Below are 57,671 nucleotides of genomic sequence, written 5' to 3' on the forward strand. Positions count from 1 at the left end.
AGCACCACGACACGAGCCCGGGAAGACCGTGAAACGAGCCGAAACCCTCACCGAACACGTCCGCTTGAAACAGCAGCGAGGTTAAACATCAAGCTGAGAAGCCGTGCCTCAACCGAACATGATCGCTTGATTTCTGCTGGTCAGGCATGGTCTAAACTCGCGACAGAGCTATCTTGCGCTGTCCGCTCTCACCCACTCAGCGGGACGCCACCTGCCCCTGCCCCTGGTGTGCCGGGCTGGCCCGGCGCGGAGCGCGGAGGTCCCGCCGACGCGCAACACCTCCAGGCCGCACGATCCCCCGCCGCGCCGACCGCTGCCCAGCCCGCCCCCACTCTCTCTTTTCCTTGCTTCGGGGAGGCTGCGAGAGGCGCATAGGGGGATGTCAGACCCCCGACCATGCCGTGACAGGCGTGGTGACCTGCACAGACGTGAGGTCGGCCGAAAGGCTCGCGTAAGAGATAGTGCAAGAGTTGATGCGAGAGATGTTGCAAGAGTTGGTTCAGGAGATGTTTCCATCCAGCCAGGTCAGAAGGTGACGGCGGCCTCTTCCGCACCCACGCCCACACCGGCACCCCGACCGTGTACCGCCATTGCGCAGGGCCCGACCACGGGGGCTCTACCGCCCTGCCCACCTCGGCCAGGCCCCGACCACAGCCCCGACCACGGCAGAGCCTGCGCAACGGCTCGTCGTGGGGCGGATGCGCAGCCGGTCACGCAGGCCGGTCCAGGCCGACCACGGGCGCGACCAAGGCCATTACGCAGCCCCAATCACGCCCAGCAGAACCCCAACCATCGAGGCCCAGACCCCGACCATGACAGGTCATCGGACTGCAGAGGGTGGCGTCCCGCCAAGGCGCCGCGAAGGCCCTTGCATGGGCGCTTGTGCGGTTCGCGTTTCTACACCACTCGGTGGGACGCCATCAACCGCAGGGCCGCCCTGTAGGGCAGCAGGGCTGGCTGGGCGCTCCTGTCGGCCGTCAGAACCTTGAGCCGGGCACGGTTGAGGCCGTCGGTGTTCGTGCCGGGGCGCACTCCGCCCGCCGCCCGCAGGGCGTCCACCACCCGGGATCCGGCCGGGAGCCTCTGCAACCCGGGCTTGCGCACCTTGCCGCCGACGTCCACGACGACCTCCGCGGCCTGCCCGGACCCCGCCCCCGTCCCACCCGTCGGCGGTGGCCCGTTCGAAGTACCCGGGCCGGAGGCGCGGTTGGGGCGCTCTGCGTCCGGCTCTCCGTAGGAAGCTGCGGCCCGCACCACTTCGGGGGCCCGGACCTCTTGTGTCCGGCCCGTCCAGAAGTGCTGCGCGGCGAAGGCCACCGCGGCGACGAGCAGCACGCTCAGCGCGGCCACGCTCCGGCCTTCCAGCCCGCACCTCGATTGCAGCCACAGCGGCATCCGCTCGCGCACGGCGAGGCCGACCCGATCCCGCCACCTGTCGGCCGCCGGCTCGTACGCGGGGGCGTCGGGGTCCCCGGCCGTGTGGGAGGGGGCGGCGACGTGGGACCGGTGCGCCGGCAGCGGATCCACGGGGACCGTCAGCAGCCGGCCCGTCCCGCTTCCCGATGTCGTGCTCGTCCGTGGCGCCCCCGGGTCCCGGTCCGGGCCCGGCGGCCCGCTTCCCGACTCCCGTCCCTCCGTCGTCCCCTCGGCGAAGAGCGCTTGCGCTCGCAGGCGCAGGGCGTCGGCGTCCGGGGTGTGATGGTGCCCTCGGCTGCGCCCGCGTGAGTGCCGCAGGCGGTGGTGCGTGCGGCCGTCGGAGCCCGGGGCGCGGCCGGGACCGCTGGTGGGAGTCGCTGTACGTGTGCGTGATCGAAGTGCCATGCGCCGAGGATCGGGCAAGCCGCCCGACCGCGGTGATCTTGGTCAAATTCCGGGGATTACCACCTGGTTGTGGACAACTTCGTCACCCGCAAGCGTCACCGAGGCGACACCACGACCCCCAGCAGCCCCGGTCCCGTGTGCGCCCCGATCACGGCGCCGATCTCGCTCACATGCAGTTCGGCCAGGCCCGGCACTCTTGCGCGCAGACGGTCTGCGAGCGCCGAAGCCCTCTCGGGTGCGGCGAGATGGTGGACCGCGATGTCGACCTTCGCATCGCCGGAGCGTTCGGCCACGATCTCCTCGAGACGGGCGATGGCCTTGGACGCGGTCCGCACCTTCTCCAGCAACTCGATACGCCCGTCGGTCAGCTGGAGCAGCGGCTTCACCGCGAGCGCCGAGCCCAGCAGTGCCTGGGCGGCCCCGATCCGGCCGCCCCGCCGCAGATAGTCGAGGGTGTCGACGTAGAAGTACGCGGAGGTGCCCGCGGCCCGCTTCTCCGCCGCCGTGACCGCTTCGTCGACCGAGCCACCCGCTTCCGCGGCCTCCGCGGCGGCCAACGCGCAGAAGCCGAGGGCCATCGCGACCATCCCGGTGTCGACCACACGCACCGGCACGGGAGCCTCTCGCCCGGCGAGCACGGCGGAGTCGTAGGTGCCCGAGAACTCGGAGGACAGGTGCAGCGAGACGATGTCGGTGGCTCCGGTCTCGGCGACCTTGTGATAGGTCTCTGCGAAGAGTTCGGGGCTGGGCCGGGATGTGGTGACGGGCCGTCGCTTCTGCAGTGCCTGGGCCAGGGAGCGGGCCGAGATCTCGGTGCCCTCCTCTAGCGCCTGGTCGCCCAGGACCACGGTCAGCGGCACCGCGATGATGCCGTGGCGCTCCATCGTCCGCGGCGGCAGGTAGGCCGTTGAATCGGTGACGATCGCGACATGGCGGGACATGAGCTGGAGGTTACCTGCCGGACCGCACGGGCGGCAGTCCGGCCCCTCCGACCTTCGCTCCCCCTGACCGGATCACCGGGTGCTCTCGGGGCGCGGCTTCTTCTGCCAGGGGTATGCCGCACGCTGTCCGGACGACCCGACGGCGGGCCGGGCCTGCCCTCGCACCGCACGGGACTCGGGTGTCTCCGGCCAGGTCTGGCCGCCGTCGGCCGCGACCCCGGGGTCCGGTGCCTCGGGCCAGGTCACGGCGGGCGGCGTCGGCTGCTCCTTGGTCCAGTGCCGCAGGGCGCCGGCCTCCACGTCGATCTGTGCGCTCAGCGCGTCCAGGTCGTCGTCCGCGAACCGGCGTGCCCGGTCGTGTGCCGCCCACCGCAGCGAGTCCGCGGAGTGTGTGATCCGCTCGGTGCGCTCGCGCAGTCCGGGCAGCCGGGAGGCCATCGCCCGCCGGTCCGGATCGGTCTCCAGGCGCTTGAGCTCGGCGTCCAGTTCCTGCCCGTACACGCTGAGGCGGTGGAAGAGGTGCAGCGACTCCTTCAGCGACGCGTCCTCGACGGCACCCGCCTGCAGCGCGTCCTGTGTGGCACGCATCGAGGTGCGCAGTGTCAGCCTGAGCCCGGCGACCTCGCCCGCCGGTCCGATCTGCGCAAGTGTCCTGGCGCGCAGAGCGGTGTCCTCGACCGTGCGGCGGGCCTGCGCGATCGTACGGTCGACACCGCGTTTTGCCGCGCCGATCGCCTTCACCGTCGCGTAAACCCCGAGCACGACGCACAGCACGAACAGGAGCACGATGACGGTCAACACGGATTCCACGTCGCTCCTCCTCCGGCCGGCGGTGGCGGCTGCTGCGCCTCTTTCACGGTAAACGCAAAGGGCGGGTTCGGGGTTCCGGAAGAACCCCGAACCCGCCCGTAGGGAAGTACCCCGATATGGCGGAACCGTTCGGTGCTGTCCGCGTCCCGGCGGCCGGGACGGAGCGGAAGAGGGCCCGGACCGGGCCCTTTGGCCGACCGCGGCCGTCAGGCGGTGACGATGTTGACCAGCTTCGGCGCGCGCACGATCACCTTGCGGATCCCGGCGCCGTCCAGCGCGGCGACCACCTTCTCGTCGGCCAGCGCCACCTTCTCCAGCTCCTCCTCGGAGATCGAGGGGGGAACCTCCAGCCGCGCCTTGACCTTGCCCTTGATCTGGACGACGCAGGTCACGGTCTCGTCCACGACGTACGCCGGGTCGGCGACCGGGAAGTCCCGGTGGACGACCGAGTCGGTGTGGCCCAGCCGGCGCCACACTTCCTCGGCGATGTGCGGGGCCAGCGGCGCGATCAGCAGCACCAGGGCCTCGGCGACCGAGTGCGGCACCGCTCCCTGCGTCTTGGTCAGGTGGTTGTTCAGCTCGGTGATCTTGGCGATGGCGGTGTTGAACCGCAGACCCTCCAGGTCCTGGCGCACTCCGTCGATCGCCTTGTGCAGCGCCCGCAGGGTGTCCTCGTCGGGCTCCACGTCGACGACGGTGACCTCACCGGACGTCTCGTCCACCACGTTGCGCCACAGCCGCTGCAGCAGCCGGAACTGACCGACCACCGCGCGCGTGTCCCACGGCCGCGACACGTCCAGCGGACCCATCGCCATCTCGTACAGGCGCAGCGTGTCGGCCCCGTACTCGGCGCAGATCTCGTCCGGAGTGACCGCGTTCTTCAGGGACTTGCCCATCTTGCCCAGCAGCCGGCTGACCTTCTCGCCCTGGTAGTAGTACGCGCCGTCGCGCTCCTCCACCTCGGCGGCCGGAACCGCGATGCCGCGGCTGTCGCGGTAGACGTAGGCCTGGATCATGCCCTGGTTGAACAGCTTGTGGAACGGCTCGGCCGAGGAGACGTACCCCAGGTCGTACAGGACCTTCGACCAGAACCGCGCGTACAGCAGGTGCAGCACCGCGTGCTCGGCGCCGCCGACGTACAGGTCGACTCCACCGTGTGGCATGCCCTCGCGGGGGCCCATCCAGTAGCGCTCGATGTCCGGGTCGACCAGCTTCTGGTCGTTGTGCGGGTCCAGGTAGCGCAGCTCGTACCAGCACGAACCGGCCCAGTTGGGCATGGTGTTGGTCTCGCGACGGTACTTCTTCGGCCCGTCGCCCAGGTCCAGGGTGACGTTGACCCATTCCTCGTTGCGCGACAGCGGGGTCTCGGGCTGGGTGTCCGCGTCGTCCGGGTCGAAGGTGCGCGGCGAGTAGTCCTCGACCTCCGGCAGCTCCAGCGGCAGCATCGACTCGGGCAGCGCGTGGGCGACGCCGTCCTCGTCGTAGACGATCGGGAAGGGCTCGCCCCAGTAGCGCTGACGGCTGAACAGCCAGTCACGCAGGCGGAAGTTCACGGTGCCCTCGCCGATGCCCTTGCGCGCCAGCCACTCGGTGATCCGCGCCTTGGCCTCGGCGACGTTCAGACCGTCAAGCGAGACGGCCTCCCCGGAGGAGTTGACGATCTTCGCGTCGTACGAGACGAAGGCGTCCTCCCAGGTCGAGGGGTCGGTGCCGCGGCCGTCGGTCGGCTCCACGACGCAGCGGATCGGCAGCTCGAAGGCCCGGGCGAAGGCGAAGTCGCGGGTGTCGTGCGCGGGGACGGCCATGATCGCGCCGGTGCCGTAGCCCATCAGGACGTAGTCGGCGATGAAGACCGGGACCTTCTGGCCGTTGACGGGGTTGGTGGCGTACGCGCCCGTGAAGACGCCGGTCTTGTCCTTGGCCTCGGCCTGACGTTCGACGTCGGACTTGGAGGCGGCCTGGGCGCGATAGGCGGCGACGGCCTCGGCGGGCGTGGCGTGACCGCCGGTCCACACCGCGTGCGTGCCCTCGGGCCAGGCCTCCGGGGTGAACTTGTCGACCAGCGGGTGCTCGGGCGCCAGCACCATGTAGGTGGAGCCGAACAGGGTGTCCTGGCGGGTGGTGAAGATCGTGATCGCTTCGCCGTCGATCGGGAAGTCGACACGGGCGCCCTCGGAGCGGCCGATCCAGTTGCGCTGCTGCAGCTTGATGGCCTCCGGCCAGTCCAGCTCCTCCAGGTCCTCCAGCAGTCGGTCGGCGTACGCGGTGATGCGCATGTTCCACTGGCGCAGCTTGGCCTTGAAGACGGGGAAGTTCCCGCGCTCGGAGCGGCCGTCGGCGGTGACCTCCTCGTTCGCCAGGACGGTGCCCAGGCCGGGGCACCAGTTGACGGGCGCGTCGGAGGCGTAGGCCAGGCGGAACTCGCCCAGGACGTCGGCGCGCTCGGCGACGCTCAGCTCGTTCCACGCGCGCGTGGTGCCCGGGACGCCGCGCTCACCGGACTCGAACTGGGCGATCAGTTCGGCGATCGGACGGGCCTTGCGCGCCTCGTCGTCGTACCACGAGTTGAAGATCTGCAGGAAGATCCACTGCGTCCACTTGTAGTAGTCCGGGTCGATCGTGGCGAACGACCGGCGCTTGTCGTGGCCCAGGCCCAGCCGGCGCAGCTGGACCTTCATGTTCTCCATGTTGGCCTCGGTGGACACGCGCGGGTGCGTGCCGGTCTGCACGGCGTACTGCTCGGCGGGCAGGCCGAAGGCGTCGAAGCCCAGGGTGTGCAGGACGTTGTGGCCGGTCATGCGCTGGAACCGGGCGAACACATCGGTGGCGATGTAGCCCAGGGGGTGACCGACGTGCAGACCCGCACCGGAGGGGTACGGGAACATGTCCATGATGAACTTCTTGGGCCTGGCGGCCAGCTCCGGGTCGCCGGCCAGGTCGCCCTTCGGGTTCGGCGCCTCGTAGGTGCCGTCGGCGTCCCAGAAGTCCTGCCAGCGTGCCTCGATCTCGGCCGCCATGGCAGCCGTGTAGCGGTGCGGCGCGGTCTCCGCCGATACGGCAGCGGCGACAGCGGGGTTCGTCTCGCTCATGATCCTCAAAGCTCCATCGATCGTCTCTGCCGGCGGAAATGAAAAAGCCCCTCGCACAGGAGGGGACGCCGCGCCGATTCCGACCATCCGTTACGTCCGGCGGTCGGGACTGATCAGCGCGGCCCGCTAAGCAGAAGGCGTACGGCACGCATGGCGTCAGGGTACCCCAGCGCCCGAGCGCACCGCGACGGGCTTCCCGGCGGCACGCTCGGTAGCGGACCGCAGTGAACCCAACACGGGACCCAGCCGTACTCAGTCACCGACGGTCGAGTTGTGAAGGCCACGAAAGGCTGAACAAGGTTCAAATGTTACTTCGCGTAACGACAGCTAATCGGACATCGCTACCCACCCCGTTGCCCTTTGATAACAACGCAATAACTCAAACCACGTACTGCCCGGTTTGGAGCCCCTTAGAGTGCGGCAGCGGGACCGCCTTCCCGAAACTGTTCGGAGTTGCCCCCATGAACCCTCCTCGTAGTAACAGCTCGCTCCCCAAGCCGGGCCGCTCGGCCTACGGCATGGGGACGGCTGTCGTACTGCTGCTGATACCAGTGATCGTGCTCGCCGGCGGAAACGCAGTCCGTGACTTCCTCAACTTCGGAGCGGGCGTCCTCTCGCTCGTCTCGCTCAGCTGCTCGGTGATCTGGGGGCTCGTCGCCCAGGACCGGATCTTCCTCAACATCCGCCAGCGGCTCGTCGCCCAGGCCGTGCACCGGACGACCGCAGTCGCCTCGATCGCGTTCCTCCTGGTGCACATCACCGTCAAACTGGCACTCGACCACACCGTGCTGATCGCCGCACTGATCCCCTTCAGCCTCGGCGTCAGCGGCTCCGCCGGACTCATCGGCCTCGGCTCTCTGGCCGGTCTGCTCATGATCTTCGTGGGGGTGACCGGCGCGTTGCGCGGCGCCTTCGCGTCCCCGGCGCCCGTCGCGGCCCGCTGGCGGGCGATGCACATGCTGGCCTACCCGTCCTGGTGCGCCGCGCTGATCCACGGCCTGTACGCGGGACGCGCGGCGAAGCCCTTCTTCACGGTGTCGTACGAGCTCTGCCTGCTCGGCGTCATGGCGGCACTGGCCCTGCGCGCGGCGCCTCGCCCGGTCAAGCGGAAGGTGGCCGACCGGATCTTCGCCATCGTCGGAACCGACGACAGGCCCGGACGCGACGGGCTGGACGCCAGCCGCGCCCGCAACGCGGAGGCGGCTGCCGCCATGGCGGGCTTCGGAGCGCGCTCAGCGGGCCGCGCCGGCGCCGACAGCGGACTGATCCCCCAGCAGCCCTCCGCGCCGCTCTACGACGCCCCTCCGGCCCGCACCATGACCCCCGAGCCCGGAAACGGCTTCGCGGCCGCCTACCGCGCCATGTCGGCCACCCCGCGCGCCCAGGGCCCGGTCACGCCCGACCCGACGCAGCGCACGAACCCGCCGATGGACATGCAGCCCACGCAGGCGATGCCGCGGATGGACGGCGCCGACAGCACCTCGGGCAGCTGGCCGATCCCCTCCCCGCCGCCCGTCGGCGAGGCGCCCCCCTCCGCGTACGACCCGCTTCAGGACACCGGATACAACATCCCGGCCTATGGCAATTCCGGCTACAACGGGTACGGCGGGGGTGAGATGTACGACACGAGTGAGACGAACAGCCCCTACGGCACGTACAACACGAACAACACGTACAACAGCGGTCCCGCCACTGAGACGTTGCCCGGCGCCTACGACACGCCGAGTACCGGCGAACCCTGGAACGCGCCTTCCGGAGGCTTTTAGTGAACGAGGCCCTGCCCGACGTCCCAGAAGTCCGCGTGGTCGGACTTCCGCAGCTCACGTCGGGCTTCGACCTTGTCGAGAGACTCGACCTGCCCATGCACCTCAAGGTGCACGGCCCGCTCGAGCCGATGGGCGGCGAACAGCTCGCACAGCTGGCCGAGCAGATCTCCTTGAAGGGGCGCGGGGGCGCCGGCTTCCCCTTCCACAAGAAACTGCGGTCGGTCGCCGAGTCGGCGATCCGCCGCGGCATCCGGCCGGTGGTCGTCGTCAACGGCAGCGAGGACGAGCCGGCCTGCCGCAAGGACACGGTGCTGATCAACCGTGCCCCGCACCTGATCCTGGACGGTGCCCTGCTGGTCGCCGAGGCCCTCGGCGCGCGGACGCTCGTGGTCGGCGTGACCCGGGCCTCCACCGAGCGCTCGATGGAGCAGGCGCTGGCCGAGCGCGGGCTGAGCGACCGGCGCGGCGCGCCCATACGCGCGCGCGTGCAGCGCAATCCGGTGCGGATGGTCACCGGCGCCGCCGCGTCGCTGATCCGCTCCATCGACGGCGGCCCGGCCATCCCGCCGGGCCGCAAGACCAGCGCCTCGCAGAGCGGCGTCGGCGGCGCGCCCACGCTGCTGTCGAACGCCGAGACGTTCGCCCAGCTGGCGATCGCCGCGCGCATCGGCGCCGAGCGCTACTGCAACACCGGTCTGTACGAGGAGCCGGGCACCGTCATGCTCACCGTCTCGGGCGCGGTCAACCGCCCCATGGTGATCGAGGTACCCACGGGTGTGCCGCTGCGGTACGTGCTCCAGCTTGCCGGTGCCCCGCCGGCCCCGCAGGGCGTCCTGACCGGCGGCTACCACGGCAAGTGGATCGACGCCGCGACGGTCAACGAGGCGATCGTCTCGCGCAACTCCCTCGACGCGGTCGGCGGCTCGCTCGGCGCCGGCGCGATCCTGCCCATCAGCCAGGAGACCTGCCCGCTGGGTGAGTCCCTGCAGGTGGCCAAGTGGCTGGCCGAGGAGAGCGCGGGCCAGTGCGGGCCCTGCTACCTCGGTCTGCCCGCCGCTGCCCGCGGCATGGAGGACATCCTGAACGGCGGCGGTCCGGCCGCCCTGGAAGCCCTGAAGCAGGTCGCCAAGGCCGTGAAGAGGCGCGGTGCGTGCTCGCACCCGGACGGCTCGGCGATGTTCCTGGAATCGACCATCAAGGCCTTCACCGACGACCTGGCCGCCCATGTCCTCGGCAACGGCTGCGGCAGGCCCGTGGAGGGCGTGCTGCCGCTCTTCGAGGGCGGCAGGGCACCCACGGGCATCGCGGGCGGTGGCCAGGCCGAGCCCGAGGCGGGTGCCAGCCGGCAGAAGATCTTCGTCGACTGGACGCTGTGCCGCGGCCACGGCCTGTGCGCGGACATCCTCCCGGAGGTCTTCGAACTGGGCGCCGACGGCTTCCCCACGGTCGCCCAGGCGCCCGTGCCCCGGTACGCGGAGGCGAAGGCGCTGCGGGCCGTGCGCCGCTGCCCGGCGCTCGCGCTGCGGATCGAGGAGGACACCCGCTCCGGCGCGCCCGCGCGCAACAACCTGCCGGTGCTGTCGCAGGGCCGCGGACGCCGCGCCCTCGGCCGCTGAACCACGGACCACGGGCCACCCCGGGCGCGGTGGCCCGTGGCATCCTCGACGCCCTGAACGGGCCCCGCACACGCCGAAGGCGGTCCATCCGATCGGATGGACCGCCTTCAAGTCTTGTGGAGCTAAGGAGAATTGAACTCCTGACCTCCTGCATGCCATGCAGGCGCTCTACCAACTGAGCTATAGCCCCTCGCGGCCACGCGGCGGAGCCGCATGTTGACCGTGTCGCCCGGTTTCCCCGGCGGCGACGCCAACATTACACGGTCCACCGGGTGGAACACCAAATCGTTTCCGTCCGTGCGGTTACGGGCCCACCCGCACGGATACACGGGCTGACGCCGCTCCCGGACGGCCGACGTCACCGGTCCGGGCCAGCGTCCGCCCGTCAGGCCGTGGCGAACGAATAGAAGCGTTTGAGCGTGCAGTGCTCGTCCAGGAGGCGGCCGTAGATCGGCTCCCCTTCCAGTTCCCGATAGGTCTCGATCGGGTCGCCTTTTATGATCAGCGCCCGCGCGCATTCCTCGCACCAGTACTGATAGTCCGGATTGACCGGTTCCATGTCGCGGACGATCGGCGTGCCACTGCCGCACCAGTCGCACTTCCGCCTGTGTGCACCCATCAATCAGCTCCAACTGTGGCCGCAGGCCGTGCACACGTAGGAGATGCCGCCGTTGTCGCCGAGGACCTGTGCGACGTGGGACGAGCCGCAGGAAGGGCAGTCGAGGAGGGTGGCTATCCGACGTGTCACCGCAACTGCGAGGAGATCGTGGACCTCCCCGCGGATGCTCGCAGGCATCGCTACTCCCTCCCGTCGGGCCGCGCCCCCTTCCGGCCGTTTGATTCTGCCACGGCCGGGCCAATACGGTCAGCGACGCATTCGTACCAGTCCGGACACGGCGCCCAGCGTGGCCGTCGCGGCCAGCGCGTCCATGTACACGAGGGGCGCATCCGAAGAGGTATACGCCCCGGGGGCCCCAAGTGACTCAAGCCCATTCGAGAAGAATCGGCCCGAGGACCGCGAGCCCCGGCCGGCGGGCCGAGCCGGGTGACGCAGCTCCCGCGGGGCAGCGCCGGAGCGACAGTGGGCAGTCCTCCCCGGGCCGCGCACGAGCGCCCGGTGGGCAGCGGGCCGGCAGCTCCGGGGCGGGCAGATCGCGACCGGGCGCCCGTTGCAGGGACCGGCGCCAAGCACCCTCGTTCGCGCCCCATCGTGAAGTGACGCGGCATCAGGACGAGCGCATGCGGGGGCATCGCGGCCGAACCAGCCGCCGGCACGAGGCCGAAGGCGAGCAACTCCCCCGCGTCCCCGGCCAGTCCGCAGCAGGCGAAGCAGCCCCGCACATCCCGTCCCGACGATGCCCGAGCGCCGGATCGTGGTGTGAGGTGAAACACAGGGCACGAAAAAATCCCGCCCACTGGACGGGATTCTCTATCGATCTTCGATGACTCGAAGTGTCGATCCGTGGAGCTAAGGAGAATTGAACTCCTGACCTCCTGCATGCCATGCAGGCGCTCTACCAACTGAGCTATAGCCCCTTGTGTTCTTCCCGCCCGGCGGGGCGAACAAGAAGAACTTTAGCCTGTGAGCTGCCGGAAAGTGAAATCCGGGCCCCGGTGGCGGTGAGGAGGCGTCAGTCGTCGTCGCCGAGGACCGGCTCCGGCAGCGTGCCCGCGTTGTGCTCCAGAAGGCGCCAGCCGCGTACGCCTTCGCCGAGCACGGACCAGCAGCAGTTGGAGAGACCGCCGAGGCTCTCCCAGTGGCGGGCTTCGAGGCCCAGCAGCCGGCCGATGGTGGTGCGGATCGTGCCGCCGTGGCTGACCACCACAAGAGTGCCGTCCTCGGGGAGCTTCTCGGCGTGCCGCAGGACGACCGGGGCGGCGCGATCGGCCACCTCGGTCTCCAGTTCGCCACCACCGCGGCGGACGGGCTCACCGCGCTTCCAGGCGGCGTACTCCTCGCCGTACCGGACGATGATCTCCTCGTGGGTCAGCCCCTGCCAGACGCCCGCGTAGGTCTCGCGCAGAGCCTCGTCCAGGGTGACCTCGAGGCCGGTGAGCGCGGCCAGCTCGGCGGCCGTGTGGGCGGCGCGCTTGAGGTCGGAGGCGACGATGGCGTGCGGCTTGAGGGACGCCAGCAGACGGGCGGAGCGGCGGGCCTGGCCGATGCCGGTCTCGGTCAGCTCGACGTCCGTGGAGCCCTGGAAGCGGCGCTCCACGTTCCACGGCGTCTGGCCGTGCCGCCACAGAATGACCCGGCGGCCCCGGCCTTTCTCGCCGGTGCCGGCGCCCCGGGCCGTCACCGCAGCTCCCCGCCCAGATCGGCATTGAGCTCGGCGGCGTCCTCGGCGGCCCGTAGCCGGGCGTGCTCGGCGGCCTTGCCCCGGGTGGCCTTGGCGTCCGCGGGCAGCTCGAGCTCGGGGCAGTCCTTCCACAACCGCTCCAGGGCGTAGAAGACGCGCTCCTCGCTGTGCTGGACGTGCACCACGATGTCGACGTAGTCCAGCAGCACCCAGCGGGCCTCGCGGTCGCCCTCCCGGCGCACCGGTTTGGCGCCGAGCTCCTTGTTCAGCCGCTCCTCGATCTCGTCGACGATCGACTTGACCTGGCGGTCGTTGGGCGCGGACGCGAGCAGGAACGCGTCCGTGATCGACAGCACGTCGCTGACGTCGTAGGCGATGATGTCGTGCGCGAGCTTGTCGGCGGCCGCCTGGGCGGCGGTGGTGATGAGCTCGAGAGAACGGTCCGTTGCGGTCACTACGAGGCTTTCCTTCGGCGGTCAGTGATACCTCAAGGGTCTCACGGACCGCTGACGACACCCCACGTGATTAACGGAGCACACCCCCGCCCTCCGGGGGTGTGGCCCGCGTCACGAGGACGGCTTGTAGTCCTGGCCGAGGACGACCGAGACGTCGGCGCTGCCGGCGATCTTGCCCTTCTTGACGGAGCTGGTCGGCAGACCCAGAGTCTTGGCGACCTCGATCGCGTTCTCCTTGTCGCCGTCGTCGGCGTAGATGATCTGGGAGGCGACCTGGGCGGTGCCGGTGCCGGCGTCGAGGAAGGTGTAACCGCCGTTGACGAGGACGACCCGCGCCTGCTCGGCCGACGACTTGGAACCGGTGGCGTTCTTGATGCCGACCCGGACGGCGTCCCCGGCCTGGGGGCTCTTCACGGTGCCGCCGAGCAAGGTCTTCACCACCGTGTCAGTGGCCTTCTCGCCGATCGAGCCGTCGGACTGGACCGGGAGCAGTTCGGTTTTGTAGTCGCCGTCCTTGGCGTGCTCGGCGAGTTTGGCGAGGAAGGTGCCGAGGTCCTTGTCGTTCAGGGACGGGTCGAGGATCTGAGCGAGCGTCTGCACGGTGATCGTCGCGGCCTGCGGGTCCGAGGACAGCTTGCGCAGCACGCCCTGCATGACCTGCCCGAACCGTGCCAGCTGGGCGTCCTGGGACTCGCCCGGACCGCGGTAGGTGGCGTAGGCGACGGCCATCTTGCCGCTGAGGGTCTGGTCCTCCCCCTTGTGCACGAGGGGGGCGCCACCCTTCTTCTTGGCGTCGGGGTCGGGGACGTCCGTGTCGGTGGTGACCTCGATGTTGCCGACGAGCTCGACGAGGTTGTTCAGGTACGGAGTGTCCAGGCGCCAGGTGCCCTCGATCTTGGTGCCCAGGACCGAGTCGATGGCATCGCCGGTGCCGGAGGAGCCGTCGTCGGCGACCGACTTGGCGAGGGTGGTCGTGCTCCCGTCGTCCGAGGTCAGCGCAAGGGAGTTGGGCAGCAGGACGGTGGCGCCCTGCTTGATGGTGGTGTTGCTGACGAGCAGCGCGGTCGAGGTGCCGCCGCCCTTGGTGTTGTGCAGATGGACGACGATGACGTCCCGGTTCTGGGCGCCGGCGGCCGGCGTCGTGCTGCCGGACTTGTGGTCCGAGGAGGTACCGGGCAGCTTGCCCGCGTACCAGAGATAGCCGACGCCGCCGACGGCCACCAGGGCGAGGACCACGACGAGGCCGACGATCCGGCTGCGCGCCCGGCGCCTGGCCTCCTCGCGGCGCTCCGTGCGGTTCTCGGTGAACTTCAGCCAGTCGATGACGTCTTCGGAGTTGCCGTCCGGCTCCTCGACGAAGGCGAACTGCTCGGTGTGGTAGTCACGGTCACCGCGCTGCTGCATCCGAGGCGGGGTGTCCCCTCGGCCGTCCGGGCCGCCACTGAAACCGGCGGGGCCGTCCGTGTGCCCGGATCCACGCTCGTCCGGACCCGTCTGCTGCGGGATGTAGGCGGTCTGTTCCGTGACACGCGGCTGCTGCCCGCTCGCGGCGGTCTGCCCGTAGGGGTCGTAGCCGGGGGCGGTGTTCCCGTACGGGGCATAGGGGTCGTACGAGGGGGCGGACGGCTGCCTGCCGGTTTGCTGGGGCGGCACGGGTCGCTGCCGGCCGGTTTGCTGCGGCGGCACCTGCTGCTGCCGGCCCGTTTGGTACGGCTCCCGGGGCTGCTGCTGCGGACCGGTCCCGTACGGGTCGTAGCTGTAGCCCTGGGGCTGCCGGGGCTGCTGCTGCGTGCCGTAAGGGTCGTATCCCTGCTGGGTCCGCTGGGCAGGGACCTGCTGGTACACAGGCTGCCCGAACTCGTCGTAGCCGACGAGTTCATACTGGTCGCCGCCCGCGTACCCGTCGTATCGGTCGTTCACCGGTGCCCCTATCAGCTCACTCGCCGCGGTACAGCTGCCGCTTGTCGATGTAGCGCACCACACCGTCCGGCACCAGATACCAGACGGGTTCGCCCTGGGCGACTCTCGCACGGCAGTCTGTGGAGGAGATGGCGAGAGCGGGAACTTCGATGAGTGACACACCGCCCGCGGGCAGGCCCGGGTCGGTCAGGGTGTGACCAGGGCGGGTGACGCCGATGAAGTGCGCCAGGGAGAACAACTCGTCCGTGTGGCGCCAGGTGAGGATCTGGCTCAACGCGTCGGCACCGGTGATGAAGAAGAGGTCGGTGTCGGGATTGAGGGCCTTCAGATCGCGCAGGGTGTCCGTGGTGTAGGTGGGACCGCCGCGGTCGATGTCGATCCGGCTGACCGAGAACTGGGGGTTCTCGGCCGTGGCGATAACCGTCATGAGATAGCGGTCCTCGGCCTCGGAGACCTTGCGGTCGGTCTTCTGCCACGGCTGTCCCGTGGGTACGAACACCACCTCGTCGAGGTGGAACTGCGCGACGACCTCACTGGCCGCGACGAGGTGCCCGTGGTGGATCGGATCGAACGTCCCGCCCATGACGCCCAGGCGGCGTTTGCCCGGGTTCGACGGCCCGCTTCCGGGTCCGAATCCCGGGCCATTCGCCGGACCGGTGGGCATGTGCTGCTCTCCCATGCGTGCAGACCCTACCGGCCCGGCCGACGGAACCCGGCCGACGGTCCCCCACGGACGGCCCGGACCAGGCGTTTTGCCGGACTCAGCGGTCGCGGTTGAAGCGCGTGGTGATCCACAGCAGCAGGAGCAGGATGACAAAGGCCCCTCCGCCGGTCATGAACGGGCTGATGCTGGCGTGGCGTTCGCCTTCGCCCTCGGCGAGGGTGGCCAACTGGGCAGCGGTGCTGTGGAAGCTCATCTTCGGCAGTACCTATCCGGTGTGGGCGGGATAAAGACGTCAGTTCATCGTATGCGGGCGCCTGCGCGCCGATCACGCCGACTCCGCCATCGGGGCAGCCGGTTGCCCGGCCGGTCACGCAGCGGGCCGTGCGGCTGCAGAGCCGTCGCGTTCGTCACTGGTCCTTGCGCTTGTAGCCCCGCAGCAGGAACCACGCGGTCAGGGCCGTGCCGAAGACCATCACGATCAGCACGACGCGGAGCAGATTGCCCGGGCCCTGCCGGTCGGCGGCCACCGCGGCCTCGGTGAGCCAGGCGGCGGAAATGTGCTCCATGGGATCGCTCCTAACAGTGTGCTGCCCTGCCACCGTATCTCCGCCTAGGCTGGACTCCGCTTCGGGGGCACATCGGGCGTCGCACACCGCGCAGCCATCACTCGAGCGGTGGCCCGATGATCAATCGCACAGTGGTCACCAGACACATGGGGGAACACATGTCCGACGTCGGCCATGAGCACAACGGGCACGAGCACGTGCCGAGCAGGCAGCGCAGGCGTTTCCCGGGGATCTCCTCGCGCGCGTACGAACACCCGGCGGACCGTTCGGCCCTGGTGGCCCTGCGCAGGCTCAGCGGCTTCGACACGGTCTTCAAGGCACTCAGCGGTCTGCTGCCCGAGCGCAGCCTGCGACTGCTGTTCCTGTCCGACTCGGTGCGGGTCTCGGACGCGCAGTTCGCCCATCTCAACGACATGCTGCGGGACGCCTGTTACATCCTGGACCTGGAGAAGGTTCCGCCGATGTACGTCACCCAGGACCCGCAGCCGAACGCGATGTGCATCGGCCTGGACGAGCCGATCATCGTCGTGACCACCGGGCTCGTGGAGCTGCTCGACGAGGAGGAGATGCGGGCGGTCGTCGGGCACGAGGTCGGGCACGCGCTGTCCGGCCACTCGGTCTACCGGACCATCCTGCTGTTCCTCACCACCCTCGCGATCCGGGTCGCCTGGATCCCGTTGGGCAACCTCGCGATCATGGCGATCGTGACCGCGCTGCGGGAGTGGTTCCGCAAGTCGGAGCTGTCGGCCGATCGAGCCGGACTGCTGGTCGGGCAGGATCTGCAGGCCTCGATGCGGGGGCTGATGAAGATAGCGGGCGGTAACCACCTGCACGAGATGAACGTGGACGCCTTTCTCGAGCAGGCCGAGGAGTACGACGCCGGAGGCGATCTGCGCGACTCGGTGCTCAAGATCCTCAACGTGCTGCCGCGCAGCCACCCCTTCACCACGGTCCGCGCGGCCGAGCTGAAGAAGTGGGCCGCCTCCCGCGATCACCAGCGGATCATGGACGGCCACTACCAGCGACGCGACGAGGACAAGGACACGTCCGTCTCGGGCTCCTTCCGGGAGTCGGCGGCCAGCTACGCGAACGACGTGAAGGAGTCCAAGGACCCGCTGATGAAGCTGGTCAGCGACCTCGCGGGCGGCGCGGGCGACTTCGGCGGCCGGGTACGGCGCGGCTTCGCCGGCTTCACGAGCAACGCCCCCAAGGACGCCCCGAACGAGCCGCAGGACGCCCACCCGGACGACGAGGCCCCCGAGGAGGGCAGCACGGGAGAGAAGGGCGACGCCTGACCGGACGGCACCGCCGAGCCCATCCGGGCCTCGCCCGGGGGACGGTCCTCCTGGGCCCGGCCCGGGGCCAGGGGCTACGGCGCGGGCCGGAGCCGCGGCGATCAGGAACACCTGGTGGCGACGCCGGCGCAAAGCGCTGCCGGGCCGCCTCGACCCGGCCGGCTGGTCCCCTGGCCCCGCCCTTGGGCCAGGAAGCCACGGCTCGGGCCAGGAACGCCCGGCGGCGACGATCCGTCCGCACACAATCCCGGCGGGGCCGAAGCGGCCCGCCGGGCTGACCCCTGGCCTGTCCCGGGCCAAGAGGCCACGGCTCAGGCAAGAACCGTTCCTGGGCAGTGAGCGGGAGCGAGCCCGTGCACTGGCACGCCCCGAACGGTCTTGGGCGTACTGGTCGTCCGCTTTTCGCTTTCGGTTGGCGACACGGATCCTGTCCGTGGTCCGGTCCCGCAAGGGCGGAGTCCCTCACGACCTGGCCATATGGATGCGGCCAGAGGCGACGGGGACGCCCTGAACCATCTCTCTGGTGGAGCAGGGGCCCCGCACGCCGGCACCGCACCCGGCTTCCCAAATCGCACAAGGACCCTAGCCCGCCCCATCCAGGGCACTACAAGCCCTGCGAGCCGACCATCACACGATCTAGCTAAATCACCCTCATGCACACTCCACAGCGAGCAATCGCCAATCCCTGGCAACGACGCTCCCGCCCGCGCACAGCCCTGCCCGGGGCCAGGAGCCATGGCTCAGACCAAGAAACCCCCTGACGCGCTCCCGCCCGCGCCTGGGCCCTCGTGCCCGGCCGCCTCGACCCCGGCGGGTTCGCCCCGTGGCCCCCGCCCGGGCAACCGCCCCCTGGCCCCGTCGGGAGCCAGGAAGCCTCGGCCCAGGGCAGGAGATCCCTGGCGGCGACGCTCCGTCGCGCACAAGCCCTTCCCGGGCCGCCACGGTCCGTTCGACGGGTGCGCCGGGCCCGCGGGACCGGTATGGCTTACGGAGGGTCCGCCATGGGCCCCGCCTCCCGGAAGTCATCGGATGCCTCCACCGCGGCCCGGAAGCCCAGGCCGCGCCCCTCCGCTAGACCTTCGGCTGTGCGCTCGCCGCGAGGGTGCCGCACAGGGCCGTGGCGCTGCCCGTCGCGTAGGGGTTGGTGCCGGGCGGGCCGCCCCCCTTGGCCGTCTGGCCCGCGAGCAGTGGCTGGAGGTGGTCGGCGGCGTCCTGGGCGCAGGCGAGCGGACCGGCCTGGACGTAGGAGACCACCAGCACCGCCTGGTGCATACGGAGGTCGTCGCGGTCGAAGCGGAAGGTCATCTCGCGCCGCACGGTGAACAGCGAGGCCCGAGCCTTCGCGTCACCGCCGGTGGGCTTCAGCGCGTACACCAGGGTGTGATCGGCGCTGACCTCGATCGTGTCGGAGTTGATCTCCGCCGCCTGCATGGTGCCCTGGACGCGGATGTTGCGTCCTGCCAGCTGGGCATGTGTCGGGTCGAAGCGGATCAGCCAGCCGGTGGCCGCGTGCCGCCCGTCCGTCGCCGGGTGGACGAAACTCTGGTCGAACTGGTCGAGCTGCTGGGGGTCGAGCAGGACCCGGACGGAGCGCACGGCGCCGCCGGTGAGGACGGCGGGGTCGAGCGAGGACTCGACGAGGTAGTCCTTCGCGGTGGTCAGCGCGGCCACGACCTGGCTCTCGGAGAAGTGCGCGGTGCGCCGGGCGGCGGGAAGGGTGATGCCCTCGGCGCCGACGCGGAACTGGGCGGCGGGGCTGTGCGCGAAGAGCGCCTCCGCGTCGGGGGAGCCGGGGACGGCGGACTGGGGGGCGAGCGGGATCACCGTCATATGCAGCGGCTCGGCGGCCTGCACCCTGGGGGCCGGGTACGGGTGGCGTACACCCATGTAGACGGCGGTGCCGAAGGCGACGGCTATCAGCAGGACGAGGAGCAGCGCCTGCCGGGACAGGCCCCGGTGCAGCGCCGGGCGGCGCCGTACGGCCGGGGCGTGGTCGGCCATCCGCTCCCGCGCCGAGTACTCCTGGAGGCGGGCAGCCCGCACAAACGATTCGTCGAACACGACGGATCGGTACTCGTCCTCGCCACCACCGGGAGCGCCCTCGGGTGTCCCCTCAGGTGGGTCTCCAGGCCCGCCCATATCTTCAGAGTAGGTCTCCGGGAGCTCAGGTAAACGCCCTGGTACACGACAAGTTCTGACAGGTTCTCACCAGGTTTTCGAACGAAAGTCGAACACCGTTGTCCGGGGCGTCAGGGCGTCCGGGGAACCGCTGAGAACGCCGGGGGCGAGGGGTCCACGGAGGCCGAGGGAGCCGTGGCGGCGCTCGACTCCTGGCCCTGCTTCACACCGGTCGTGGCAGGGGGTGGGATCTGCTCCTGGCGGCCCGAGGACGCGCCCCGGTACACCGCGCTGAAGGCCAGGGCGACCATGCCTATGCCCATCACGAGGGCGAGCATCCAGGCGACCGGGCGATGCCAGCGTGCACCCTTGCCGTATCGCCTGCCGTACAGCCCCAGCGCGCCGTGGCGGCCCTCGAGGATCTCCGCGTCGTCCAGGTCGTCCAGATCCGGGCCGCGACCGAAGCCGTCGTCGGGGCCGAATCCGTCCTCATAGCGCTCGTCGTCGCCGCGAGCGCCCCTGGCGTGCGCCCGGCGTGCCTCGGCCTCCTGGGCCTCGGCGCGGGCCTGGGCGGCGGCGAGGAGTCTCTCCACGGCCGTGGGCTCGTGGACCGCGGCCGACCGGACGAAGGCCTCGTCGAAGACCACGGAGGCGAACTCTTCGTCCATACCTCCGCGGTCGCGGTCGTCGTCGGGCTCCCGGCCGTCGTCGAACGGCGTGCCCCCCACGTCCTCCGGCACGGATCCAGAGTAGACCTGGGGGGTCAATTTGGGCAGACGGTAAGGAAATTCATCCGCCTGCCGAGACGCGTTCACAGGTGGGTGCCAGGGAACGCGGGCTGACGCAGGACTGAGCGCCCGCTCAGCGCCGTACGTGCCCGTCGCCGGTGACGATGTACTTGGTGCTGGTCAGCTCGGGCAGGCCCATCGGTCCCCGCGCGTGCAGCTTCTGGGTGGAGATGCCGATCTCCGCGCCGAAGCCGAACTGCCCGCCGTCCGTGAAGCGCGTCGAGGCGTTCACGGCGACCGTGGTCGAATCGACCAACTGGGTGAAACGACGAGCGGCCTGCTGCGAGGTGGTCACAATCGCCTCGGTGTGGCCGGAGCTCCACAGCCGGATGTGCTGCACGGCCCGGTCCAGGGAGTCCACGACCGCGGCGGCGATGTCGTACGAGAGGTACTCGGTGTCCCAGTCCTCGGGCGTGGCCTCCACCACCGTCGCCCGGGAGTCCTTGGCGTAGGCCATCACCCGCTCGTCGGCGTGCACGGTGACCCCGGCGTCCGCGAGGGCGTCCAGGGCGCGCGGCAGGAACTGGGCCGCGATGTCCTGGTGGACGAGGAGCGTCTCGGCGGCGTTGCACACGCTCACCCGCTGGGCCTTGGAGTTGATCAGGATGTCGATCGCCATGTCGATGTCGGCGCGGGCGTCGACATAGACATGGCAGTTGCCGGTGCCGGTCTCGATCACTGGGACCGTGGACTCCTCCACGACCGTGCGGATCAGGGACGCGCCGCCGCGCGGGATGAGCACGTCGACCAGGCCGCGGGCGCGCATCAGTTCGCGGACCGACTCACGGCCCTCGCCCGGGACGAGCTGGACCGCGTCGGCGGGCAGCCCGGCGCCGCCCACGGCGTCGCGCAGGACCCGTACCAGGGCGGTGTTCGACTCGTACGCGGAGGAGGAGCCGCGCAGCAGGACCGCGTTCCCGGACTTCAGGCACAGCGCGGCGGCGTCCACGGTCACGTTCGGCCGGGCCTCGTAGATGATCCCCACGACGCCGAGCGGCACCCGTACCTGGCGCAGGTCGATGCCGTTGGGGAGGGTCGAACCGCGCACGACCTCGCCGACCGGGTCGGGCAGGGCGGCCACGTCCCGGACGTCGGAGGCGATGGCCCGGATCCGCTCGGGCGTGAGCGTGAGCCGGTCGATGATCGCCTCGCTGGTGCCGGCCTCACGGGCCTTGGCGATGTCCTCGGCGTTGGCCTCGACGATCTCGCTCGTACGGACCTCCAGCGCGTCCGCGACGGCGAGCAGCGCGTCGTCCTTCTCGGCCCGCGGCAGCGGCGCGAGGTCGGCGGCGGCCGCCTGGGCTCGATAGGCCGCCCGGGCGACCGGGGACATGGAGTCGTACGGCGAGAGCGTGGTCATGAAGGAAGGGTAGTGCGCCGGACGTACCGTCCACGGCTCGTCCCACACACCGAGACACCCTCAAAACGGGTGAACACCGACCGGTGTCGCCGGTGGCGGTCCGTACCCTTCGGCGACGCGCTGGTGGTAGGTCTCGCGGTCGATGACCTCGAGGCCGACGATCTCCCAGGGCGGCAGCCCCGCACTCTGCCGGTGCTCGCCCCACAGGCGCAGGGCGACCGCGGCGGCGTCGTGCAGGTCCCGGGCCTCCTCCCAGTACCGGATCTCCGCGTGGTCGCCCGCGTAGCGGCTGGTCAGCAGGAACGGGTGGTCGTGGGCGAGCTGCTCGAGCGCGCGCCGGACCTCCTTCAGCGGGGCCTCCTCGCCCGAGACGCTGAGGGTGACGTGCCACAGCCGGGGCAGGTCGCCCGGCTCCCCGTAGGCGTCCTGGGCCCCGACGCCGATCAGGGTTCGCTCCTCCCCGGTCGCGCGGGGAGCGGCGCCGTCATGAGAGCCACCGGAGGTGCCGCGACCGCGGAACGCCGCCACCCCAGGGCGCACTCGTCTCACGACGGCCTCCTTACGCAGTACTCGTGCGGAATGTGTCCCCAAAACGCATCCCCGAGACAAAGTGGAGCAGGCCGCACGGCTCCATGGGGCGGTTTTACGGAACGTCCCCCACCGGAAGACCCCGGCGCTCGGGCCTTTTCGGCCCGTTACGGGTGCAGGACGACCAGGTCGTCCCGATGCACGACCTCGCGTTCGTACGCGGGTCCCAGATCGCGCGCCAGTTCCCGTGTCGAGCGGCCGATCAGCCGGGGGATCTCCTTGGCGTCGAAGTTGACGAGCCCGCGTGCCACCGCCCGCCCCTCGCTGTCGCGCAGTTCCACGGGGTCCCCCGCGACGAAGTCGCCCTCGACGGCCGCGATACCGGCGGGCAGCAGCGACTTGCGGCGTTCGACGACCGCGCGCACGGCCCCGTCGTCGAGGGTGAGCGAGCCCTGCGGGGTGGAGGCGTGCTGAAGCCACAGCAGCCGGTCGGCGGAGCGCTTGCCGGTGGGGTGGAAGTAGGTGCCGGTGTCCCGGCCCGCGAGGGCGTCGGCGGCGTGCACGGCGGAGGTGAGCACCACGGGGATGCCGGCGGCGGCCGCGATCCGGGCCGCCTCGACCTTGGTGACCATGCCGCCGGTGCCGACGCCGGCCTTGCCCGCGCTGCCGATCTCCACGTGCGCGAGGTCCTCGGGGCCCCGCACCTCCGCTATCCGCGAGGTGCCGGGTCTGCTCGGGTCCCCGTCGTAGACCCCGTCCACGTCCGACAGCAGGACCAGCAGATCGGCGTGGACCAGGTGGGCGACGAGCGCGGCGAGGCGGTCGTTGTCGCCGAAGCGGATCTCGTCCGTGGCCACCGTGTCGTTCTCGTTGACGACGGGCAGCGCGCCCATCGCCAGGAGCTTGTCGAGGGTGCGGGAGGCATTGCGGTGGTGGGCGCGGCGACTGGTGTCGTCGGAGGTGAGCAGCACCTGTCCGACCCGGATGCCGTGGCGGGCGCAGGAGGCGGTGTAGCGGGCCACCAGCAGGCCCTGGCCGACGCTGGCCGCGGCCTGCTGACGGGCCAGGTCACGGGGGCGGCGGCGCAGACCGAGGGGAGCGAGACCGGCGGCGATGGCACCGGAGGAGACGAGGACGATCTCCCTCTCTCCCCCGCTGCGGTGCTTGGCGAGCACATCGATGAGGGCGTCGACGCGGTCGGCGTCGAGCCCGCCCGTCGCCGTGGTCAGCGAGGAGGAGCCCACCTTGACGACGATCCGATGGGCCTGTGCCACGGCCTGCCTTGCCCCTGCCACCTGCTGTGCTTCCCCTCACACGTTCCGGCTCCCCGCCCGGCAATCTACGCGAAGGGGCACGGGTGCCGCGCACCGGTCCAGCAGGCGGACCGGCCTCCCGCGACGAGTGGTTCACGATCCGGGCACGGCGGAGACAGGTGCGTTCCGGGGGCGCGCCTGCGCGGGCGTGCCCCCGGCGTACGCCCCCTCAGACCATCCGTCGCGCCTTCAGCACCCGCCGGGCCGCCTTGCGCAGCCGGCGGAAGTGGACCGCCGGCGGCACCGGCTTGAAGGCCTCGACCGTGACCGTCTCGGTGGTCGTCGGCACGAACCAGTCGTCCGGGAGCTCCGCGGCACGGTCGCGGAAGTGCGGGTAGCCGAGGTAGGCCTTGCCGGCTCGCGGGTCCATGAAGACCGTGGGCGCCTTCTTGGACTTGACGAACTCCAGTACGTCGGCCAGCAGGTCCCCCCGGCCCCGCGCCACCAGGTGGAACCGCAGCCGCTCGTTGACCTTGAGCCGCCGGGCGACGCCCTCGTGCCAGTACGCGTCCATCATCGGCGCGGCGAGCTCCAGCTTGTGGGCGCGCACCTCCTCGCTGTCCCTGAGGAAGACGGGCCCGAACTGCGGGAGGAGGGTGATCAGGAACGGGCGGACCATCAGGGCGTCCCGGCGCGGGCCCGCGGGCACCTGCTCCGAGATGAGCTTCATCAGGGCGCGGGCCGAGTCGAAGCGCAGGGTGTAGCTGCCGCTCTTGGTCACGTGCTTGCCGTCGTCCCGGCCGACCAGGTAGTAGCAGGTGTAGTCGGAGATCACGGAGACACCGTCCGCGCGAAGGTAGGCCTCCATCGTGAACAGCGCGTCCTCACCGGTCTTCAGCGACTCGTCGAAGCGCATGCCGTGCCGCGTGAGCAGCTCACGCCGGAAGAGCTTCTGCGCGCTCAGCGTGAACTTGATGTTCGAGGAGAAGACGTCGGTCCGGGGCAGGGTCTTGCCCCACATCGACTTGGGGGCCGTGCGGTTGACGCCGACGACCTTGCCGAGCACGACGTCGGTCTTGTGTTCGTCCGCCATGGCGACCATGCGCTCCAGCGCCTCGGTGCCGAGCCGGTCGTCCGCGTCGAGGAAGAAGACGTAACGCCCCTGGGCCTGGGCCAGGGCGACGTTGCGCGGACCACTCGGTCCGCCCGAGTTCTCCTGGTGGATGACCTTGACGGTCATGGGTGCCCGCTTGGCGAACTCCTCCAGATGGTCACCCGTCCCGTCCGTCGAACCGTCGTCGACGGCGACCACCTCGATACGCGACGGGTCCAGGGTCTGTGACTCGACGGACTCGAGGCAGTCGACCAGGTACGGCATCGCCTCGTACGCCCCGATGATCACAGTCACATCAGGCTGCGCAGCGGACACGCTTCCCCCCTTGTCACGGGATTTCCCCGTATCTCATCAACGATTACCTATTAGAGGGCCGACGAGGTACGAGGGTTGCCTCCGCCGAGGGTATCGTGGCGCAGGTCACACGACTAACAGACAGTAAACCAGGGTAGACGCCCAGGGTAAGAACAAGGAAAGGGCCCGGTCGCCGAGGATTGCTCCTCGGGCGCCCGGGCCCCTTTGTCTGCGTTGTCCGTGCTGCGGATCAGCCCTTGACCACGTCGTTCGTCTCGTCCGCAGGCGTGGTGCGCTGGGACGGCACCCCGCTCGCCGACCCGGCTGCCAGTGCGTGGGCCACGGACTCCTGGCCGCGGTTGCGGATCTCCGCCTTCTCCGCCAGATCGCGCACGGCGTTGTTGAACTGCTCGATCGAGGTCGGCTCGTCCGGGCCGAGCAGATAGCGCCTCAGCTCCTGGCGTTCGGCGGTCAGCGTGTCGGCCTCGGGGTCCCGGACGGCGGCCAGGAGCTGGTCCAGTTCGCGCGCCGAGTTCGACAGGATCACGGCCGCGCGCACCGCCGTGTTCTGCCGCTTGAACTCCTCGGCGCCGAGCTCGGCAGAGTCGGTGACGGCGTACGGCTTGCCGCTCGCGATGAAGTCGGAGACCACGCTGGAGATGTCGGAGACCATCGCGTCGGAGACGTTGAAGCAGTCGTACAGGCGCGGCTGCGCCGCCGTGATGACGCGGTGCTCCGCGGCACCGAAGGAGCGCCAGTAAGCGTCGTTCCACTCGGCGCGCAGCCGGGCGACCTCCTCGTGCCTGGCCATGTCGACCAGACCGTCGCGGGTCGCCTCGGCCTCGTCGTCCTTGTCCCCGACGGGGCCGACCAGCTCGGCCAGCCGCCCCTCGATCCGGACCAGCTCCGCCTGGGCCTTGCGCTGCGCTGCGGCGTCGGCCTGGAAGCGCGGGTCGGCGGCACGTTCGGCGGCGGCCTTCTCGACCAGGGCGGTGATCCGCCGGTGTGCGGCGGCCGCCTTGGCGCTGCGGGTGCCGGTGAAGGGGTGCGGCTTGTAGAGGACGCGGACGGGCCGGTCGGCGGCGATCAGCTTCTTCACGATGTTCTCGCCGGCCAGCAGCAGCGAGGTGTTGCCCGGGCTGTCGTCCCAGCCCTCCCAGGTGGGCGCGTAGAGGATCGTGGGGATGCGCCCCTCGGGCACGCCCTGCCAGGACTGGATGGGCGCGAGCTGCGGGCGGCCGACCTCGACGATGTCCTCGTCGCGGACGCCGACATCGGCGATGGCGTAGCGGTCGCGGCCCGCACGGCCCGCGGTCCACACCTCGTCGTACACCTTGCTGAACGGGTTGACGCTGGCGAGCTTGTCGCTGTCGCCGTGGCCGATGAAGACGTGCTTCATGGTCGGGACGCGCAGCATGTGGATGTTCTTGCCGACGTTCGCCGCGTACAGCGTGACGCGCACGGTGGACAGGTCCATGTTCATCAGGTGCACCCCTCCCGGCACGCAGACGACCGGGACCGTGGTGGGCGCCAGGTTCTGCAGGATGACGCGCTCGCGGAGGATGATCAGCGGCCGGGTCTCCAACTGCTCCATCGTCTCCAGCCACATGTTGACCTGGTACGCCGAGTCCTTGGAGCCGGAGAAGTACAGCACCGTCTCGGGGCGGTACTCGCGCAGCCAGCCACTGAGGGCCTTGAGCACCGTCTCCGCGTTCGGCGGGATCCTCCGGCCGCGGACGTACGGGGCGAGCGCGGCCACGTAGAGGAAGGCCGGCACCAGGGTGAGCCCGACGCCTGTGAAGCCGTAGACGGCCTTGTGGGTGGCCGCCGTGAGGAGCAGGCCGATGACCGCAGGCAGGTCGAGGTGGAGCATCTTCTCCGCGGCGCGGCCCATCAGCCGGCGCGGCGGCGCGCCGGGGATGCGGATCCGCGAGGCGAGGTCCACGTTGCGGGTGGCGACCGGCATCCTGCGGCGGTTGCGGATCAGGGTGACCAGGGCGCCGTGCGGGGCCTGGAAGGCGTAGAAGGCGAGGAAGCAGGCCACCGCCGCGTAGAAGACCGGGTCACTGGAGAGGGCGGACCGGGCCAGGAGCAGGACCAGAAGCAGCTGCCGGATCAGGAACCGGATGGAGAGACCCGCCCGCACCTTGCCGAGGCGGTTGATCAGATAGCTGCCGCGCCGGTGCAGATAGTGGTCCGCCAGGTACGTCACTGCGGCCGCGGCCGCGAAGGCACCGACGCTCGGGAGGAGCGCGGCCAGCGTCAGCGCGGGGAAGCCCAGCATCATGAGGGCCGCCGCGGCCAGCTCGGCCGCACTGCCCACCCGGGCAACGCGTATAGCGGTGGAAATCACGGAGGAACCTGCTCTTGAAGGGAGTGCCGGTGATGGTACGGAGAAAAGTTTCGGAAATTCTTTGAAAAAGCTGTGGAAACTGGTTGTGGGCCGGTCCGGAATTTCAAGGAGTCAGGCCCCTGCGCCCGCGCATTCGTCGCGCAATCACAGAGGCCTGAATTCCGAGGACAAGGGAAAATCCGCTTATGCCGCGCCGTCCTCGCGGTCCAGGACACCCGCCAGGGCCGCCTCGAAGCCGGACGCCCTGCCCGCGTCCGCTGTCGGGTCCTGCTGGCGCACATCGATGACGTGGCCGGTGAGTTCGGAGACGAGGACATCGAGCGAGGTGCGCGCCACGGCCTCGGAGGACAGCAGCGTGCCGGACGGCTCCTGGCCGAACGCCTTGGTGCGCATCGGGGTGGCGGTGCGCTCCGGGTTGATGCAGTTGACGCGGATGCCGTCGGCGGCCCACTCGTCGGCCAGGGCCTGAGTGAGGTTCACCATGGCGGCCTTGGTCGAGGAGTAGAGGCTGTACTCGGCGCGACCGCGGGTGTAGCTGCTGGAGGTGTAGAGCAGCAACTGGCCCTTGGTCTCGGCCAGGTACTTGTACGAGGACCTGGCGATCTGCACCGGCGCCAGGTAGTTGACCTTCAGCGCTTCCTCGATGGTCGCGTTGTCGGTCTCGGCGAGCTTGCCGATGCGCAGCACACCGGCGGTGTTGACGACGTAGTCGATGCGCCCGGTCTCGGCGTACGCCTTGGACAGCGCGTCGTCGACCTCCTCCGGGTTCTCGACGTGCGTGCCGGTGGTGGAGCGGCCCAGCGCGTACACCGTGGCCCCGTAGGACTCGGCGAGCGCGGCGATGTCCTGGCCGATGCCGTACGAGCCGCCGAAGACGACGACGGTCCTGCCGGAGAGGAGCTCGCGGTAGGCCTCATCGCCGTTCTGCGCGGGCGCGGCGGTGGAGGCGAGCTGGAACAGCTTGTCCGCGATGAACACGTCGACGGGCTGCGTGACCTTCATGTTGTACTCGTCGCCCGCGACCACGTGGATCGGCACGTCGGGCAGGTACTTGAGCACGACGGAACAGTCGTCCGTGGCCTGGAAGTTGGGGTCGCCCGAGGCGATCTCGTAGGCCCGGCGGATCGTGGAGAGCTTGAAGGCCTGCGGGGTCTGGCCGCGGCGCAGCCGGGAGCGGTCCGGGATCTCGGTGATGAACTCGCCGTCCTCGCCGTGCGTGCGGGTCACGATGATCGTGTCCGCGGACGGGATGGCGACGTCGACGGCCTGGTAGCGCTCCAGGGCCGCGACGCAGTCGTCGATGACGCGCTGCGACAGCAGGGGGCGCACGGCGTCGTGGAACAGGACGTTGCGGTCCTCGCCCGCCGCCAGGCCCTCGCCGAGCAGGGCGATGGCGCGCTCGGTGGTCTCGTTGCGCGTGGCGCCGCCCTCGATGATGTGCGTCACCTTGGTGAAGCCCGACTTCGCGACGATCTTCTCCACGTCCGGCACATAGCCCTGCGCCATCAGCACGATCACGTCGTCGATGGAGTCCGCGTTCTCGAAGGTGGTCAGCGTGTGCTCGATCACCGCCTTTCCGGCGATCTTCAGCAGCTGCTTCGGAATCGACAGACCCACACGCTGACCGGTGCCACCAGCCAGGATCACTGCGGTGGTACGGGGCTTGGCTATGCGCTCAGACACAGGTGACCTACCTCGGGCTTCAGGGAACCTTCGGATGGTCCCACTTTCGGTAAGCGAAGTGCAAGGTGAGCGCCGTCTGATGCATATGTAAGCGCAACCTCCTATTTACCTGGCACCCTCGACGATTACCTGAGACGTGCCCGACTTGTCCGGATTTGCTGTGAGTAACTCCACACGTTTCTCACGCGTTATCCTCCCGCTTTCCCTCGCATTGCGTTCCGGTGACGAGGGCAGGCGTCCGGGGGGCGCTCACTGAGGGCACAACGGCCTGAACACTCGGTGACGGAGACAGAGGTCCGCACGTGATGGCCATGACGCGCGGCCGCACGACCGCGCGCCACGGAGGGGTGCCTCACACCAGGCGCACGCCCGGCTTCCCCGCCTGGACCCGCAGCCGGGCGAAGGTGCGGGAGGCGGACCGGGGCCGCAGCACCGTCGACGGCACCCGCACCTGGGCGTCGATGCCGTCGTGGCGGATGTCGAACAGGTGGTAGCCGCGGTGGGTGTCGATCAGCTTCCAGTGGGGGTTGTCCGCCTTCCGCGGGTCCCAGTCGCGGTGGAAGCCCTTCAGGTCCGGGTCGCCACCGCTGGAGATGGAGGTGCCGACGAACTCGGCACCGACCACGGCGGAGCGCGGGTCGGCGAAGTCTCGCTTGAGGTCGCTGACCATCGTCATATGGCGGTCGCCGGAGAGGACCACCGGGTTGCGGACCGTCGCGAGCTCCTTCAGGAACGCGTTGCGTTCCGCCTGGTAGCCGTCCCAGGCGTCGTAGTACCAGAGCTTGCCGGGGCCCACCTGGAGGTCGGTCTCGGCCATCATGATCTGCGACGCGATCAGGTTCCACTGGGCCGGCGACCGGTGCAGCCCGTCCAGCAGCCAGCGCTTCTGCCGGGCCCCGAGCATGGTCGCGGAGGGGTTGCGGGCGCCCTTCTGGCTGGTCGCCTGGTCGGTGCGGAACTGCCGGGTGTCCAGCACGTTGAGCCGGGCCAGGCGCCCGAACTCCAGACGCCGGTACATCTGGATGTGCGGCCCGTTGGGCACGGCGCTCGTACGGACCGGCATGTGCTCGTAGTACGCCTGGTAGGCAGCGGTCAGCCGGGCCACGAACGCCCGGTGGGACTGCTTGTCGGGGTCCTGCGGGACCTCGCCCGCGAAATCGTTGTCGACCTCGTGGTCGTCGAAGGTGACCACCCAGGGCGCGGCGGCGTGCATGGCGGCCAGGAGCGGGTCGGTGCGGTACTGGGCATGGCGGTTGCGGTACTGGACGAGGGTGTACGGCTCGTCAGCGCCCTCGTGGCGGCGCACCGCGGTGTTCGAGGGCCGGCCCTCGTAGATGTAGTCCCCGACGAACAGCACGACGTCGGGGTCCTGGTCGAGCATGTCGGCGTACGGCGTGAAGTAGCCGTGCTGCCAGTTCTGGCAGGAGGCCAGCGCGACACGCAGCCGCCCCCGGGATCGTTGCGGGTCGGGAGCCGTGCGGGTGCGCCCGACGGGCGAGATCTGCCCGCCGGTCCGGAACCGGTACCAGTACGCGCGGTCGGGGCGCAGCCGCGCACATCGACGTGGACGCTGTGCCCGAGCCCCGGCACCGCCCGCGCGGTGCCGCGCCGCACGATGCCCTTGAACCGCTCGTCTTCGGCGACCTGCCACTGCACCGTCACGGCGCGGTCGGGCATTCCGCCACCGCTCAGCGGCTCGGGGGCGAGCCGGGTCCACAGCACGATGCCGTCGGGCAACGGATCGCCGGACGCCACGCCGAGGCTGAAGACGCCGTGGGGCAGCGGCGGTTCGATGGTCTGCGCGACCTGTGGCAGCCACAGCTGGGCGGCGGCGGTGGCCCCGAGCACCGCGGCACTGTTGGCGAGAAATCGGCGTCGATCGGTGGAGTTTGTTCGCTCCATCCCCGAACTCCCTTGCGTCGCGAGTCTCTTCGACCTGACGAGACTCACACGCCGTGGCGACCCCACCACTGAACGGAATGGAGCACGAGCATGACAAACGCATGACCAGAAGCGGGGGTGCCGGGGCCGGTGGGTAGTGATCCACCTGGCGGCGGGGGCCGGGCAAGGCCGGGGGGCCGAGGCCGGAGCCGGGGGCAAGGGCCGGGGCCGGGAACCGAGGCCGAAGCCGAGGCCGGTTGGCAGTGATCACTCTGGAGGCGGGGGCGAGACCAGGGATCAGGACCGGAGCCGGAGGACAGGGCCGAAGGCCAAGTCCAGAGCCGGGAGCCGCGGCCGGGACCGAGGGCCTGGGGCCGCAGGCCAGAACGGGGAGCCGCGACCGGGGCCCGGGCCGAGGCCCGGAGCCGGAAGCCAAGGCCAGAGCCGGGAGCGGCGGCCGGGACCGAGGGCCTGGGGCCGCAGGCCAGAGCGGAGGCGGGGGCCGAGCCGGTTGGCAGTGATCTGCCTGGCGGCGGGGGTGAGGCCCTGGGTCAAAACCGGGACCGGGGCCCGGGACCGAGGCCGGAGCCGGAGACGGGAGCCGACGCCGGAGCCGGGGGGCCGAGGCCGGGACCGGGGCCAACGGCGGGGCCGGAGCCGGGGGGTGAAGCTCGTCGGCCGATCAGGCCCGTCCGAGGACGACGCTGTCCGGCCGATCACGAGCTGTCCCTGCAACGGGCTGGCCGTGGCACCAGCTGTCCGTGCAACGGACCGTCCGCTGGGGGCGGGCCCCCAGCGGACGTCACCCGGCCCGAGCCCCGCTAACCCCTGGTCGCTCAGAACGGCTCGAAGCCGTCGAATTCCTGGTCGGCCTCGTCTCGTTCGGCCTCCCGCTCCCGGCGGCGCTGGGCGGCGGGCCGTACCCCTTCCATCCGGTGGTCCTCGCCGCGCCGGCCGAGCATCTCCGCACCCGCCGTCACCGACGGCTCCCAGTCGAAGACGACCGCGTTCTCCTCGGGCCCGATGGCCACGCCGTCACCGGCCCGGGCACCCGCCTTCATCAACTCCTTCTCGACACCGAGGCGGTTGAGCCGGTCGGCGAGATAGCCGACGGCCTCGTCGTTGTTGAAGTCGGTCTGGCGGACCCACCGCTCGGGCTTCTCGCCGCGCACACGGAACAGCCCGTCGTCCTCGCGGGTGACGGTGAAGCCGGCGTCGTCCACGGCCTTGGGCCGGATGACGATCCGCGTCGACTCTTCCTTCGGCCTGGCGGCACGTGCCTGCGCGACGAGGTCGGCGAGCGCGTACGACAGCTCCCTGAGGCCCAGGTGGGCCACCGCGGACACCGCGAAGACGCGATACCCGCGCGCCTCCAGATCCGGCCTGACCATCTCGGCCAGGTCCTTGCCGTCCGGTACGTCGGTCTTGTTCAGGACGACGATGCGGGGACGGTTGTCCAGGCCGCCGTACTCGCGCAGCTCGGCCTCGATGACGTCGAGGTCGGAGACGGGGTCGCGGTCGGACTCGAGGGTGGCCGTGTCCAGTACGTGCACCAGCACGCTGCATCGCTCGACGTGCCGCAGGAACTCCAGACCGAGCCCCCTGCCCTGGCTAGCGCCCGGGATCAGCCCCGGCACGTCCGCGATCGTGTAGACGGTGTCGCCCGCGGTGACCACCCCGAGGTTCGGCACAAGGGTGGTGAACGGATAGTCGGCGATCTTCGGCTTGGCGGCGGACAGCACGGAGATCAGCGAGGACTTGCCCGCGCTCGGGTAGCCGACGAGGGCCACGTCCGCGACCGTCTTCAGTTCGAGGACGACGTCCTGCAGGTCACCGGGCTCGCCCAGCAGCGCGAAACCGGGCGCCTTGCGGCGGGCGGAGGCCAGCGCCGCGTTGCCGAGGCCACCGCGGCCGCCCTGGGAGGCGACGTACGACGTCCCGTGCCCGACCAGGTCGGCGAGCACATTGCCCGCCTTGTCGAGCACGACCGTTCCGTCCGGCACCGGCAGGACCAGGTCCTGGCCGTCCTTGCCGGCCCGGAAGCCGCCCTCGCCGGGCTTGCCGTTGGTGGCCTTGCGGTGCGGGGAGTGGTGGTAGTCGAGAAGCGTCGTGACGGACTGGTCGACGGTGAGGATCACATCGCCGCCCCGCCCGCCGTTGCCGCCGTCCGGGCCGCCGAGCGGCTTGAACTTCTCGCGGTGCACGGAGGCGCAGCCGTGGCCTCCGTTACCCGCGGCGACGTGCAGTTCGACGCGGTCTACGAAGGTGGTCATGGTGCAGTGCCTCCAAAGACGTTACGGGTACTAACAAGGGGTCAACACGCGAAAGGCGGACCCGCCTTCCCACTCGGGAAGTGAGGTCCGCCTCGCGAAAGGTTCGAACGAAGCGCTCGGGTCAGGCGACCGGAACGATGTTCACGACCTTGCGGCCACGGTAGGTGCCGAACTCCACCGCACCGGGCTGCAGTGCGAACAGCGTGTCGTCGCCGCCACGGCCGACGCCGGCGCCCGGGTGGAAGTGGGTGCCGCGCTGGCGGACCAGGATCTCACCCGCGTTGACGACCTGACCGCCGAAGCGCTTCACGCCGAGCCGCTGGGCGTTGGAGTCGCGACCGTTCCGGGTGGACGATGCGCCCTTCTTGTGTGCCATTTCTCCTCAGTCCCTTACTTCGCAGCCGCGGGGATCTCAGTGACCTTGATCGCCGTGTACTGCTGGCGGTGGCCCTGACGACGACGGTAGCCGGTCTTGTTCTTGTAGCGCAGAATGTCGATCTTCTGGCCCTTGTGGTGGTCCACGATCTCGGCCTGGACCTTGATGCCGGCCAGCACCCACGGGTCGCTGGTCACGGTGTCGCCGTCGACAACGAGCAGGGTCGAGAGCTCGACCGTGTCGCCAACCTTGGCAGTGGAAATCTTGTCAACCTCAACGATGTCGCCGACAGCAACCTTGTGCTGGCGACCACCGCTGCGCACGATGGCGTACACGCGGATCTCACTCTCTCGCTCGGGAACGGCACCCCCGCAGTCCAGCCGTCCGGGCATGAACACGGACGGCCTCTCCCGGTCACGAAGCGTTCCCGGAAGGAAAGAGGTTTACGGGGATGTGGCGGGTCAGTCGACACGCCGACGGTCAAGACTACGGGGCCCGGCGCGCAGGGGTCAAACCGGGGCAGTCGTGCGTCGGGGCACGCAGCCGGCCGGGACAGAGACCGGCGGCCCCCTGGGTAGCAGTCCTGGAGATCCGCGACCTCCCCTGCCGGCGGCCGGCCCCACGCATCACTCGGCGGGAAGCTCCGTCAGCACGGTCGAGCCCTCGGCGCCGTCGGCCGTGCGCTCCGCATAGCGGGCACCCGTCTGCGGGCACTCCCACACGCCCGGCTCGCCCTCCCGCTCGACGAGCCGCACCCCGGCCCGGCCGACCCAGCCCACACGGCGGGCGGGAACACCGGCCACCAGCGCGAAGTCCGGAACGTCCTTGGTGACGACGGCACCCGCCGCCACCAGCGCCCAGCGGCCGATGCGGACCGGGGCGACGCAGACCGAACGGGCGCCGAGCGAGGCCCCCTCGGCCACCTTGACGCCGACGGCCTCCCAGTCGCCGCCGCGCTTGAGCTTGCCCTCGGGGTCGACGGAGCGGGGGTACTGGTCATTGGTGAGGACGACGGCGGGGCCGACGAAGACACCGTCGCCGAGCTCGGCCGGCTCGTAGACCAGGGCGTAGTTCTGCAGCTTGACGTTGTCGCCGATCCGCACGCCCGTGCCGACGTAGGCTCCGCGGCCGATGACGCAGCCCGCGCCGAGACGTGCCTTCTCACGGATCTGCGCGAGTTCCCACACGGTGGTCCCGTCGCCCAGCTCGGCGCTCTCGTCCACCTGAGCGGTGGGCTTGATGGTGTAGCTCACTGTTGAACCTTCCTGTGGCCGCCGAGCGGCAGCCGGTCGAAAACGTCGCGGACGACGGTCCGTCCCAGGCGGAGGATGCGTGTCCGGCGGCCGCCTGGCCCGCCTTCAGCCAGGTCGGCCCCCTGCGGAGGCGCCGGCACAGGGTATCTCCGGCCCTCGCACCGGACGCGTGGCCCAGTGGCGGTCGACGATCAAGGGCAGACCCAGGACGACGGGCATCCACATCAGGACTCCGAGACGGTCGGCTTCCTGCACGAGTGGATGAGCGGTGACCAGGGAGGCCCCCGTGAGCGAGGTCGCGAGGGCGAGCCAGCCGAGCCCGTCACCGTATGTGGCCAGGGCCCATGCCGCAACGGCGGTGAGCAGGAGGAAGTAGGGCATGGAGGCCTGATCGGCGGCCCAGTCCCGCCAGAACTGCCCGGCGAGGCCGAGCAGCGCCCGCCAGGGATCGGAGACCTCCGGGCCCGCGAAGTGATGGGTGAAGGTGTCCTGCAGAGTGGTCCGCGAGGACGGCAGGCCGAGGATCCGCATCGCCACGACGACACCCCCGGCGGCCGCCGCGGACAGACCCGCGAACGCGGCGGTACCCCGGTGGCGCAGCCGGCCGGAGAAGCAGAGGGCGGCGAGGGCGGCGGCGGCCAGCAGCGCGGCGAGCACCAGCACCGACGAATAGCGGGTGACCGCCGCCGCCGTGTACGACAGGATCGTGAGCGCCGCCGCGCCCGGCACGGACCGGCGCCGGATCAGCAGGAGTCCGCCCCACAGCACACCGAGCGTGCAGACGGTGAACAGCCCCTCCCCCAGCGCCTGGGCGCTCCACCAGCCGAGGGGGGTAGCCAGGAACGTCACCTGGCCGGCCGCGGCGGCCCGCCGGGTGAGCCCCGCGCCACGCAGCAGACCGAACACGATCAGCGAGCCCGCCGCGGCCGTGATCAGTCCCAGCACCCGCATGCCGCCGAGCACGCCGAAGGCTCCGACGAACGGCGCCGCGAGCAGGGGGTAGCCGGGCCGGGTGGAGAAGATGGCCTGGTAGCGCGGGTCATTGGTGGTGATGTCGGGCGCGTCGGCCCAGCGGTCGAGGCACGCCTTCTCCTCGGTCTCCTCGATGGCGCGCTCGCTCCGCCGGACCAGTGGCTGGAGCCGCTGGTCATGGGCCGAGCGTTCGGCACGGCTCTCGCAGTAGGCGGCGAGGGCCGTACGGTGCGCCTCCTGGCGTGAGGCACCGAGGTACTGCTCGGCCGCCCGCGCATAGCGGTAGGAGTCGGGGAAGAGGGTCCACTGCGGCCCCGCCGCGAGCTGGAGTACGGCGTACAGGACGCAGACCAGCAGCGGCAGGGCAGCCCTGCGGCGCACTCGGGCGGTGGTCCGCGCCACGGCCGGTGCGGTGGGGGCGGTGGGGGCGAGGGGCACGTCCGGTTCCTGAGCGTGGGGCGGCCCGGCAGGCCGGGGCCGCGACGTACGATCGGCCGCGTCAGCCGCCGATGACGACCCGTCGGACGCCCTTCCAGGCCTCCGGGTCGGTCGTGCGGCGCCCGTCGACCAGGACGGTGACGTCCGGGAGGTCGGCGGGGGTGAGCGAACGGTACTCGGCGTGGTCGGCCTGCACGATCGCCGCGGTGACCTTCTCACCGGCGTGCGGCGCCAGACCGAGCGCGGACAGTTCCTCGGCCGTGTACATCGGGTCCGAGACGTAGGGGACGGCGCCGCGTGCCTTGAGCGCCTCCACGGTCGGGAAGACGCCCGAGAACGCGGTCTCCTTCACGCCACCGCGGTAGGCCGCGCCCAGCACGAGGACGTTCACCCCGGTCAGGTCGCCATAGGCGGCCGCCAGCAGGTCCACGGCGTACTCCGGCATCGCGGCGTTCGCCTCGCGCGCGGAGCGCACGACGGTGGCCTGCGGGTCGTTCCACAGGTACATCCGCGGGTAGATCGGGATGCAGTGGCCGCCGACCGCGATGCCCGGCTGGTGGATGTGGCTGTACGGCTGCGAGTTGCAGGCCTCGATGACCTTCTTGACGTCGATGCCGTTGCTGTCCGCGAAGCGCGCGAACTGGTTGGCCAGGCCGATGTTGACGTCGCGGTAGGTGGTCTCGGCGAGCTTGGCGAGCTCCGAGGCCTCGGCCGTGCCCAGGTCCCAGACCCCGTTGGGCCGGGGCAGGTCCTCGCGGGTGTCGAAGTCGAGGACCGACTCGTAGAACTCCACACCCCGGCGGGTCGATGCCTCGTCGATGCCGCCGACCAGCTTGGGGTATCGGCGCAGGTCGGCGAAGACCCGGCCGGTGAGGACCCGCTCCGGCGAGAAGACCAGGTGGAAGTCCTCGCCCGGGGTCAGGCCCGAGCCCTCGGCGAGCATCGGCGCCCAGCGGGTGCGGGTGGTGCCGACCGGCAGTGTTGTCTCGTAGGAGACGAGGGTGCCCGGCTTGAGGCCCTTGGCGATCGCCCGGGTGGCGGCGTCCATCCAGCCGAAGTCCGGCACGCCCTCCGCGTCGACGAACAGCGGGACGACCACGACGACGGCCTCGGCCTCGGCCACCGCGGCCGCCGTGTCCGTCGTCGCGCTCAGCAGCCCGGCACCGACCGCCTGCTTCAGCTTGACGTCCAGGTCGTGCTCACCGGGGAACGGCTCGTTCCCGGCGTTGACCAACTCGACGACCTTCTCGTTGACGTCCGCGCCGATGACCCGGTGGCCCTTGGAGGCGAACTGCACGGCGAGCGGAAGCCCGATCTTGCCGAGCGCTACTACACAGATGTTCATGGACGGTCGCTACTTCCTTCTGGAACCGTTCGGCTTCTTGGCTTCGTTCGGCTTCGAGCCGACCGGTCCGGGCTTCAGGCGCCGGGCGAGGGTCGCTTTCACCCGGGAGACGAGTGGCTGCTTCGGCGGGAACATCTGCGCCGTGGCGATCACCACACGCCCCTTGTCGTTCACCAGGGCGGCCGCCCGGTAGGGGTCCTCATGGCCGCCCCAGCGCCGGGCCAGCGGCATGGGTTTGCCCTTGCCGCGCACGGGGATCTCGTACGTCGAGCCGGCCACGTCCAGGTAGACGCGGACGCCCAGTTTGGCGGTGCGCCGCTCCAGCGGGAGGTGGGCGTGCAGCACGGTGGCGGCGCCGTCCTGAGCGGGCTCGGCCGTGAAGTGGCCCACCGGGGCCGGAAGGCCGTGATCGGCCGACAGTTTCCGGGCTCCGGGCTTGTCCGCCGTGGCCGGCATGGCCTTGTTCGCCAGGCGCAGGACCGCGCCGTGGACATCGCCGAGGACGGGCACCCGGACGGAGGCCGTGTAGGCGATCCGGTTCTCCTCCTGCTCCCAGGCGGAGGCGAGGAGTTCGGTGCCCTTGGCGAGGCGGCCGGGCACGGCCTCCCCGACGAGCTCGAAGCAGCGGTCGGGCAGATCCACGCGGGGGTCGCGGAAGCCCGGGTAGCGGGCGTAGGCGCGTTCGTCCTCGAGGACGAACGGAGGCGCGCCGTTCGCCTTCTCCGAGGTGATCGCCTCGCACAACTCGTCGATCGCGCCGGCGCGGGCCAGGCAGATACGCACCCGCCGCTTCACGTCCATGGCGTCGCGGATGCCGTCCGTGAAGTAGGTGTCGGCAAGCCGCGCGATGCCCGAGCAGATCTCGCGCTGGACGGCGCGGTCCAGGTCCGGGAAGTCGTCCTGGACGAGCTTGGCCAGTTCCCAGGTGAAGTGCCGGCGCAGGACCGCGTCGCGGCGGGGGCCCTCCTCGATGAGCCCGGCCGTGAAGTCCATGATCTCCGCCGTGCACCGCAGCCGGGCCAGGTGGTCGGCACGGTAGGTGATGTTGCTGGCGTCGCCGCGCTTGACCGCGTAGTAGCAGGTGTAGTCGGCCACCACCGAGATCTTGCGTGCGCGCACGCAGGCCTCGATGGTGAACGGCTGGTCGCTGCCCACGGGCAGGTGCTCGGGGAAGCGCAGTTTGTACTGTTCGACCAGTTCACGGCGGAACAGCTTGGTGTTGGCGAGGGTGAACGGCAGGGCGGAGTCGTAGAGGCTGACGTCCGGGTCGTTCTTCTTGTAGAGCGCCTGGTGGACGTACCGGCCGTTCGTGCCGACCATCTTGCCGACGACGACGTCCGAGCCGTGCTCGTCGGCGCAGGCCACCATGCGCTCCAGCGCCTCCGGGCCCAGGTAGTCGTCCGAGCCGATGAAGTACACATAGCGGCCCGTGGCGACCTCCAGCGCGCGGTTGCTGGGGGCGGCCGGGCCACCGGAGTTGGCCTGGTGGATCACCTTGACGGTGCCTGAGTGCAGCTCCGCGAAGCGGTCGAGTTCCCGCCCGCTTTCGTCGGTGGAACCGTCGTCGACCGCGACGATCTCCAGCTGGTCCAGGCCGATGCTCTGCCCGATCAGGGAGTTCAGGCACTCCGTCAGATAGGGCATGGTGTTGTAGACGGCGACGACGACGCTGACGGCGGGAGTGGCTCTCATACCCGTGCCTCCACCGGTCTGCGGTCGGCCGCCGGGCGGGACTTGGCGGTGGGGAGCAGCTCTGCGTAGACCGCGTCCAGCCGTTCGGCCTGCGCCTCCCAGGTCCACTGGTCGAGGAGCCCGGTCCCGTCGTAGACGCTCCGGTAGCGCTCGCTGTCGCCCAGCACCGACTTCACAGCACGCACGTAATCCTCCACGTCCTCGGCCCGGAACACCTCGCCCTGACCGGTCTGCTCGACCATCGCGCCCATCGTCTTCACATCGCTGACCACAAGGGGCAGCCGGGCGTGGGAGTACTCGAAGAACTTGGTGATGAGCGCGATCTCGTGGTTCGGCCAGTGGTGGATCGGGATGACCCCGAGATCCGCCGCCGACAGGAAGCGCACCACCTGGTAGTGCGGCACGTACGGCAGGATGTGCAGCCGCTCGGCGACCCCCAGCTCCTCCGCGCGCTCCCGCAGGTCCTTCATGTAGTCGGACTCGGTGTTCAGGACGACGAAGGCGGTGTGCACCTCCGGCAGCAGCGGCAGGGACTCGACCATGATGTCGAGGCCGCGCTGCGGAGCGGCGGCGCCGCTGTAGACGGTGAGCGGGACGTCGTGCCCGATGCCGCACAGCTCGCGCAGGTCCGGAACCGGCTCGGCGGCCTGCTCGGGGGATATCTCCGCGTCCGGGGCGTTGAGTATGACGGTGGGGCGGGCCGCGAGCCCGTGCCGCTCCTGCAGCATCCCGGCGAGCGTGTCCGACACCGTGGTCACCGCGTCGGCGTGACGCGCGTACTCGCGCTCGTGCGCGCACTGGGCGATGTGCCAGCGCGGATGCGAGTTCCACGGCTTGATGCCGGGCAGGAACTCATGGGCGTCCCAGACGAGTTTGATGTTCCGGCCCTTGGCGCGGGCCCGCAGGGTCGCCCGGGCACCGACGCCCAGCATGCGGAAGTCGTTGGCGTGGACGATGTCGGGACCGAGTTCGTCGATGACCTTCCCGTACGCCAGCTCGAAGTCCCACAGATGCGGGTCGAGCCTCCGCCAGCTGCGGTCGCCCATGGTCCGCTGCCAGAAGGCCGTGGTGAACCTGTCCAGCGCGGAGTCCATGTCCTTGCGCCGCTTCTCCAGCGCCTTGGTCCTGCGGTGCCGCATCGTCACCCAGGAGTCCAGGAGCCGGGCGGTCAGGCGGGGCACCAGCAGCCGCAGCCGGCCGAGGGCCGACCCTTCCTGCTTGGCGAGGATCAGCCGGATGTTGAGGTCGGCACGCCGGGCCTTGACCTTCTGCCGCCGGTAAGCGGCCAGCGGACCGGGCCGGTAGGCCAGCGGGGAACGCAGTACGGCGCGCCGGTACTCGTGACGGCGGCGGAACAGCGGGCCGGGGACGGGCAGCAGCCGCACCTCGGCGTCCCCGATCCGCCAGGTCTGCTCCTTCTTGCTCTTCGACTTGCCCAGCAGGACGACGTCCCAGCCTGCCTCGGCGGCCGAGCGGGCCTCCTTCTGCACGCGCGAGTCGCCGTTGACCCCGTTGTCGACGAGCATGACGATCCGTCCGCGCGCGGTACGGTCCGCCGACCCGTGGTTCTCAGCTGCCATGGATGGCCAGGTCCTCCGAGAGAAGTGAGACGCTGCGGTTGTCCAGCGCCGACTCGAGCACCGCCGCTGCCACTTCCACCGTCCGCGTGCCCTGGCGCAGGGTGCAGATGTCGGCGGGCTTGCCCAGCACGGCGTCGCGGAACAGTTCGTGCTCGACGAGGAGCGGTTCGCGCTTCGGGATGGCGTAGCGGATCATGTCCCCTTCGGCGACACCCCGGAAGGCCTGCAGGGCCTCCCACTCGGTCGCCACCGCGGAGTTGGAGTGGAACGTCAGGTCCGCGGTGAGGGTGTCGGCGATGAAGCAGCCGCGCTCGCCGGTCACGGAGGTGAAGCGCTCCTTGAGCGGACTCAGCCAGTTGACCAGGTGGTTGACCATGGTGCCGTCATCCAGACGGCCGACCGCGGAGACCATGTCCTCGTGCTCACGGCCGCTCTTGGAGACGGTGTGCGCGGCGATGGAGACGTACTTGCGCCCCGTCACCCAGCCGGTGAGGTCGATGTCGTGGGTGGCCAGGTCCTTGACCACGCCGACGTCCGCTATGCGGTGCGGGAAGGGCCCCTGTCGGCGGGTGACGACCTGGTAGACGTCGCCGAGTTCACCGGCCTCCAGACGGGCTCGCAGCGAGCGCAGCGCGGGGTTGCACCGCTCGATGTGCCCGACACCGGCCACCAGGCCGCGCGACTCGAAGGCCTCGACGAGCCGGTGCGCCCCTTCCACGGTGGCGGCGACCGGCTTCTCGACCAGCGCGCAGACACCGGCCTCGGCGAGCCGCAGACCGACCTCCTCGTGCAGGGCGGTCGGGCAGGCCACGACGGCGTAGTCGATGCCCAGGGCGATGAGTTCGTCGACGGTGTTCAGGACGGGCGCGCCCTGGACGGCCCCGTGCTTGTCGCCCATCGGGTCGACGGCCGCGACGAAGTCGACGCCCTCAAGACCGGACAGGACACGGGCGTGATGACGCCCCATGGAACCCAGGCCGACGAGTCCGGCCCTCAGCGTTCTGGCGGCGCTCACAGCTGCTCCCCCAGGGCGTTCACGGCGGACGCGATGCGCTCCAGGTCCCCCGCGGACAGGGCGGGGTGCACCGGCAGCGAGACGACTTCGGCGGCGGCGCGCTCGGTCTCGGGCAGGTCCCAGGTGCGACCGGCCTTCTGGTCCGGTTCCCAGTACGGCTTCAGCCGGTGGATCGGGGTGGGGTAGTACACGGCGTTGCCGATGCCGGCCTCGGCGAGGCGCGCCATGGCGGCGTCCCGGTCGCCCCGCACGCGCACGGTGTACTGGTGGTAGACGTGCCGGGCGCCCTCGGCGACCCGCGGGGTGATCACGTTCGGCGCGGTGATGTGCTCGGTCAGGTACGCGGCATTGGCGATGCGCTGCTCGGTCCATCCCGCGAGCTTGGCGCGCTGGACCCGGCCGATCGCGGCGGAGACGTCCGTCATGCGCATGTTGGCGCCGACGATCTCGTTGGCGTAGCGCTGCTCCATGCCCTGGTTGCGCAACAGGCGCAGGGTGCGGGCGATGTCCGCGTCGGCGGTGGTGACCATGCCGCCTTCGAGGCTGTGCATGTTCTTGGTCGGGTAGAAGCTGAACGTTCCGGCGGTGCCGAACGCGCCGACCGGAGTTCCGTGCAGCGCGGCCGCGTGCGCCTGGCAGGCGTCCTCCACCACGGCCAGGCCGTGCCGTTCGGCGATGGCCATGATCCGGTCCATGGCGGCGGGGTGGCCGTACAGGTGGACGGGCATGATCGCCGCGGTGCGTGGCGTGATGGCGGCCTCGACGGCCGCCGGGTCCAGGCAGAAGGTGTCGGGCTCGATGTCCGCGAAGACCACGTCGGCGCCCACGAGGCGCACGGCGTTGGCGGAGGCGGCGAAGGAGAACGACGGCACGATGACCTCGTCGCCCGGCCCGAGACCGAGGGCGAGGAGCGTCAAGTGCAGCGCCGAGGTGCCCGAGTTGACCGCGACGCAGTGCCGCATGTCCACCAGTTCGGAGAACTCCGCCTCGAAGGCCGCTACCTCGGGTCCCTGTACGACCCGGCCGCTGCGCAGCACGCGCACCGCGGCCTCGATCTCGTCCTCACCGATCACGGGTCGGGCGGCGGGTATCGGCTCGTGAGTGTCGGACATCGACATCCCCCTCCTGTTCGGCGACCTCGAGGGCGCACCACGTTGTGCATAGGTCGGGAAGGGACGGCGTCGACGCGCGTGTCCGCATACCCGGGAGTTCGCCGATGTCTGCGGCGGCGAACGGCTTTCGCGGAAGACCCCCTGAAGGTCCCTGCGTGAAGACAGCCGTCGCGGACGACACGAGTGTGCGTGCACGTCGGCTGCGACTCGACGCGCTGTCATCAGCGCCGAGCCGCAGCTACGTTACCAGCACTGGAACAAAGTTTTTCCCCTGGGTTACGGCAGAGAGACCATGGTTTGACTCACGTTCATCGCAGCTCGCACACAGAGTGACGACGCGGTGCGGAAACCGATGGTGCGACGGAGCGGCGGGGCACAGAAAAAGCGCGGGACACCGTGGTTTTCACCGGTGTCCCGCGCTTCTTCGCTCGCGGCGCCGCGAGGGTGAGGGCCTGGTCAGTCCTCCGTGGTGACCGACACCGCCGGCTGAGCCTGCTGCTCGGCCGCCGCCGTCTTCGTCGCCGCCGCCTTCTTGGCGGTGGTCTTCTTCGCCGCGGTCTTCTTGGCGGCCGTCTTCTTGGCCGTCGTCTTCTTGGTGGCGGCCTTCTTCGCCGTCGCCTTCTTGGCCGTCTTGCGCGCCGCCTTCTTGGCGGGCGCCGACTCCTCGGCCTCGGGCGCCTCGGCCGGGGCCCCGGCCTCCGGTGCCTCGGCCGCCGGGAGGACCACGACGGCCGTCTCCTCGGACGAGGTGGGCGCGGTGGCCTTGCGCACGGCACGACGGCGCGGGCGGGCCTGGGCAGCACTCTCGGCGGGCACCTCGGCCGGCTCGGCGGCCTGCTCGGGCGCGGACGCGGCCGGTGCCTCGGCCTCTTGGACCGTCACCACGGTCTCCGCCGGCGAACCGGCGGGCGCCGACACCTTGCGGGTCGCCCGGCGGCGCGCCCGGCCCTTGGGCGCGGCCTCCTCCTCGGCCGGCGCGGACGGCGCCTCGACGACCGGGTCCTCGGCCGCCACCGGCTCGGCTTCCGCCTCCTGACGCGACTTCGGCACACGCTCGTCCGTACGGGACCTCGGCGCACGCTCCTCACGCGGCGCTCCCGCGGGGGCCGACGCCCTCCGGCCGGCCCTGCGGCGCGTACGGCCCCGGGACGCGGCCGCCTCGGCCTCGGCGACGCTGCTGTACAGCTCCTCGTCCGGGGCGAACGCGGGCTCCGGCATCGCGACGGGTGCCGCGCCCTCCGCGGCCACCTCGGCCTCGGTCTCCTCGACGACCTCCTCGGTCTCCGCGACCACGGCCTCGTGCATCTCGTGCTCGTGCTCGGCACCGCCCCGGCCGCGCTTCCTGCGCTTGCCGCCGGTGGAGACGGGCGCCTGGTCCATGTGGACGATCACGCCGCGGCCGTTGCAGTGGACACAGGTCTCGGAGAACGACTCCAGCAGGCCCTGTCCGACGCGCTTGCGCGTCATCTGCACGAGACCGAGCGAGGTCACCTCGGCGACCTGGTGCTTCGTACGGTCCCGGCCCAGGCACTCCAGCAGGCGCCGCAGCACCAGGTCCCGGTTGGACTCCAGCACCATGTCGATGAAGTCGATGACGATGATGCCGCCGAGGTCGCGCAGCCGCAGCTGACGGACGATCTCCTCGGCCGCCTCCAGGTTGTTCCTGGTGACGGTCTCCTCGAGGTTGCCGCCCTGACCGGTGAACTTGCCGGTGTTGACGTCGACGACGACCATCGCCTCGGTCCGGTCGATCACCAGCGAACCGCCGCTGGGCAGCCACACCTTGCGGTCCAGCGCCTTGGCGAGCTGCTCGTCGATCCGGTACGTGGCGAAGACGTCGACCTCGGAGGTCCACTTCTGCAGGCGGTCCGCCAGGTCGGGGGCGACATGCGAGACATAACCGTGGACGGTCTCCCACGCGTCGCCGCCGCTGACGATGACCTTGGAGAAGTCCTCGTTGAAGATGTCGCGCACGACCCGGACGGTCATGTCCGGCTCGCCGTACAGCAGCGTCGGGGCGTTGCCGTTCTTCGACTTCTTCTGGATGTCCTCCCACTGCGTCTGCAGCCGCTCGACGTCCCGGCGCAGCTCGTCCTCGCTCGCGCCTTCGGCGGCGGTGCGCACGATGACGCCCGCGTCCTCGGGAACGATCTTCTTGAGGATGGTCTTCAGCCGGGCCCGCTCGGTGTCGGGCAGCTTGCGGCTGATGCCGGTCATCGAGCCCTCGGGCACGTAGACCAGGTAGCGGCCGGGCAGGGAGACCTGGCTGGTCAGACGGGCACCCTTGTGGCCGATCGGGTCCTTGGTGACCTGGACCAGCACGGACTGCCCGGACTTGAGGGCGGACTCGATGCGGCGCGGCCCGTTCGCCATGCCCAGCGCCTCGAAGTTGACCTCGCCCGCGTACAGCACGGCGTTGCGGCCCTTGCCGATGTCGATGAAGGCGGCCTCCATCGACGGCAGGACGTTCTGCACCTTGCCCAGATAGACGTTGCCGACGTACGAGGTCGCCTGCTCCTTGTTGACGTAGTGCTCGACGAGCACGCCGTCCTCCAGGACGCCGATCTGCGTGCGCTCGCCGCTCTGGCGTACGACCATCACGCGCTCGACGGCCTCGCGGCGGGCCAGGAACTCGGCCTCGGTGATGATCGGCACACGGCGGCGGCCCTGCTCGCGCCCCTCACGGCGGCGCTGCTTCTTGGCCTCCAGACGGGTCGAGCCCTTGATGGACTGCACCTCGTCGGTGCCGTCACCGGCCCGCTCGTCCTTCTTGCGGGGCTCGCGCACCTTGACCACCGTGCGCTCGGGGTCGTCCGAGGACGGCTCGGCGTCGGCGGCCGTGTCACCGGCCCGGCGGCGGCGACGGCGACGGCGCCGGCTGCTGCTGGACGACGAGGGCTCCTCGCCGTCCTCGTCCGCCTCCTCGGCGTCCTCCTCGATCTGCTCCGCGGTGTCCTCGGCGTCCTGCGCGGCCTGCTCGGAGGCGAGCTCCTCGGAGTCCTCGGACTCCCCGGCCTCACCCTCGGCGGACTCGCCACGGCGACGGCGGCGACCACCACGGCGACGGCGACGGCGCGAACCGGTCTCCTCCGCCTCCTCGGTGTCGTAGCCCTCGGCCGACTCCTCCGGCTCCTCCGGCTCCTCTGCCTCGTCCACCTCCTCGGTGGCCTCCGGCGTCACCGCGGCGTACTCCTCGTCACCGCCCCGGCGACGGCGGCGACGGCGCTGCCCCGCGAGCTCCTCCTCGCCGGCCTCCTCCTGCTGCTCCACGGCCTCGGCGGCAGCGGCAGCGGCGGCCCGCTGCGGGGTCTGGAACATCGGCTCGGTGAAGACCGGCGCCTGGAACACGGCGACCGCGGGCCGGGCGGGCCGCTTCACGGTCTCGCCCGCCTCCTCCGCGACAGGCCGCGCGGGCTCGGAGAACCCGGTGGCGGCCTTGCGGGAGACGCGACGGCGGGAACGGCGCGATGCGCCCTCCTCGGCGACCGGCTCGGACTCCGGCGCGGCGGCCGCCTCGGCGGCGGTCGGCTCGGCGGCGGTCGGCTCAGCCTCCGCGGGGGCGCTCACGGGCGCCTCGACGGGCTCTTCGGCGGTCTCCGCCGCAGGCGCACCGGCCGGCGCGGAGACTCGGCGGCCGGCCCGGCGACGGGTGCGGCGCGAGGCGGCCTCTTCGGCCTCGGCAACCGGTTCGGCCTGCTCGCCGACCGGCGCCTCGGCGGGCACGGCGACCGGCTCGGGCTCATGGGTCTCTACGATCTCGGCGGCCTCCGGCGACGCGGCGGGCGCGGACACACGGCGCGTGGCACGACGACGCGCACGCGGCGGAGCCGCCTCCTCGGCGGCAGCCTCCGCGGTCACCGGCGTCTCGGCGCTCTCCGCGGTCTGCGCCTCCTCAGCCTCGCCGGAAACGGCGGGCACCACGACCTCAAGGGTCTCGGCGGCCTCCGGCGACGCAGCGGGCGCCGACACACGGCGCATGGCACGACGACGCGTACGCGGCGGAGCCGCCTCCTCGGCGGGGGCCTCCTCCGGCTGCGTCTCAGGGGAAACGGCGACCTCGGCCACCGCCTCCGTCTCTTCGATCTCCTCTGCCCCGGGGGCTTCCGCGACCTCCGCCGCCTCGGCGGGCGGTTCGGTCTCGGCAGCGGCCGGTATGGCCGGTCCGGTCACGGTCTCGGTCGCCGCGGCGTCGGCCGCGGTCGACGGCGGTCCCGCCGGGCGCGACGCTGCGCGGCGCCGGCGGCGCGGCGGCAGCGTGTCGCTGGGGGTGGTGTTCTCGGAACCCTGGGTGGGTTCGGTCGGTTCGAGCATGCGGGCGTATCTCCCGTCAGGCTCCCGGGCGCCGCACCTGGTCCGGCATGGGTGCCGGTGACGTCCGCGGCTCGCGCGATGCGCGGTGCCGCCGTCCGCGGTGCGGGCGCCGCACGGAAGCTGTCTGTGTCCTGTCTCGCCGGTTCCGTACACCATGTCGCGTACGGCCTGGCGAAAGTCTTCTGGTCGGTGCGCTGCCCGACCCAGGTGGCTCCCGAGTACGAGGGCGGCGCTACGACGTCCGTCCCTACGCGGAACCTTCCTTACTCCGGCGTCGCCGCGGCGGCAGTCACGGCGGCCGTGTGCGGCTCGGTCGCTACTGCCTCGCGGTCGGGCGCGAGTGGGTCGGTCACCGTGCCGGTCTCTTCATCGAACAGCCCCTGCGCCAGCCTGGTCACCGCTGCGGGGACCGGCGGCGCCAGGTCGGCCACGGCGCGGAGACCGGACAGGACGTCGTCGGGTCGTACGGCAGGCGTCACGTGCCGAACCACCAGCCGCAGTATCGCACAGGGCTGGTCGGCAGGCCTATCAGCCTGCGAGCTCTGCGTTGTCACACTTTCCAGGGTCGCGACCGCGGCACGGGCGTCGAAGGTACGGACGCCGTTCTTGGTCATGCGCTGGACCTCCACGGCCCCGGCCCCGTTGAAGGCCTCGACCGCGCGTCCGGCCTCGGCCGGGTCCACGCCGTCCAGCCGCAGCTCCCACACGGAAGCCGTCAGCCGGTCGGCCAGTCCCGCCGTACGGGCCTCGACCGCGTCGACGATGTCGAGCCCGGTGGGCAGCGACTCGTCGAGGAGTTCGCGCAGCTTGTCCGGGTCACGCGCCTCGGTCAGCGCGATTTCCAGGTACTCCGCCTCACTGCCCGTGCCGGTGGGTGCGGCATTGGCATACGACACCTTCGGATGCGGCGTGAACCCCGCCGAGTACGCCATCGGTACCTCGGCACGGCGCAACGCACGCTCGAAGGCGCGCTGGAAGTCACGGTGGCTGGTGAACCGGAGGCGGCCGCGCTTGGTGTAGCGCAGTCGGATGCGCTGCACCGCGGGTGCGGGCGGCGGGCCTTCGGGCTGTCGCTTGCCCAGTGTCGTTCAGTCCTTCGTGAGAGCGGTGGTACTGCTACCTAGAGTACGTGTCTCGGCCGCCTTCGGTTCCCGCCGGGAGATCGCTCGGGGCCCGCCCGGATCCCCGATGAGCATGCGCCGCAGGTCGGCGCGGGCCTGCCGCGCGGACTCGCGTACGAGGGCCGTCGCCTGCCGCGCGGACTCGTGTGCGAGGGCCAGTGTCCGCCGCGCCGCCCGGCTCACAGCGTGCGCGGCCGCTGCGGCCGGCCGCAGCACCGCGTCCCGGAGGACGTGCCCGATCGGCGTCAGCACCGTCCGGTACGCCCACCGCACCGGCTCCACGAAGATCCACCGGAAGAGGGCGCCCAGGAACCGGCCCACGAGGAGCGACACATGCCCGGCGACGCGCCAGGCATGGCCGAACGCGGCGCCGATCTCGCGTCCGACGGCCCAGAGGACGCGCCCGACCGGGGCGAGGACCCACCGGCCGACGGCGAGCGCGGGCGGCACGAGGCCCACGCGCACGATCCAGTACAGGGCGACCCCGGCACCGGTGCCGATCACGTGTACGGCTCGTACGGCACCGGCCGCGACCCAGGCGATCCCGTGTCCCAGTGGCGTCAACACGTACCGGTACAGCCACCTGGCCGGAACCACGACCAGGTACCCCACGAGCCACGCCACCGCCGCGAACGCCCCGGCGCCGAGAGCGGCGAGGACGTACCCGGCGCCCTTCAGCAGCCGGGTGACCACACGTCCCACGGGGGCCAGTACACGCGCGTACCCCCACGCGAACCCGGAACCGATCCCGCGCAGCACCCGGCCGAGCCCGGTACCGATCCAGCGCATCAGCCGGGCGGCAGCGCGACCGAGTGGCGTGAGCACGTGCTCGTACAGCCACGCGGCCGGGACGACGACCAGGCGGTGCCCCAGCCAGGCCGCGGCCCTACCGAGGGGAACGAGGACGTAGCGCCACAGCGTCACCCATGGCCACACGAACGCCGCCCACGCCATCCACAGCAGGGCGCGGCCCACCGGCCTCAGTACGGCGTCGCGCAGGAGCCGTCCGCCGGCGACCAGCGCGTCCCACACCATGCGCACCGGAACGACCAGCACGAGCACGACGATCCGCACGGGCAGGCGGACGGCGACGGTGAGACACCCCTCGACAGGGGGCCGCGGCGACGGTTTCTCCAGGTCCATGCCGACATAGACGCCTCAGCGGCCCGTACGGATGCGGAGACACGAGCCGCCGTGCTCCGGGGACGCGAACCCGGTGAGCCACTCGCTGATATGACGAGACCTCAGCACCCGCACCGCCTGCCCCCCATGATGCCGCCCGGCCCCGCAGGTGCGGCTGCGGGGCCGTGGCCGCAGGGTGGGGTGGTCGGGTCAGACACTGGTCAGCGCGGCCCGGCCCCGTTCGGCCTTCGCCGGTCCGGCTGGGGACGGCCGCACGTCGAAGTCGAAGATGGAGGTCGGCACGTACAGCGAGCAACAGGCATTGGGGATGTCGACGATGCCGCTGATACGTCCCTCGACGGGGGCGGCGCCAAGCAGGAGGTAGGCCTGCTCACCGGTGTAGCCGAACCTCTTGAAGTACTCGACGGCGTTCAGGCAGGCCCGTCGGTAGGCCAGCGTCGCGTCCATGTAGTAGTTGGTGTCCGTGTCGTGGTCGACGGAGATCCCGATGAAGGTGAGGAACTCCGAGTAGCGCGGCTCGACATTGCCGGGCATGAACACCGGGTTGGTGGAGATTCCGTAGGTCTCCATGCCGCCCTTGATCAGGTCCACATGGAAATCGATGAATCCGCCCATCTCGATGGCACCGCAGAAGGTGATCTCTCCATCGCCCTGGCTGAAGTGCAGGTCGCCGCCGGAGAGTTTGGCGTCCTTCACGTATACGGGGCAGTAGGCCCGCGAACCGCGCGTGAAGTTCTTGATGTCCTGGTTGCCTCCGTTCTCACGGGCCGGCACCGTGCGTGCGCCCTCCGCGGCGATGCGTGTGGCGAGGTCTCCGGTGGCCTTGCCGGCGAGCGCATGGGAGGAGTCCGGGGGCACGGCGAGGGGCGGCACCCGGTCCGGGTCCGTGTCGATCAGTGCCTTCTCGCGCGCGTTCCACCGGGCGAGCATCTCGGCGGAGGGAGCGGTTCCGAACAGTCCGGGGTGAGTGATGCCCGTGAAGCGGATCCCGGGAAGATGACGGGAGACCGCTTGCTGCCCGTGGAAGTCCCATATCGCCTTGTAGGCGTCCGGGAAGTAGTCGGTCAGGAAGCCACCGCCGTTGGCCTTGGCGAAGATGCCGGTGTATCCCCAGCCCTGGCCCGCCGCGTCCCCTGCCTGCTGGGGAACGGGGCCGAGGTCGAGTAGGTCGACCACCAGCAGGTCGCCTGGTTCCGCTCCTTCCACGCCTATCGGGCCACTGAGCATGTGGGGGATGGTCAGATCGATGTCCCGCACGTCGTTGGCGGAGTCGTTGTTGCCGACCTGGCAGTCGGTCCAGTCACGGCATTCGATCCGGAACTCGGCTCCGGGCTTCACCATGGCGACGGGGGGGATATCCGGGTGCCACCTGTTGTGTCCAGGCGGGTCCTGTTCGCGCATCGACTTGGTCTGGTCCACGCTGTAAATAACTTCGGGCATGACAGCCTCACTTTTCTGGTCCGGTCAGGTCGGTGTGCCCGCGTTCCCGGCTGATCCGGGAGGTGTGGCCGACGGGGTTGTCCCGGTCGGCTGCCGTGATTTCCTGGTGAGCGGCCACAGTGCCCCGAACACCAGGAGGGCGAAGGCCCCTTGGGCTATGGCGATCTCCGTCGTGTGCTTCCAGTAACCGGAGAGCAGCAACGCAGCGGGGATCACGCCGGTGATCCAGCCTTCGATCGCCGTCACCCAGCCCACATAGACGGTGAGTTTCGCCATCTTGAGGCCGAGCAGCAGGAAGAACAGGAACCACAGGAACGCCCAGTACAGCCAGATCACCCCGAACGGGTAGTCCTTGAAACGGTGGAAATTGACGAACGAATACCCCAGGGCGGCAATGGCCACAAACAGGGAGTAGTAGCCGACGCCCGAGGTGTCGAGACCGGCCAGGAGGCCGATTCCCACGTAGAGATAGGTGAATGCGAACAAGTAGATGCCGGAAGCCGCCAGAATCTTGTCCTGGTCGCCGTCGGCCGTGAAGATGAGGTAGGTCGGCGTCACCGTCTGCAGTACACCTACGAACAGGTTGAACACCGCTCCCGACCGGGCCTCGACCTTCTCCAGCAGCAACAGGCCGTTCATGAACAGCACCGCACCGACGACCGGCACCGACCGGTACGCCGGTGTCGCCGCCGAGCTCAAGGCTCTCGCGACGCGGGTTCGGGAACTCGAGGAGGAGGCCCGCTCCGCCATGCACGAGCTGCACGCGACCGATCCGGAGCGGTTCGTCCGCTGCCGGGACGGTCACGAGCCATGGCCGGGCGAGATCCCGGCGGGGTTCATCCCGCGCCACACCTGCAGGGACCAGTGTCTCTACCATGATCGCGGAGTACTCGAAGCGATCATGCAGTGCACCTGCGGCGGGCCGGTCTGCCAGGCGTGCGAGATCGGCGGCAAGCCCTGAGGGCTCGCTCGACCCGGGCCCAGTCCCTGATGCGCGGCAACACCTGACCGGCGACGGTCGAGGCACCGGCCGCGCACGGGCAGCCGGAGCAGATCCGTCCTACCCGGCTACCGGCCCCGTCTGGCTCGACCGCTCCTCGTGGCGGGCGTGTACCGCGATCCGGAGCAGTTCCTCGACCGCACCGGTCAACCTGCGGTCCTTCGGCCACACCGCGCGCAGCTGCCGATGCAGATCCACCCCCGTCACCGGGACCTCCACGATGCGCCCCTCGGCCAGGTCCTCCTCGACGGTGACCGCGCTGAGCACCGCCGGACCGGCCCCTTCGACCACGGCGCTGCGCATCGCGGCGTTGGCGTCCAGCACCATCAGGGGTCTGACCGGCTCGACGCCCGCTTCGGCGAGTACCCGCTCGAGGGTCTCGCGCGTACCTGAACCGACTTCGCGGACGATCAGGCGGGTCCGGGCCAGCTCCTCCAGATCCACCGGCTCCCGCCGTCGTGCCCAGGCATGCTGCGGCGCGACCACGACGACCAGCCGGTCGCTGCCCACCTGGCGTGAACTGAGTCCGGACGGCACGGCGGGCGCCTCGATAAAACCCAGGCTGATCCGGCCACTCGCGGCGAGCGCGCCAACCTGTTCGGAATTGGTCACTTTGAGGCTGACGTAGACATCGGGCGATCGCCGCTGCAGCGCGCCGATCCAGCGGGGTACGAAGTGTTCGGCCAGCGTCATGCTGGACGCCAGGCGCAGATCGTCGGCGCGGTCGGCGCGCAGTGCCGCGGCTCCCGCCATCAGTGAGTCCACTTCGGCCAGCACCCGCCCCGACCACTGGCACACCGCCTTGCCCTCGGTGGTGAGCACGGAGCCGCGGGTGTCGCGGTTCACCAGGGTCAGCCCCAGGCGCCGCTCCATCTGGGTCAGCCGCTTGCTCGCGGCGGGCTGGCTGATCCCCATCCGCTCGGCGGCCCGGCCGAGGCTGCCGAGCTCGGCCACCAAGGTCAGCAATTGGAGGCTGCCGAGGTCGGGAGGCGACGCGCTCATAACCACAGCCTATGAGGGCATGCCCAAGTGGGCATACCGGGTCCCCGCCCGCCCGGCGAGTATGGAGCTGTCCGGAAGAACCGCGAGAGCGCCCGGACCCGACGCGATGAGGACGTCGACGCGATACCGGTTCCACCACCCGGTATTCCAGACGGTGTAGGGCCCACGGATTCGCCCGCCACCTTCTCCCAGAGCGAGACCGAGAAGAGTAAGGACCAACCATGTCTCACCATCTCGACACTCCGCTGGCGGCCCAGAACGGTCAGCTGTTCATCGATGACCTGTATGTCTTCCCGGGCGAGCGCAGCACGGTGTTCGTCATGGACGTCAATTCCGACATCACCGGCGTCTACGCCCAGCCGGGATTCCACCCGGAGGCACGGTACGAATTCAAAGTCCATTTCGACGGCGCCGACGTCGAGACCCTGACCTATCGTGTCTCCTTCGGCGAGCCCGACTTGGAGGGCAGCCAGTCCCTGCGGCTGCATGTCCTGACCGGGGGCGAGGCGCGCGAGGACTCCGCCGAGGGCGACCTTGTGCTCGAGGGCCGCACCGGTGAGACGGCCGCCGCGGACGGCACCCGCCTCTGGGCCGGGCGCATCTCCGACTCGTTCTACATCGACCTGTCGCTGCTGGCCGTCGTCAACGGGGCGGTGGCGAAGGGGACGGCGGTGGACCTGTCGGACTGGCACCCGAAGGAGGCCCAGAACAGCTTCGCGGGCACCACCGTGGAGTCGATCGTGCTCGAGGTGCCCCATGAGCACGCGCTGCTGCGCCCCGGGGCTCGCACCGGCGTGTGGTGCGCGACCAAGCTGGCCACGGACGCCGGCGGATGGCGGCAGACCAACCGCGGCGGGCATCCCATGATGTGGCCGATCTTCTGGCCCGGCGACACCGACTTCTCCAACCCCGCCAACACCCGGCACCCCTCCGAGGACTTCGCCGCCGCCGGCGAGCTCATCGCCGGCCAGGTCGCGGCCGTCGTCGCGGCCACCGGGACCTGCGCCGACCCGGAGGGGTACGGCCGGACCGTGGCCCGGCAGCTGTTCCCCGACGTACTGCCCTACGTCGTCGGAACCCCCGCGACGTACGGCTTCGTCACCCGCAACGGCCGCACCCTGGCCGACAACGCGCCTGAGGCGATGCTGTCCCTCGTGACGAACACGGCCGTGCCGGCCGGGCTCAAGCCGTCCGTCGCAGAGCACCTGCGGACCGCCGGCTTCCCCTACGTCGTGCCGGTCTGACCGTCCCCGCCCGCGCCACCGCGGGACGAGCTCACCGGAACGGGTCAGGTCGTACGAGCCACGAGGCGCCGGTGAGCGCGGAGGGCTCCCGCGAGCAATGTGCTTGCGGGAGCCCTCCGGTGTGCCGCCTGCAGGTGAAAGGTGAGAAGACGATCACGAGCAGGACGTCCGGGGCGACCAGGTCGTCAGGGGCGGAGGAGCAGGTTGCCGCCGCGCTCTTCGCGGCGGCGTAGCGCCTGGCCACCTCCTGCCAGTTGACGACCTGCCACATCGTCTCGATGAAGTCCACCTTCTGGTTCTTGTACTGCAGATGGAAGGCGTGCTCCCAGGCGTCGAAGACCAGCACCGGGGTCGAGCCCTGGCCGACGTTGTCCTGATGGTCGTAGACCTGCTCCACGATCAGCCGGCCGCTCAGCGGCTCGTACGCCAGCACACCCCAGCCCGAACCCTGGGTGGTGGCCGCCGCCTTGGACAGCTGGGCCTTGAAACCGGCGAAGGAACCGAAGGACTCGGTGATCGCGTCGGCCAGGTCACCCACACCGTCCTGGACCTGCGGCTCGCCGCCGCCGTCCTTGGACGCGACGCCGCGGCCGGTCCTATTCGGCGCGGTGTTCGGCCGGTGCGGGCTGCGCGAGGCCCGCCGTCCACTTCTCCTCGATGCGGGCGACCTTCCACACCAGCAGGGCAATGGCCCAGGTGGCGAAGAACAGACCGACGATGACGTAGCCGATGATGTTGAGGTCGAGCCCGGCGACCCGGTCCCAGAACGCGCCGTGCAGGTGAGCCTTCTCGGCTACCAGGCCGAGGAGTTCGACGGTGCCGATGATCAAGGCGACGGCGACGGACAGGCCGGTCATGGTGAGGTTGTAGTAGACCTTGCGGACCGGCTTGGAGAACGCCCAGCCGTAGGCGAAGTTCATGAACGAGCCGTCGATGGTGTCGAGCAGGGACATGCCGGCCGCGAACAGGATCGGCAGACACAGGATCGCGTACCAGGGCAGGCCGGAGGCCGCGCCCGAACCGGCGAGGACGAGCAGCGCGATCTCGGTCGCCGTGTCGAAGCCGAGGCCGAAGAGGAGGCCCAGCGGGTACATCTGATGGGGCCTGGTGATCGACTTCATCAGGCGGCCCAGGAGGCGGTTCATGAAGCCGCGGTTGTTGAGCTGCTCCTCCAGGGCGGCCTCGTCGAAGTGGCCGGTGCGCATCTGCCGGAAGACCTTCCAGATATCGGCCATGATGAGCAGGTTGATGAACGCGATGACGTAGAGGAACGTCCCGGAGACGGTCGTGCCGATCCAGCCGGTGACGTTGTGCAGTTGGGAGTTGTCGTTCTCGACGGGTCCGGCCAGCGCCTTCACTCCCAGGGAGAGGAGGAAGGCGAGGGCGAAGACGATGCTGGAGTGGCCGAGGGAGAACCAGAAGCCGACCGACAGCGGGCGCCGGCCCTCGTTCATCAGCTTCCGGGTGGTGTTGTCGATGGCGGCGATGTGGTCGGCGTCGAAGGCGTGCCGCATGCCGAGGGTGTACGCGGTGACGCCGATGCCCATGCCGAAGGTCTTGGTGCCCAGGCTGTAGTGCTCGGGAGCGACGATCGCCACCAGGGTGAACCAGCCGATGACGTGCAGCGCCAGGATGAAGGCGGCCATCCCGCCGAGACTGGCCCACTCCTTGCGGGTCATCGATGTACGGATGCGGTGCCACGAGATGCCGCGTCCGGAAGCCGGGGCGCCCGGCCGGACGGAAGCGGAATCGGGAGCGGTGGTCATGGGAGCGTGGGCCTTACTGCTCGGCAGGAGGCTGTTTTCAGCCGCGCCTACCAGGTTTCTGCGAATCAGTCGCAACTACAAGTTAGCCGCAGTAAAGCCCACATCAGAATTCGGTCAATGGCCCGAAAAAAGGCAGAGAAGGCCGCGCGTCATACGGGCGGCAGGGGCTGCTCCGTCCACACGGTCTTGCCGTCGTGGGTGTAGCGGGTGCCCCATCGCTCCGTGAGCTGCGCGACCAGGAAGAGCCCGCGTCCGCCCTCGTCCGTGCTGAGGGCCCGCCGGAGGTGAGGGGACGTGTGGCTGGTGTCGGACACCTCGCAGATCAGGCACTGCGTACGGATGAGGCGCAGGATGATGGGGCCGGCCGCGTACCGGTAGGCGTTGGTGACCAGCTCGCTGGCCACCAGCTCGGTGGTGAAGGCCAGATCCGTCAGTCCCCATTCGGTCAGTTGCTCCGTCGTCAGCTCCCTGGCGCGGGCAGCGGCGGTCGCCTCCAGGGGCAGCTGCCACGAGGCGACATTCTGTGGCGGCAGCACCCGGGTACGGGCGATGAGCAGGGCGATGTCGTCGCTGGGCAGGTGGTCCGTGGGCAGCAGCGCTTCGACCACGGCGTGGCAGGTGCGGTCCAGAGGATCGGCGGAGACGCTGAGACATTCGTGCAGATCCGCCAGCGCGGCGTCGACGTCGCCGTTGCGCGCCTCCAGGAGGCCGTTGGTGTAGAGCGTGAGCAGACTGCCCTCGGGAAGGTCGATGTCGCATGTTTCGAACGGCAGTCCCCCGAGGCCGAGCGGCGGTCCTGCGGGCAGGTCGAGCACGGTCACCTGGCCGTCCGGGGTGGACGCCATCGGTGCCGGGTGGCCGGCGCGCGCCATCGAGCAGCGCCGGGAGACCGGGTCGTAGACCGCGTAGAGACAGGTGGCTCCGACCACCTGCTCCACCACCGACCCCTGGCCGTCGGCGTTGGCCTCCAGTTCGGTGGCCAGCAGACTGACCAGATCGTCCAGCCGGGCCACGAGCTCGTCGGGTTCCAGGTCGAGGCTGGCCAGGGTGCGCACGGCGGCCCGCAGACGGCCCATCGAGGCCGCGGCGTGGATCCCGTGGCCGACCACGTCCCCCACGACGAGAGCGACCCGGGCCCCCGACAACGGGATCACGTCGAACCAGTCACCGCCGATACCCGGCTCACCGCTCGCCGGGAGGTATCGACAGGCCACCTCGACGGCCGGGAGGTCGGAGGCCGCTCTCGGCAGCAGACTGCGCTGCAGCGTCAGGGCGGCGCTCTGCTGCTGGGTGAAGCGCCGCGCGTTGTCGATGCAGACGGCCGCACGCGAGGAGAACTCCTGGGCCACCGCGGCGTCGTCGTCCTCGAAAGGCTCTGAATGGCGCGCTCGCCACAGACCCACGATGCCCAGGACCAGACCGCGCGCCACCAGGGGCACGACGATCAGCGAATGAACGCCGAGACCCATGGCGATCTCGACCCGCCGCTGGTCCATGGCTTGCCACTCGGGGCGGAGGGACAGCAGCCGCTCGAGAATCGGGCGCTGCTCGGCCAGGCACCGCGCCTGCGGGGATTCCGGAAGGAGCGGGACCACCTCGCCCTCCTGGTACGGGACCCGGCGATCCGGGGGAGAGAGGGCCACCCGGACCAGCGGGACCGCCACACCAGGAGGTGGTTCGTCGCCGAGTGTCACCGGCTTCAGAAGGTCCACCGAGCAGTAGTCGGCCAGGCCTTGGGCGGCCACCTCGGCCAGCTCCCGGGCGGTCTGGGTCACATCGAGCGAGGTGCCGATCCGGGCGCTCGCCTCGTTCAGCAGGGTGAGCCTGCGCCGGGCTCGATGGCGCTCGGTCACGTCCTCGATCGTCTCGGCCACACCGAGGACCCGGCCCGTGGCGTCCTCCATCCGGAACGCCGAGACGGACACCATCCGTTCCCGGCCCGGATCCAGCCGGGTCCGGGCGGACTGCTCTGT

43 protein-coding genes, 2 tRNA genes and 2 pseudogenes (1 of these 47 running past the window's edge) are annotated in these 57,671 nt (G+C 70.5%); 5 read left to right on the forward strand and 42 right to left on the reverse strand.

What is annotated here, in order from left to right:
* Window positions 1-897: 897 nt before the first annotated feature.
* The 4 genes from ACWDA7_RS14570 to leuS all read right to left on the reverse strand — a co-directional run bounded on the left by ACWDA7_RS14570 (window position 898) and on the right by leuS (window position 6,661).
* Window positions 898-1,821 carry an SLBB domain-containing protein gene (locus ACWDA7_RS14570; RefSeq protein ID WP_450604519.1) on the reverse strand — a complete coding sequence of 308 codons (924 nt, stop codon included), beginning with the start codon at window positions 1,819-1,821 and terminating at the stop codon, window positions 898-900.
* A 95-nt stretch (window positions 1,822-1,916) separates the two neighbouring features.
* Complete coding sequence (locus tag ACWDA7_RS14575; protein WP_450604520.1) at window positions 1,917-2,762, reverse strand: DegV family protein; 846 nt, start codon at window positions 2,760-2,762, stop codon at window positions 1,917-1,919.
* Between the two features lie 72 nt (window positions 2,763-2,834).
* The gene (locus tag ACWDA7_RS14580) at window positions 2,835-3,572 is read right to left on the reverse strand and encodes a hypothetical protein (protein ID WP_450604521.1); all 738 of its coding nucleotides are present in this window, start codon (window positions 3,570-3,572) and stop codon (window positions 2,835-2,837) included.
* A 206-nt stretch (window positions 3,573-3,778) separates the two neighbouring features.
* Window positions 3,779-6,661 (reverse strand): leucine--tRNA ligase, encoded by a 2,883-nt coding sequence (gene leuS, locus ACWDA7_RS14585; protein ID WP_450604522.1) that lies wholly within the window; start codon window positions 6,659-6,661, stop codon window positions 3,779-3,781.
* A gap of 461 nt (window positions 6,662-7,122) precedes the next feature.
* Between leuS and ACWDA7_RS14590 the strand changes: the two genes are divergently transcribed.
* Window positions 7,123-8,427 carry a cytochrome b/b6 domain-containing protein gene (locus tag ACWDA7_RS14590; RefSeq protein ID WP_450604523.1) on the forward strand — a complete coding sequence of 435 codons (1,305 nt, stop codon included), beginning with the start codon at window positions 7,123-7,125 and terminating at the stop codon, window positions 8,425-8,427.
* The gene (locus ACWDA7_RS14595) at window positions 8,427-10,043 is read left to right on the forward strand and encodes an NADH-ubiquinone oxidoreductase-F iron-sulfur binding region domain-containing protein (protein WP_450604524.1); all 1,617 of its coding nucleotides are present in this window, start codon (window positions 8,427-8,429) and stop codon (window positions 10,041-10,043) included. Before ACWDA7_RS14590 ends, ACWDA7_RS14595 begins: the two co-directional genes overlap by 1 nt.
* A gap of 117 nt (window positions 10,044-10,160) precedes the next feature.
* Here ACWDA7_RS14595 and ACWDA7_RS14600 read toward each other — a convergent pair.
* The 10 genes from ACWDA7_RS14600 to ACWDA7_RS14645 all read right to left on the reverse strand — a co-directional run bounded on the left by ACWDA7_RS14600 (window position 10,161) and on the right by ACWDA7_RS14645 (window position 15,948).
* A tRNA-Ala gene (locus ACWDA7_RS14600) sits at window positions 10,161-10,233 on the reverse strand.
* A gap of 195 nt (window positions 10,234-10,428) precedes the next feature.
* Complete coding sequence (locus ACWDA7_RS14605; protein WP_016643127.1) at window positions 10,429-10,662, reverse strand: hypothetical protein; 234 nt, start codon at window positions 10,660-10,662, stop codon at window positions 10,429-10,431.
* A gap of 3 nt (window positions 10,663-10,665) precedes the next feature.
* Window positions 10,666-10,839, reverse strand: coding sequence for a hypothetical protein (locus ACWDA7_RS14610; RefSeq protein WP_450604525.1), 174 nt, complete (start codon window positions 10,837-10,839; stop codon window positions 10,666-10,668).
* Window positions 10,840-11,506: 667 nt separating this feature from the next.
* Window positions 11,507-11,579, reverse strand: a tRNA-Ala gene (locus ACWDA7_RS14615).
* A gap of 95 nt (window positions 11,580-11,674) precedes the next feature.
* Window positions 11,675-12,343 carry a histidine phosphatase family protein gene (locus ACWDA7_RS14620; RefSeq protein WP_450604526.1) on the reverse strand — a complete coding sequence of 223 codons (669 nt, stop codon included), beginning with the start codon at window positions 12,341-12,343 and terminating at the stop codon, window positions 11,675-11,677.
* Window positions 12,340-12,798 (reverse strand): ribosome silencing factor, encoded by a 459-nt coding sequence (rsfS, locus tag ACWDA7_RS14625; protein WP_450604527.1) that lies wholly within the window; start codon window positions 12,796-12,798, stop codon window positions 12,340-12,342. The genes ACWDA7_RS14620 and rsfS overlap by 4 nt, the downstream gene beginning before the upstream one ends.
* 111 nt (window positions 12,799-12,909) lie before the next feature.
* Window positions 12,910-14,718, reverse strand: a complete 1,809-nt coding sequence (locus ACWDA7_RS14630; RefSeq protein WP_450604528.1) for a LytR C-terminal domain-containing protein — start codon at window positions 14,716-14,718, stop codon at window positions 12,910-12,912.
* A 16-nt stretch (window positions 14,719-14,734) separates the two neighbouring features.
* The gene (gene nadD / locus ACWDA7_RS14635; protein ID WP_450604529.1) at window positions 14,735-15,397 is read right to left on the reverse strand and encodes a nicotinate-nucleotide adenylyltransferase; all 663 of its coding nucleotides are present in this window, start codon (window positions 15,395-15,397) and stop codon (window positions 14,735-14,737) included.
* 82 nt (window positions 15,398-15,479) lie between these two features.
* Window positions 15,480-15,635 carry a hypothetical protein gene (locus ACWDA7_RS14640; protein WP_359391010.1) on the reverse strand — a complete coding sequence of 52 codons (156 nt, stop codon included), beginning with the start codon at window positions 15,633-15,635 and terminating at the stop codon, window positions 15,480-15,482.
* A gap of 154 nt (window positions 15,636-15,789) precedes the next feature.
* Window positions 15,790-15,948, reverse strand: a complete 159-nt coding sequence (locus ACWDA7_RS14645) for a hypothetical protein (RefSeq protein ID WP_450604530.1) — start codon at window positions 15,946-15,948, stop codon at window positions 15,790-15,792.
* 158 nt (window positions 15,949-16,106) lie between these two features.
* Here ACWDA7_RS14645 and ACWDA7_RS14650 point away from each other — a divergent pair, with 158 nt between their 5' ends.
* Complete coding sequence (locus ACWDA7_RS14650) at window positions 16,107-17,243, forward strand: M48 family metallopeptidase (RefSeq protein ID WP_450604531.1); 1,137 nt, start codon at window positions 16,107-16,109, stop codon at window positions 17,241-17,243.
* Window positions 17,244-18,314: 1,071 nt separating this feature from the next.
* Here the strand turns inward: ACWDA7_RS14650 and ACWDA7_RS14655 are convergent.
* From ACWDA7_RS14655 to ACWDA7_RS14770, 24 genes and pseudogenes are all read right to left on the reverse strand, one after another.
* On the reverse strand, window positions 18,315-19,382 hold the full coding sequence (locus tag ACWDA7_RS14655; RefSeq protein ID WP_450604533.1) for an SCO2583 family membrane protein: 1,068 nt from the start codon (window positions 19,380-19,382) through the stop codon (window positions 18,315-18,317).
* Window positions 19,383-19,492: 110 nt separating this feature from the next.
* Complete coding sequence (locus ACWDA7_RS14660; protein ID WP_450604534.1) at window positions 19,493-20,101, reverse strand: SCO2584 family spore wall biosynthesis protein; 609 nt, start codon at window positions 20,099-20,101, stop codon at window positions 19,493-19,495.
* A 121-nt stretch (window positions 20,102-20,222) separates the two neighbouring features.
* Window positions 20,223-21,509: a glutamate-5-semialdehyde dehydrogenase gene (locus ACWDA7_RS14665; RefSeq protein WP_450604535.1), complete on the reverse strand. Its 1,287-nt coding sequence runs from the start codon at window positions 21,507-21,509 to the stop codon at window positions 20,223-20,225.
* A 60-nt stretch (window positions 21,510-21,569) separates the two neighbouring features.
* Window positions 21,570-22,058 carry a hypothetical protein gene (locus tag ACWDA7_RS14670; protein ID WP_450604536.1) on the reverse strand — a complete coding sequence of 163 codons (489 nt, stop codon included), beginning with the start codon at window positions 22,056-22,058 and terminating at the stop codon, window positions 21,570-21,572.
* Window positions 22,059-22,204: 146 nt separating this feature from the next.
* Entirely contained in the window at window positions 22,205-23,332 is a 1,128-nt protein-coding gene (gene proB, locus ACWDA7_RS14675; RefSeq protein WP_450604537.1) for a glutamate 5-kinase, read from the reverse strand.
* Between the two features lie 187 nt (window positions 23,333-23,519).
* Window positions 23,520-24,719 carry a glycosyltransferase family 2 protein gene (locus ACWDA7_RS14680; protein ID WP_450604538.1) on the reverse strand — a complete coding sequence of 400 codons (1,200 nt, stop codon included), beginning with the start codon at window positions 24,717-24,719 and terminating at the stop codon, window positions 23,520-23,522.
* A 229-nt stretch (window positions 24,720-24,948) separates the two neighbouring features.
* Window positions 24,949-27,021 (reverse strand): hypothetical protein, encoded by a 2,073-nt coding sequence (locus ACWDA7_RS14685; RefSeq protein ID WP_450604593.1) that lies wholly within the window; start codon window positions 27,019-27,021, stop codon window positions 24,949-24,951.
* A gap of 213 nt (window positions 27,022-27,234) precedes the next feature.
* Window positions 27,235-28,734 carry a D-ribitol-5-phosphate cytidylyltransferase gene (locus ACWDA7_RS14690; protein WP_450604539.1) on the reverse strand — a complete coding sequence of 500 codons (1,500 nt, stop codon included), beginning with the start codon at window positions 28,732-28,734 and terminating at the stop codon, window positions 27,235-27,237.
* Between the two features lie 352 nt (window positions 28,735-29,086).
* Window positions 29,087-30,636, reverse strand: a pseudogene (locus ACWDA7_RS14695) (alkaline phosphatase D family protein).
* 815 nt (window positions 30,637-31,451) lie between these two features.
* Window positions 31,452-32,888 carry a GTPase ObgE gene (gene obgE / locus ACWDA7_RS14700; RefSeq protein WP_450604540.1) on the reverse strand — a complete coding sequence of 479 codons (1,437 nt, stop codon included), beginning with the start codon at window positions 32,886-32,888 and terminating at the stop codon, window positions 31,452-31,454.
* 121 nt (window positions 32,889-33,009) lie between these two features.
* Complete coding sequence (gene rpmA / locus ACWDA7_RS14705) at window positions 33,010-33,264, reverse strand: 50S ribosomal protein L27 (RefSeq protein WP_450604541.1); 255 nt, start codon at window positions 33,262-33,264, stop codon at window positions 33,010-33,012.
* A gap of 14 nt (window positions 33,265-33,278) precedes the next feature.
* Window positions 33,279-33,599: a 50S ribosomal protein L21 gene (gene rplU, locus ACWDA7_RS14710; RefSeq protein WP_359390976.1), complete on the reverse strand. Its 321-nt coding sequence runs from the start codon at window positions 33,597-33,599 to the stop codon at window positions 33,279-33,281.
* A 291-nt stretch (window positions 33,600-33,890) separates the two neighbouring features.
* Window positions 33,891-34,517, reverse strand: coding sequence for an acyltransferase (locus tag ACWDA7_RS14715; RefSeq protein ID WP_450604542.1), 627 nt, complete (start codon window positions 34,515-34,517; stop codon window positions 33,891-33,893).
* 105 nt (window positions 34,518-34,622) lie between these two features.
* Window positions 34,623-35,927 carry a hypothetical protein gene (locus tag ACWDA7_RS14720; protein ID WP_450604543.1) on the reverse strand — a complete coding sequence of 435 codons (1,305 nt, stop codon included), beginning with the start codon at window positions 35,925-35,927 and terminating at the stop codon, window positions 34,623-34,625.
* A 61-nt stretch (window positions 35,928-35,988) separates the two neighbouring features.
* Window positions 35,989-37,272, reverse strand: a complete 1,284-nt coding sequence (locus ACWDA7_RS14725) for a nucleotide sugar dehydrogenase (protein WP_450604544.1) — start codon at window positions 37,270-37,272, stop codon at window positions 35,989-35,991.
* A gap of 9 nt (window positions 37,273-37,281) precedes the next feature.
* Complete coding sequence (locus ACWDA7_RS14730) at window positions 37,282-38,964, reverse strand: glycosyltransferase family 2 protein (RefSeq protein WP_450604545.1); 1,683 nt, start codon at window positions 38,962-38,964, stop codon at window positions 37,282-37,284.
* A complete protein-coding gene (locus tag ACWDA7_RS14735; RefSeq protein WP_450604547.1) occupies window positions 38,961-40,544 on the reverse strand; it encodes a glycosyltransferase family 4 protein in 1,584 nt (527 codons plus the stop codon). The genes ACWDA7_RS14730 and ACWDA7_RS14735 overlap by 4 nt, the downstream gene beginning before the upstream one ends.
* Window positions 40,534-41,559: a Gfo/Idh/MocA family protein gene (locus tag ACWDA7_RS14740; protein WP_450604548.1), complete on the reverse strand. Its 1,026-nt coding sequence runs from the start codon at window positions 41,557-41,559 to the stop codon at window positions 40,534-40,536. Before ACWDA7_RS14740 ends, ACWDA7_RS14735 begins: the two co-directional genes overlap by 11 nt.
* On the reverse strand, window positions 41,556-42,671 hold the full coding sequence (locus ACWDA7_RS14745) for a DegT/DnrJ/EryC1/StrS family aminotransferase (protein ID WP_450604549.1): 1,116 nt from the start codon (window positions 42,669-42,671) through the stop codon (window positions 41,556-41,558). Before ACWDA7_RS14745 ends, ACWDA7_RS14740 begins: the two co-directional genes overlap by 4 nt.
* A 456-nt stretch (window positions 42,672-43,127) precedes the next feature.
* Window positions 43,128-46,982: an Rne/Rng family ribonuclease gene (locus ACWDA7_RS14750; protein ID WP_450604550.1), complete on the reverse strand. Its 3,855-nt coding sequence runs from the start codon at window positions 46,980-46,982 to the stop codon at window positions 43,128-43,130.
* A gap of 263 nt (window positions 46,983-47,245) precedes the next feature.
* Window positions 47,246-48,022: a TIGR03936 family radical SAM-associated protein gene (locus tag ACWDA7_RS14755; RefSeq protein WP_359390948.1), complete on the reverse strand. Its 777-nt coding sequence runs from the start codon at window positions 48,020-48,022 to the stop codon at window positions 47,246-47,248.
* Window positions 48,023-48,070: 48 nt separating this feature from the next.
* Window positions 48,071-49,246, reverse strand: a complete 1,176-nt coding sequence (locus tag ACWDA7_RS14760; protein ID WP_450604551.1) for a hypothetical protein — start codon at window positions 49,244-49,246, stop codon at window positions 48,071-48,073.
* Between the two features lie 189 nt (window positions 49,247-49,435).
* Entirely contained in the window at window positions 49,436-50,686 is a 1,251-nt protein-coding gene (gene fmdA / locus ACWDA7_RS14765) for a formamidase (protein ID WP_450604552.1), read from the reverse strand.
* A 24-nt stretch (window positions 50,687-50,710) separates the two neighbouring features.
* Window positions 50,711-51,325, reverse strand: coding sequence for an AmiS/UreI family transporter (locus tag ACWDA7_RS14770; RefSeq protein WP_450604553.1), 615 nt, complete (start codon window positions 51,323-51,325; stop codon window positions 50,711-50,713).
* Here ACWDA7_RS14770 and ACWDA7_RS14775 point away from each other — a divergent pair.
* Entirely contained in the window at window positions 51,324-51,647 is a 324-nt protein-coding gene (locus ACWDA7_RS14775; RefSeq protein ID WP_450604554.1) for a hypothetical protein, read from the forward strand. The two genes, ACWDA7_RS14770 and ACWDA7_RS14775, sit on opposite strands and share 2 nt — an antisense overlap.
* 99 nt (window positions 51,648-51,746) lie before the next feature.
* Here the strand turns inward: ACWDA7_RS14775 and ACWDA7_RS14780 are convergent, their stop codons facing one another.
* Window positions 51,747-52,688 carry a LysR family transcriptional regulator gene (locus tag ACWDA7_RS14780; RefSeq protein ID WP_450604555.1) on the reverse strand — a complete coding sequence of 314 codons (942 nt, stop codon included), beginning with the start codon at window positions 52,686-52,688 and terminating at the stop codon, window positions 51,747-51,749.
* A 221-nt stretch (window positions 52,689-52,909) separates the two neighbouring features.
* Here ACWDA7_RS14780 and ACWDA7_RS14785 point away from each other — a divergent pair, with 221 nt between their 5' ends.
* A complete protein-coding gene (locus ACWDA7_RS14785) occupies window positions 52,910-53,932 on the forward strand; it encodes a DUF4331 family protein (RefSeq protein ID WP_450604556.1) in 1,023 nt (340 codons plus the stop codon).
* Window positions 53,933-54,119: 187 nt separating this feature from the next.
* On the opposite strand, the pseudogene ACWDA7_RS14790 reads toward ACWDA7_RS14785, so the two are convergent.
* The 3 genes and pseudogenes from ACWDA7_RS14790 to ACWDA7_RS14800 form a co-directional block, all read right to left on the reverse strand.
* Window positions 54,120-54,503, reverse strand: a pseudogene (locus tag ACWDA7_RS14790) (superoxide dismutase); the annotation flags it as partial.
* Window positions 54,504-54,528: 25 nt separating this feature from the next.
* Entirely contained in the window at window positions 54,529-55,698 is a 1,170-nt protein-coding gene (locus ACWDA7_RS14795) for a HoxN/HupN/NixA family nickel/cobalt transporter (RefSeq protein WP_450604557.1), read from the reverse strand.
* Window positions 55,699-55,847: 149 nt separating this feature from the next.
* A protein-coding gene (locus tag ACWDA7_RS14800; protein WP_450604558.1) for a SpoIIE family protein phosphatase crosses the window boundary here: on the reverse strand, window positions 55,848-57,671 show its 3' portion. It continues 612 nt past the right edge of the window; only the last 1,824 of its 2,436 coding nucleotides appear in the window; its start codon lies beyond the right edge, outside the window; it ends in the stop codon at window positions 55,848-55,850.

The organism is Streptomyces sp. NPDC001156 (assembly GCF_053598275.1).

Coding starts and splice junctions, on each gene's coding strand:
- ACWDA7_RS14570 (WP_450604519.1), bottom strand. CDS start 1,821: ATGGCACTTCGATCACGCACACGTACAGCGACTCCCACCAGCGGTCCC.
- ACWDA7_RS14575 (WP_450604520.1), bottom strand. CDS start 2,762: ATGTCCCGCCATGTCGCGATCGTCACCGATTCAACGGCCTACCTGCCG.
- leuS (WP_450604522.1), bottom strand. CDS start 6,661: ATGAGCGAGACGAACCCCGCTGTCGCCGCTGCCGTATCGGCGGAGACC.
- ACWDA7_RS14590 (WP_450604523.1), top strand. CDS start 7,123: ATGAACCCTCCTCGTAGTAACAGCTCGCTCCCCAAGCCGGGCCGCTCG.
- ACWDA7_RS14605 (WP_016643127.1), bottom strand. CDS start 10,662: ATGGGTGCACACAGGCGGAAGTGCGACTGGTGCGGCAGTGGCACGCCG.
- ACWDA7_RS14610 (WP_450604525.1), bottom strand. CDS start 10,839: ATGCCTGCGAGCATCCGCGGGGAGGTCCACGATCTCCTCGCAGTTGCG.
- nadD (WP_450604529.1), bottom strand. CDS start 15,397: ATGGGAGAGCAGCACATGCCCACCGGTCCGGCGAATGGCCCGGGATTC.
- ACWDA7_RS14640 (WP_359391010.1), bottom strand. CDS start 15,635: ATGAGCTTCCACAGCACCGCTGCCCAGTTGGCCACCCTCGCCGAGGGC.
- ACWDA7_RS14645 (WP_450604530.1), bottom strand. CDS start 15,948: ATGGAGCACATTTCCGCCGCCTGGCTCACCGAGGCCGCGGTGGCCGCC.
- ACWDA7_RS14650 (WP_450604531.1), top strand. CDS start 16,107: ATGTCCGACGTCGGCCATGAGCACAACGGGCACGAGCACGTGCCGAGC.
- ACWDA7_RS14655 (WP_450604533.1), bottom strand. CDS start 19,382: ATGGGCGGGCCTGGAGACCCACCTGAGGGGACACCCGAGGGCGCTCCC.
- ACWDA7_RS14665 (WP_450604535.1), bottom strand. CDS start 21,509: ATGACCACGCTCTCGCCGTACGACTCCATGTCCCCGGTCGCCCGGGCG.
- obgE (WP_450604540.1), bottom strand. CDS start 32,888: ATGACCACCTTCGTAGACCGCGTCGAACTGCACGTCGCCGCGGGTAAC.
- rpmA (WP_450604541.1), bottom strand. CDS start 33,264: ATGGCACACAAGAAGGGCGCATCGTCCACCCGGAACGGTCGCGACTCC.
- ACWDA7_RS14725 (WP_450604544.1), bottom strand. CDS start 37,272: ATGAACATCTGTGTAGTAGCGCTCGGCAAGATCGGGCTTCCGCTCGCC.
- ACWDA7_RS14730 (WP_450604545.1), bottom strand. CDS start 38,964: ATGAGAGCCACTCCCGCCGTCAGCGTCGTCGTCGCCGTCTACAACACC.
- ACWDA7_RS14735 (WP_450604547.1), bottom strand. CDS start 40,544: ATGGCAGCTGAGAACCACGGGTCGGCGGACCGTACCGCGCGCGGACGG.
- ACWDA7_RS14745 (WP_450604549.1), bottom strand. CDS start 42,671: ATGTCCGACACTCACGAGCCGATACCCGCCGCCCGACCCGTGATCGGT.
- ACWDA7_RS14750 (WP_450604550.1), bottom strand. CDS start 46,982: ATGCTCGAACCGACCGAACCCACCCAGGGTTCCGAGAACACCACCCCC.
- ACWDA7_RS14760 (WP_450604551.1), bottom strand. CDS start 49,246: ATGGACCTGGAGAAACCGTCGCCGCGGCCCCCTGTCGAGGGGTGTCTC.
- fmdA (WP_450604552.1), bottom strand. CDS start 50,686: ATGCCCGAAGTTATTTACAGCGTGGACCAGACCAAGTCGATGCGCGAA.
- ACWDA7_RS14775 (WP_450604554.1), top strand. CDS start 51,324: ATGAACAGCACCGCACCGACGACCGGCACCGACCGGTACGCCGGTGTC.
- ACWDA7_RS14770 (WP_450604553.1), bottom strand. CDS start 51,325: ATGAACGGCCTGTTGCTGCTGGAGAAGGTCGAGGCCCGGTCGGGAGCG.
- ACWDA7_RS14780 (WP_450604555.1), bottom strand. CDS start 52,688: ATGAGCGCGTCGCCTCCCGACCTCGGCAGCCTCCAATTGCTGACCTTG.
- ACWDA7_RS14785 (WP_450604556.1), top strand. CDS start 52,910: ATGTCTCACCATCTCGACACTCCGCTGGCGGCCCAGAACGGTCAGCTG.
- ACWDA7_RS14795 (WP_450604557.1), bottom strand. CDS start 55,698: ATGACCACCGCTCCCGATTCCGCTTCCGTCCGGCCGGGCGCCCCGGCT.